The sequence below is a fragment of the Pseudomonas sp. NBRC 111140 genome (genome assembly GCF_001320885.1).
In the GTDB taxonomy this organism is placed as follows: domain Bacteria; phylum Pseudomonadota; class Gammaproteobacteria; order Pseudomonadales; family Pseudomonadaceae; genus Aquipseudomonas; species Aquipseudomonas putida_P.
On record NZ_BCBQ01000020.1, the window covers coordinates 1 to 57,671 of the forward strand.

At 60.4% G+C, this 57,671-nt stretch carries 53 protein-coding genes, 1 tRNA gene and 1 pseudogene (1 of these 55 running past the window's edge); 18 read left to right on the forward strand and 37 right to left on the reverse strand.

What is annotated here, in order from left to right:
* Positions 1–17 precede the first annotated feature (17 nt).
* From APH42_RS08910 to APH42_RS08935, 6 genes are all read right to left on the reverse strand, one after another.
* Positions 18–788 carry an IclR family transcriptional regulator C-terminal domain-containing protein gene (locus APH42_RS08910; RefSeq protein ID WP_196996667.1) on the reverse strand — a complete coding sequence of 257 codons (771 nt, stop codon included), beginning with the start codon at positions 786–788 and terminating at the stop codon, positions 18–20.
* Positions 789–895: 107 nt separating this feature from the next.
* Positions 896–2,476, reverse strand: coding sequence for an MFS transporter (locus tag APH42_RS08915; protein WP_046785912.1), 1,581 nt, complete (start codon positions 2,474–2,476; stop codon positions 896–898).
* A 33-nt stretch (positions 2,477–2,509) separates the two neighbouring features.
* Positions 2,510–3,394: a fumarylacetoacetate hydrolase family protein gene (locus tag APH42_RS08920; RefSeq protein WP_054573045.1), complete on the reverse strand. Its 885-nt coding sequence runs from the start codon at positions 3,392–3,394 to the stop codon at positions 2,510–2,512.
* Position 3,395: 1 nt separating this feature from the next.
* A complete protein-coding gene (locus tag APH42_RS08925) occupies positions 3,396–4,346 on the reverse strand; it encodes a VOC family protein (protein WP_046786388.1) in 951 nt (316 codons plus the stop codon).
* A 66-nt stretch (positions 4,347–4,412) separates the two neighbouring features.
* A complete protein-coding gene (locus tag APH42_RS08930; RefSeq protein ID WP_046785910.1) occupies positions 4,413–5,171 on the reverse strand; it encodes an SDR family NAD(P)-dependent oxidoreductase in 759 nt (252 codons plus the stop codon).
* Positions 5,172–5,222: 51 nt separating this feature from the next.
* Positions 5,223–5,459, reverse strand: coding sequence for a ferredoxin (locus APH42_RS08935; protein ID WP_046785909.1), 237 nt, complete (start codon positions 5,457–5,459; stop codon positions 5,223–5,225).
* Positions 5,460–5,766: 307 nt separating this feature from the next.
* Here APH42_RS08935 and APH42_RS08940 point away from each other — a divergent pair, with 307 nt between their 5' ends.
* From APH42_RS08940 to APH42_RS08955, 4 genes are all read left to right on the forward strand, one after another.
* The gene (locus APH42_RS08940) at positions 5,767–7,026 is read left to right on the forward strand and encodes an MFS transporter (protein ID WP_060493169.1); all 1,260 of its coding nucleotides are present in this window, start codon (positions 5,767–5,769) and stop codon (positions 7,024–7,026) included.
* Between the two features lie 23 nt (positions 7,027–7,049).
* Positions 7,050–7,370 (forward strand): 2Fe-2S iron-sulfur cluster-binding protein, encoded by a 321-nt coding sequence (locus APH42_RS08945; protein ID WP_046785907.1) that lies wholly within the window; start codon positions 7,050–7,052, stop codon positions 7,368–7,370.
* A 20-nt stretch (positions 7,371–7,390) separates the two neighbouring features.
* Positions 7,391–8,626 (forward strand): NAD(P)/FAD-dependent oxidoreductase, encoded by a 1,236-nt coding sequence (locus APH42_RS08950; RefSeq protein ID WP_060493170.1) that lies wholly within the window; start codon positions 7,391–7,393, stop codon positions 8,624–8,626.
* Positions 8,627–8,704: 78 nt separating this feature from the next.
* Positions 8,705–9,544: an oxidoreductase gene (locus APH42_RS08955; protein ID WP_060493171.1), complete on the forward strand. Its 840-nt coding sequence runs from the start codon at positions 8,705–8,707 to the stop codon at positions 9,542–9,544.
* Here the strand turns inward: APH42_RS08955 and APH42_RS08960 are convergent.
* The 5 genes from APH42_RS08960 to APH42_RS08980 all read right to left on the reverse strand — a co-directional run bounded on the left by APH42_RS08960 (position 9,534) and on the right by APH42_RS08980 (position 14,455).
* Complete coding sequence (locus APH42_RS08960) at positions 9,534–9,884, reverse strand: nuclear transport factor 2 family protein (protein WP_046785904.1); 351 nt, start codon at positions 9,882–9,884, stop codon at positions 9,534–9,536. The genes APH42_RS08955 and APH42_RS08960 overlap by 11 nt on opposite strands.
* 13 nt (positions 9,885–9,897) lie before the next feature.
* On the reverse strand, positions 9,898–11,187 hold the full coding sequence (locus APH42_RS08965) for an MFS transporter (RefSeq protein WP_046785903.1): 1,290 nt from the start codon (positions 11,185–11,187) through the stop codon (positions 9,898–9,900).
* 30 nt (positions 11,188–11,217) lie between these two features.
* Entirely contained in the window at positions 11,218–12,006 is a 789-nt protein-coding gene (locus tag APH42_RS08970) for an SDR family NAD(P)-dependent oxidoreductase (protein WP_054573042.1), read from the reverse strand.
* A gap of 82 nt (positions 12,007–12,088) precedes the next feature.
* A complete protein-coding gene (locus APH42_RS08975; RefSeq protein ID WP_041505808.1) occupies positions 12,089–13,120 on the reverse strand; it encodes a hypothetical protein in 1,032 nt (343 codons plus the stop codon).
* Between the two features lie 57 nt (positions 13,121–13,177).
* Entirely contained in the window at positions 13,178–14,455 is a 1,278-nt protein-coding gene (locus APH42_RS08980; protein ID WP_169774697.1) for a cytochrome P450, read from the reverse strand.
* Between the two features lie 204 nt (positions 14,456–14,659).
* On the opposite strand from APH42_RS08980, the gene APH42_RS08985 reads away from it, so the two are divergent.
* Positions 14,660–15,325, forward strand: coding sequence for a TetR/AcrR family transcriptional regulator (locus APH42_RS08985; protein ID WP_054573070.1), 666 nt, complete (start codon positions 14,660–14,662; stop codon positions 15,323–15,325).
* A 47-nt stretch (positions 15,326–15,372) separates the two neighbouring features.
* On the opposite strand, the gene APH42_RS08990 is transcribed toward APH42_RS08985, so the two are convergent.
* The 8 genes from APH42_RS08990 to APH42_RS09025 all read right to left on the reverse strand — a co-directional run bounded on the left by APH42_RS08990 (position 15,373) and on the right by APH42_RS09025 (position 26,582).
* Positions 15,373–16,977 carry an NAD(P)/FAD-dependent oxidoreductase gene (locus APH42_RS08990; RefSeq protein ID WP_060493172.1) on the reverse strand — a complete coding sequence of 535 codons (1,605 nt, stop codon included), beginning with the start codon at positions 16,975–16,977 and terminating at the stop codon, positions 15,373–15,375.
* A 58-nt stretch (positions 16,978–17,035) separates the two neighbouring features.
* A complete protein-coding gene (locus APH42_RS08995) occupies positions 17,036–17,857 on the reverse strand; it encodes an SDR family NAD(P)-dependent oxidoreductase (RefSeq protein WP_046785900.1) in 822 nt (273 codons plus the stop codon).
* A 28-nt stretch (positions 17,858–17,885) separates the two neighbouring features.
* The gene (locus APH42_RS09000) at positions 17,886–18,695 is read right to left on the reverse strand and encodes an enoyl-CoA hydratase/isomerase family protein (RefSeq protein WP_046785899.1); all 810 of its coding nucleotides are present in this window, start codon (positions 18,693–18,695) and stop codon (positions 17,886–17,888) included.
* The gene (locus tag APH42_RS09005; protein ID WP_060493173.1) at positions 18,692–19,663 is read right to left on the reverse strand and encodes a hypothetical protein; all 972 of its coding nucleotides are present in this window, start codon (positions 19,661–19,663) and stop codon (positions 18,692–18,694) included. The genes APH42_RS09000 and APH42_RS09005 overlap by 4 nt, the downstream gene beginning before the upstream one ends.
* Before the next feature lie 44 nt (positions 19,664–19,707).
* Entirely contained in the window at positions 19,708–22,242 is a 2,535-nt protein-coding gene (locus APH42_RS09010; protein ID WP_060493174.1) for an RND family transporter, read from the reverse strand.
* Positions 22,243–22,277: 35 nt separating this feature from the next.
* Positions 22,278–23,318, reverse strand: coding sequence for a YCF48-related protein (locus APH42_RS09015; protein WP_196996671.1), 1,041 nt, complete (start codon positions 23,316–23,318; stop codon positions 22,278–22,280).
* 213 nt (positions 23,319–23,531) lie between these two features.
* A complete protein-coding gene (locus APH42_RS09020; protein WP_046785895.1) occupies positions 23,532–24,896 on the reverse strand; it encodes a DUF1329 domain-containing protein in 1,365 nt (454 codons plus the stop codon).
* 30 nt (positions 24,897–24,926) lie between these two features.
* Positions 24,927–26,582, reverse strand: a complete 1,656-nt coding sequence (locus APH42_RS09025; protein ID WP_046785894.1) for a DUF1302 domain-containing protein — start codon at positions 26,580–26,582, stop codon at positions 24,927–24,929.
* Positions 26,583–26,988: 406 nt separating this feature from the next.
* Here APH42_RS09025 and APH42_RS09030 point away from each other — a divergent pair, with 406 nt between their 5' ends.
* Together APH42_RS09030 and APH42_RS09035 are read left to right on the forward strand one after the other, a co-directional pair.
* Positions 26,989–27,834: an SDR family oxidoreductase gene (locus APH42_RS09030; protein WP_046785893.1), complete on the forward strand. Its 846-nt coding sequence runs from the start codon at positions 26,989–26,991 to the stop codon at positions 27,832–27,834.
* A gap of 10 nt (positions 27,835–27,844) precedes the next feature.
* On the forward strand, positions 27,845–28,729 hold the full coding sequence (locus APH42_RS09035; RefSeq protein WP_060493175.1) for a DMT family transporter: 885 nt from the start codon (positions 27,845–27,847) through the stop codon (positions 28,727–28,729).
* A 128-nt stretch (positions 28,730–28,857) separates the two neighbouring features.
* On the opposite strand, the gene APH42_RS09040 is transcribed toward APH42_RS09035, so the two are convergent.
* From APH42_RS09040 to APH42_RS09055, 4 genes are all read right to left on the reverse strand, one after another.
* Complete coding sequence (locus APH42_RS09040) at positions 28,858–30,057, reverse strand: phosphotransferase (protein ID WP_060493176.1); 1,200 nt, start codon at positions 30,055–30,057, stop codon at positions 28,858–28,860.
* A complete protein-coding gene (locus APH42_RS09045; protein WP_046785891.1) occupies positions 30,054–31,091 on the reverse strand; it encodes an amidohydrolase family protein in 1,038 nt (345 codons plus the stop codon). Before APH42_RS09045 ends, APH42_RS09040 begins: the two co-directional genes overlap by 4 nt.
* A gap of 153 nt (positions 31,092–31,244) precedes the next feature.
* Positions 31,245–32,156, reverse strand: coding sequence for a LysR family transcriptional regulator (locus APH42_RS09050; protein ID WP_046785890.1), 912 nt, complete (start codon positions 32,154–32,156; stop codon positions 31,245–31,247).
* A 54-nt stretch (positions 32,157–32,210) separates the two neighbouring features.
* Positions 32,211–33,137, reverse strand: a complete 927-nt coding sequence (locus APH42_RS09055) for a zinc-binding dehydrogenase (RefSeq protein WP_054573037.1) — start codon at positions 33,135–33,137, stop codon at positions 32,211–32,213.
* A gap of 276 nt (positions 33,138–33,413) precedes the next feature.
* Between APH42_RS09055 and APH42_RS09060 the strand changes: the two genes are divergently transcribed.
* On the forward strand, positions 33,414–36,977 hold the full coding sequence (locus tag APH42_RS09060; protein WP_060493177.1) for an indolepyruvate ferredoxin oxidoreductase family protein: 3,564 nt from the start codon (positions 33,414–33,416) through the stop codon (positions 36,975–36,977).
* Positions 36,978–36,989: 12 nt separating this feature from the next.
* Complete coding sequence (folE, locus tag APH42_RS09065; protein WP_046785888.1) at positions 36,990–37,547, forward strand: GTP cyclohydrolase I FolE; 558 nt, start codon at positions 36,990–36,992, stop codon at positions 37,545–37,547.
* Between the two features lie 54 nt (positions 37,548–37,601).
* Here folE and APH42_RS30810 read toward each other — a convergent pair whose 3' ends face one another.
* The 5 genes and pseudogenes from APH42_RS30810 to APH42_RS09085 form a co-directional block, all read right to left on the reverse strand.
* The gene (locus APH42_RS30810) at positions 37,602–38,441 is read right to left on the reverse strand and encodes a methyl-accepting chemotaxis protein (protein ID WP_371919290.1); all 840 of its coding nucleotides are present in this window, start codon (positions 38,439–38,441) and stop codon (positions 37,602–37,604) included.
* An 18-nt stretch (positions 38,442–38,459) separates the two neighbouring features.
* Positions 38,460–39,248 (reverse strand): annotated as a pseudogene (locus tag APH42_RS30815) (HAMP domain-containing protein); the annotation flags it as partial.
* Between the two features lie 350 nt (positions 39,249–39,598).
* Complete coding sequence (locus APH42_RS09075; protein ID WP_060493178.1) at positions 39,599–40,309, reverse strand: inovirus Gp2 family protein; 711 nt, start codon at positions 40,307–40,309, stop codon at positions 39,599–39,601.
* A 544-nt stretch (positions 40,310–40,853) separates the two neighbouring features.
* Positions 40,854–41,084 (reverse strand): AlpA family transcriptional regulator, encoded by a 231-nt coding sequence (locus APH42_RS09080; RefSeq protein ID WP_060493179.1) that lies wholly within the window; start codon positions 41,082–41,084, stop codon positions 40,854–40,856.
* A gap of 53 nt (positions 41,085–41,137) precedes the next feature.
* A complete protein-coding gene (locus APH42_RS09085; RefSeq protein ID WP_060493180.1) occupies positions 41,138–42,514 on the reverse strand; it encodes a hypothetical protein in 1,377 nt (458 codons plus the stop codon).
* A 159-nt stretch (positions 42,515–42,673) separates the two neighbouring features.
* Between APH42_RS09085 and APH42_RS09090 the strand changes: the two genes are divergently transcribed.
* On the forward strand, positions 42,674–43,327 hold the full coding sequence (locus APH42_RS09090; protein WP_060493181.1) for a hypothetical protein: 654 nt from the start codon (positions 42,674–42,676) through the stop codon (positions 43,325–43,327).
* A gap of 98 nt (positions 43,328–43,425) precedes the next feature.
* On the opposite strand, the gene APH42_RS29105 is transcribed toward APH42_RS09090, so the two are convergent.
* The 3 genes from APH42_RS29105 to APH42_RS09095 all read right to left on the reverse strand — a co-directional run bounded on the left by APH42_RS29105 (position 43,426) and on the right by APH42_RS09095 (position 44,236).
* Complete coding sequence (locus tag APH42_RS29105) at positions 43,426–43,698, reverse strand: type II toxin-antitoxin system RelE/ParE family toxin (protein WP_082421385.1); 273 nt, start codon at positions 43,696–43,698, stop codon at positions 43,426–43,428.
* 54 nt (positions 43,699–43,752) lie between these two features.
* Positions 43,753–43,968, reverse strand: coding sequence for an addiction module antitoxin (locus APH42_RS30430; RefSeq protein ID WP_082421386.1), 216 nt, complete (start codon positions 43,966–43,968; stop codon positions 43,753–43,755).
* A gap of 180 nt (positions 43,969–44,148) precedes the next feature.
* Positions 44,149–44,236, reverse strand: a tRNA-Ser gene (locus APH42_RS09095).
* Between the two features lie 133 nt (positions 44,237–44,369).
* Here APH42_RS09095 and APH42_RS09100 point away from each other — a divergent pair.
* From APH42_RS09100 to APH42_RS09135, 8 genes are all read left to right on the forward strand, one after another.
* Positions 44,370–45,041, forward strand: coding sequence for a Bax inhibitor-1/YccA family protein (locus tag APH42_RS09100; RefSeq protein WP_003251184.1), 672 nt, complete (start codon positions 44,370–44,372; stop codon positions 45,039–45,041).
* A gap of 179 nt (positions 45,042–45,220) precedes the next feature.
* Positions 45,221–46,600 (forward strand): nucleobase:cation symporter-2 family protein, encoded by a 1,380-nt coding sequence (locus APH42_RS09105; protein WP_012273201.1) that lies wholly within the window; start codon positions 45,221–45,223, stop codon positions 46,598–46,600.
* Between the two features lie 176 nt (positions 46,601–46,776).
* A complete protein-coding gene (gene tusD, locus APH42_RS09110; protein WP_060493182.1) occupies positions 46,777–47,169 on the forward strand; it encodes a sulfurtransferase complex subunit TusD in 393 nt (130 codons plus the stop codon).
* Position 47,170: 1 nt separating this feature from the next.
* A complete protein-coding gene (tusC, locus tag APH42_RS09115) occupies positions 47,171–47,530 on the forward strand; it encodes a sulfurtransferase complex subunit TusC (RefSeq protein WP_060493183.1) in 360 nt (119 codons plus the stop codon).
* On the forward strand, positions 47,530–47,826 hold the full coding sequence (gene tusB / locus APH42_RS09120; RefSeq protein WP_012273204.1) for a sulfurtransferase complex subunit TusB: 297 nt from the start codon (positions 47,530–47,532) through the stop codon (positions 47,824–47,826). The genes tusC and tusB overlap by 1 nt, the downstream gene beginning before the upstream one ends.
* A complete protein-coding gene (locus APH42_RS09125) occupies positions 47,823–48,158 on the forward strand; it encodes a TusE/DsrC/DsvC family sulfur relay protein (protein WP_012273205.1) in 336 nt (111 codons plus the stop codon). Before tusB ends, APH42_RS09125 begins: the two co-directional genes overlap by 4 nt.
* On the forward strand, positions 48,155–49,156 hold the full coding sequence (locus APH42_RS09130; protein ID WP_060493184.1) for a glycosyl transferase family protein: 1,002 nt from the start codon (positions 48,155–48,157) through the stop codon (positions 49,154–49,156). The genes APH42_RS09125 and APH42_RS09130 overlap by 4 nt, the downstream gene beginning before the upstream one ends.
* Before the next feature lie 96 nt (positions 49,157–49,252).
* Positions 49,253–50,212, forward strand: a complete 960-nt coding sequence (locus APH42_RS09135; RefSeq protein WP_060493185.1) for a glutathione S-transferase family protein — start codon at positions 49,253–49,255, stop codon at positions 50,210–50,212.
* A gap of 33 nt (positions 50,213–50,245) precedes the next feature.
* Here the strand turns inward: APH42_RS09135 and cysG are convergent, their stop codons facing one another.
* From cysG to APH42_RS09165, 6 genes are all read right to left on the reverse strand, one after another.
* Positions 50,246–51,637 carry a siroheme synthase CysG gene (gene cysG / locus APH42_RS09140; protein WP_012273208.1) on the reverse strand — a complete coding sequence of 464 codons (1,392 nt, stop codon included), beginning with the start codon at positions 51,635–51,637 and terminating at the stop codon, positions 50,246–50,248.
* Positions 51,638–52,918, reverse strand: coding sequence for a serine--tRNA ligase (gene serS, locus APH42_RS09145; RefSeq protein ID WP_012273209.1), 1,281 nt, complete (start codon positions 52,916–52,918; stop codon positions 51,638–51,640).
* 30 nt (positions 52,919–52,948) lie between these two features.
* Positions 52,949–53,323 carry a fluoride efflux transporter CrcB gene (gene crcB / locus APH42_RS09150; RefSeq protein ID WP_012273210.1) on the reverse strand — a complete coding sequence of 125 codons (375 nt, stop codon included), beginning with the start codon at positions 53,321–53,323 and terminating at the stop codon, positions 52,949–52,951.
* Complete coding sequence (locus APH42_RS09155; protein ID WP_012273211.1) at positions 53,320–54,645, reverse strand: replication-associated recombination protein A; 1,326 nt, start codon at positions 54,643–54,645, stop codon at positions 53,320–53,322. Before APH42_RS09155 ends, crcB begins: the two co-directional genes overlap by 4 nt.
* A 12-nt stretch (positions 54,646–54,657) precedes the next feature.
* Positions 54,658–55,281, reverse strand: a complete 624-nt coding sequence (lolA, locus tag APH42_RS09160) for an outer membrane lipoprotein chaperone LolA (protein ID WP_012273212.1) — start codon at positions 55,279–55,281, stop codon at positions 54,658–54,660.
* Positions 55,282–55,343: 62 nt separating this feature from the next.
* Positions 55,344–57,671, reverse strand: the 3' portion of a protein-coding gene (locus APH42_RS09165) for a DNA translocase FtsK (protein WP_370739312.1). It continues 240 nt past the right edge of the window; only the last 2,328 of its 2,568 coding nucleotides appear in the window; its start codon lies beyond the right edge, outside the window — the gene reads right to left on this strand; it ends in the stop codon at positions 55,344–55,346.

Sequence of the window (57,671 nt, forward strand, 5' to 3'; positions counted from 1 at the left end):
GCGAATAGCGACGGGGTTCAGTAGAGTACGCAGGCCACTTCGTTGCAGAACTCGATCAGCGCCTTGCCCATCTCGGCAAGGCCCTCTTCGTCGCGCTGGCCGCGGAACATCACCGCCGAAACGGTGAACTCGATGCTGTTGGAAGGAGAATAGATCGGCGCTGCCACGGCCAGGATACCGCCGGAAAAATGCCCATCGTCCATCGCCCAGCCGCGCTCGGCAGCCACTTTGACGTCCTCGCGGTAATTTTCCAGAGACAACGGCCGGGCCCAGCGGATCTTCTCGAAATTACTTTCCACCAGCGGGTCGTGCATGTCGAGCTGAGTGGCGAACAGTCGCCCGCTTGCGCCCATCAGGATCGGCAGTCGTTGGCCTTCGGCCATGTCGATGCGCACATCGGTGGGGCTGGCCGCGGAGCTGACGATCACGATCCGGTCCGGACTCATCTTGCGCCACAGCGTGATGGTCACCCGCAGCCGCGACGCAAGGTTCTGTAACAACGGCTTGGCCATCTGCACGCGATGACCCTGGGTCACCAGTTGCTCCACCAGGCGCGCCAGGCCGGAGCCCACTGAGTAGCGTTTGGACAGCGGGCTGAAATCGACCACATCCTCCTGCACCAGGGTACGCAGGATGTTGAAGCAGGTACTGGGGTTGATGGAAAGCTGCCGGGCGATATCCAAGGAGCGTTCAGGTTTGCCGACCTGGCTCAGATGACGCAGGATGCGTATGGCGTTGGATACCGGCTTGACGAGGGTTGCATTGGCCGATTTGGCGGTGTCGCTCATGTCTGAAGTGTCCATACTGCGTCCGGTAACTAGTTGTTACCAACATTCTAGCCTGAGAATTACTCGCCCCGTAAAGTTTTACATGGGAATTTACCGCGATCCGGAGCCTATGGGTTCAGCGGCGGCTGGTAGATCAGCCGGCGGGTTTGCAGGTCTTCGCGGCGAAACTGCTGCAAAAGCCCTTCCAGAGCCAGGTCGGCCTGGGTCACCCGCACCTGCTGGCGCAAGTAGTCGAGCCAGGACTCGACGATGAACCGTTCGCTGTAGCGTTGCGTCTCGGCCATGTCGCGGTAGAGCCGCCAGTTCTGCGCGCCATTGCGCCGCCGCGCCTTGCCTACCGCATACACCGCCAACAGAAAATCATCTCGCTGCGGCGCAGGCACCTCGTATATCACCTCCACCGAAACCGGCCCGTCGGCGTGCGCCACTGGGGCCTGCAATTGAAGGTTGTCGGTCAGCGGCGCCTGTGCAAAGTCGGCTTCTTGGCCCAGTTCCACACGGCCGTTACGCGTCAGTAGCACCCCGGCGAACAGGCACAGCGTCGACACCAGCAGGCTTGCCTGCAGCCCCGCATACTCGGCCAGCGCCCCCCAGGCGGCGCCACCGAAGGCCATCGCGCCCATCAGGGTCAATACGTACATCGACGCTACGCGGGCGCGCACCCAGTTGGCGGCATAAGTCTGCACCACCGAAGAGAGCGTGGCGTTGACCGCCATCCAGCCGAACCCGGCACACAGCATCATGACGCACACTAGGTAGCGGTTGCTCGACAACGCAGCGGCCAGCGCGGCGGCGGCAAAGGCGGCGGTACCGCAGGCAATCAGTTGACGCAGGCCGAGCCTGCGATGCAGGCGAGGTGAGTTCAGTGCAGCCAGTACCGCCCCCGCCCCCAGGAATGCCATCAGCAGGCCGTAGCCACCGGCGCCCATGCCCAGTTGCTGGCGCGCAACCAGGGGCATCAGCGCCCACAGAGCACTGGCGCTGGCAGTGAACACCAGCACCTGCTGCATTGCGCTGGACAGTACCGCCGAATGGCGAATGTAGCGCAGCCCGCTGCGCATACCGCCTATCAGGGTTTCCGGCGGAAGCCCGTGGACAGGCGGTGCCGGCGCCAGGCGCAACAGAAAGAACATCACGGCGGCCATGCACAGCGCGATCAGCACGAACACAGACGTGTTGTTCCAGTAGGCAATCAACGCCCCGGCCAAGGCCGGCCCCAGGGCACGGGTGGCGTTGACCGCAATGCCATTCAGGGCGACCGCTGCCGGTACCTGATCACGCGACAGCACGCTGATCATGGTCACCATCCACGCCGCCATACCCAGCGCGCTGCCAGTGCCCAGCACGAAGGTGAAAGCCAGCAGCCCCCAGGCTTCGAGGCGCTCGAACCCGGCCAACAGGCTGAGCATGATGGCCGCGAACACCATCAGGCACTGGGTGACGATCAGCCAGCGACGTCGGTCGACCAGGTCGGCGAGCACCCCGCCCGGCAGTGCGAATAGAAAGACCGGCAGTGTCACCGCGCTTTGCACCAGCGACACCATGATTGGTGAGGCGGTGAGCGTGGTCATGATCCACGCTGCGCCGACCGTCTGCATCCAGATCGCCAGATTCACCACCGCACCGGCCAGCCACAAGCCCCGAAAGGCCCGGTTGCGAAATGGCGCCCACGCCGAACCCTCGCTCATCATTGCTCCTTAGAACGTCTAGCCCATCAGGGTTTAGTGATCCAGCGGCAGCCCCAGGCGCCCCACCGCGCGGGCCGGGCCGAGCGGGCACGGCGCAGCAATGGTATTGCGCAGCTGGCCGATGCCGGAGATTTGCGCCACCACCTGGTCACCCGGTTGCAGGAAGCGCCCGCTTTCCAGGCCCACCCCGTGCGTGGAGCCAGTGAACACCAGGTCGCCGGGGCGCAGCTTGATCCGTGCATCCAGGTAATTGAGCAGCTCGTCCAGGGGGAAGATCATGTGCTGGGTATTGTCGTGTTGGCGTACTTCGTCATTGACGCTCAGGCGCATCTCCAGCGCAGGCTGCTGCTCGCCGCCCAGCTCGTCAGCCGTCACGATCCACGGCCCTGCGGGCGTGGTGCAGTCCATGGCCTTCTGGGTCAGTAGGTCGAGCCGCCCGATCTGCTGGCCCGCATCGCGTGCACTGATGTCGTTACCCACAGTGAAACCCAGAAGGCAGGCGCTGGCGCGGGGTTCATCCTGCAGCGCTCGCCCCACTACCGCCACCAGCTCCACCTCGTAATCCAGTTGCCTGGTCAGCGGCGAATACCTGATCGGGTCATTGGCCCCGACCAAGGCCGACTCGGGCTTGAGGTAGGCCAGTGGGTGTGCCGGGGCCTGACTGCCCAGGCGTTCGAGGTGGCTCAGGTAGTTCAGGCCCACGCCGAACACGCGGCTGCCCGGTTCCAATGGCGGCAGCAAACGTGCCCGGGCCAACGGCAGGCGTTCGCCAGCCAGGTCCAGAGCGTCCAGGTGCAGCCCCGCGCCCAGCCGCGCCCAGCACGCGAACGGCGCCCGAACCCGCCTGCAGTGCTCGCTGCTGGCGTCTACCAATGCCCAGAACGCCTGCCCGCCCAGCTCGATCCGCGCCAGGCGCATGTCACTGCCGGGCCAGGTAGGTAGGCAGATACTCGGCGTCATGGACCTCTTCGGGAGTCTTGACACTCGGTCCCAGGATGGGCCCCACCATCTCGTGGCCCCACAGGCTCAGTTTTTCGGGGTTCAGCTCGTAGGGGTCGCCTTGCCACGGCTCGATTTCAGCAATGGTTTCGAAGGCAAAACCCGAGGGGTTGTAGTGATAGAAGGACAGGTGCGGGTCTTGCGCATGCTGGCCGAGCGTCATCATCATCGGCAGTTCGCGCTGGCGCACGATATCGTAGGTCTCGCCCACATCACGCACGTTGCGAACGAACAGCCCGACGTGCTGGACGCCCATTCGCCCGGGCCCATGGCCATAGGCGATGTCGTGGCTGGTGTGATGGTTGAGCCGGGAGCGGAAGAAGCCGGTACGCCCCTTGCCCGCTCCCGCGCCATACCAGCTGAAGCCCATGACATTGAGCAGGAAGTCTTCAAGTTCCGGGGTGTACTCCGGAGTGATCAGCACTACGTGCCCTGCACCGCGCTCGTCGGCCAGAAAGCCGCTGTGGGGGCGCCCTGGCTGAAATGAACGCGGCAGCCATTTCTGTCCGTAAAACAACTCATGTTGGTAGCCGACCGGGTCACGAAAACGCACCACCTCACGCACGCCGCGGGTCTCGCACAGCTGCGCGTCACCACGGGTGTAGGCCACGTTGGCGGCCTCGAGCTTCCTGATCCCATCCTCGAACGCCATGCGTCCGATGGCTTCCCAGCCGATATACGCGATGCGGTCCACCTTACCCGGATGGAATGCGAAGCGGTGACGGCGATCATCGATTCTGAAATACAGCGACGCCGGGTCGCCGGGCGGATTTTTGCCGATACCAAAGCCCATCACCTGCGGGCCATACTCGCGCCAGGCGTCAAGATCAGGGGTTTCGAAGCCCATATAACCGATACCAATGATGTCCAATTTGTTCACCTTGTTCTTGTTCGAGATGAAACGATGCCAACTATCGCTCGCGCTGTCGCAGCAGGGCTAGACCGCCAGCAGCCCGCCGTCTATGACAAAGTCCGAACCGGTAATGAAGGAGGCCTCTTCGGAAGCCACGAACACCGCCAGCGCCACCACCTCTTCAGGTTCGCCGGGGCGATCCATCAGCACACCGTCGAGCAGCATGGCGCGGGCCTTGGGGTTTTCCAGAAACGCTTGAGTGCCAGGCGTGGCGACGAAGCCAGGACTCAGGCTGATGGCACGAATACCGACGGCTGCTCCCTCCACGGCCAATTGCCGGGTAAACGACACTACCGCGCCTTTGGCTGCCGCGTGGGCACTGATACCGGCCACCTTCGAACCGCCCCACGCCGCAGTGGAAGAAACGTTGATAATCACTCCGCGCTGCTCGGCCAGGTATGCCCAGGCGTACTTGGTGGTATAGAACAGCAGGTCGATTTCATTACGCAGGGTGTACTGCCAGTCTTCGATCGACAGCTCACTCACCAGGCCGAAGCGCGCTGCTGAAGCGTTGTTGTAGAGAACATCAATGCGCCCGTGCTCGGCGACGGCCGCCTCGATCCACGCCCTGGCCTGCTCGTGATCGCCCAGGTCCACGGGGGCAGTGCCATACAAGGTAAACCCCTCGTCGCTCATCAGGGCACGGGTCTGTTCGTGGCCCTCGGCATTGAAGTCGCACCCGACCACGATCGCCCCTTCACGGGCAAAGCGCAGCGCTGCCGCACGGCCTTGGCCGCCTCCGGTGCCGGTAATCAGGGCCACCTTGTTGTGTAAACGTCCCATCAGCACCTCCTCAACTCGTTGGTAATGACACCCTCTCAAGTGAGTGTGTACTCAAGCGGGGCAGTCTTGGGCGTCGATGGGCTCCAGCCATACTGCTTCGGCCGGGCAAGCAGCAGCGCCCTCGCGGGCATCTTCTTCAAGTTCGGGGGGCACCCGAGCGTCATCGAAGTACACCAGGCCGTCGGCATCGAGCTTGTACACACTGGGGCAAATGGTGGCGCACAGGCCGTAACCACAGCAGCGGCTACGGTCGGCAACAGCTTTGAACTGCGCTTTTTCTGAACTCATTTTTTTCTCCTTATCAGGTTCAGTCTCAGCAAATTATGAACACTTATTTATTTTATGTGCAATTTATTTTTAGCGAGGATATGCTCGGCCTCAGTTGCAGCAGTGAACCACGGTTGCGCCCTGGCAAACGCTCTGCGGTCAGCGCGATGTTGAACATGGCGTGACCGAGGGTGATTCAACTGGGTGCGCAGCGCAGCACATTCGTTTGTCTGTGAGTCATACGGCTGTGCTGGACAAACCGGAAATCACGGTTTTCACACAAAAAATGCAGTGTTTGGCTCAACAAAACCTACAAGGAAGCCAACTCATGAACCCTTCGAAAAACCAGGCGGCCATCGACCTGCACGAGTTCCGGCACAGCTGGAGAATCCTGCTTCTGTCAGTTGCCGGCGTGGCCATCAGCATCAATGCCGCGCTTCTGTACGGTTTTGGCACGCTAGTGGTACCGCTGGGCGATGCCTTTGGCTGGGGCAAAAGCGAATTGCAGGCGTGCATCACCTTCCTGTTTGGCGGCGCGGTGGTGTCGCTGCAACTAGTGGGCTGGTTCAACCTGCGCTTTGGCATGAGGCGCGTCACCGTGGTGTCCCTGTTGCTGCTGTCGGTCGGCTACCTGGCCACCACCCAGGTCAGCTCTTCGATCTGGTCGATGTACCTGGCCTTTGCGCTGCTGCCGATCGTGGGCATGGGCGCACTGGCCGTGACCTGGACCCAACTGATCAGCCTTTGGTACGACCGAAATCGCGGCCTGGCGCTGGCCATTGGCCTGTCAGGTACCGGCGTCACCGCCGCCACCGTTCCCCGGCTGATGACGTGGGGCATAGAGCAGTGGGACTGGCGTGCGGCCTTCGTGATCCTTGCGCTGCTCAACCTGCTGGTGCTGCTGCCGCTGATCCTGCTGTGGTTCAAGCTGCCCAAGGCCGCCGATACCACCCGGCAGGACGCCCTGGAGCAATTGCCGGGCATGAGCTTTCGCGAAGGCATGGGCTCGCTGAAATTCTGGACCTGCAACCTGGCGCTGGGCCTGGTAATTTCGTCGATTGTCGGCATGGTCACCAGCACGGTGCCGATGCTCCAAGCCAAGGGGCTATCGGCGGCAGATGCGGCCACCATTTTCAGCGGCTTCGGTATTTCGCTGATCCTGGGGCGTATGGTCATCGGCTATCTGCTCGACCGCCTGTGGCCGCCGGTGGTCTCAGCGTGCAGCCTGCTGCTGCCCGCTGTCGGCTGCCTGGTATACCTGAGTGGCACCACCGAGTTCATGCCCCTGATGCTGGCAGCCGTGCTGGTCGGGTTCGGCGCCGGGGCAGAGTTTGATATCGCCGCGTTCCTGATTGCGCGCTACTTCGGCCTGCGTGAATACGGCCGGTTATTCGGTGTGCACCAGGGCCTCAATACCGTGGCATCGGCCTTGGCGCCGCTGCTGTTCGCCTTCCTACTCGCACGTACCGGCTCATACACCGCCATGCTGGTGTACAGCGCCGCATGTTGCGTGGTCGGCCCGCTGTTGCTACTGACCCTTGGACGAGTGACGCGCTTCGACGCGCGGCCCTTGCCCAGCCACTCCTGAGCCCACAAGAAACGGAGCAGAACATGCCCACACTGACCTTTATCGAACATAACGGCACCCACCATCAGGTCAACGGCGAAGTCGGCCAGTCGGTCATGCAGGCCGCCACGTTCGCTAGCGTGCCGGGCCTGCCCGCCGATTGCGGCGGCGCCTGCAGCTGCGCCACATGCCACACCTACGTAGACGAAGCGTGGCTGCACAAGGTGCAGGCACCGGAAAGCATGGAGAGTGACATGCTCGAGTACGCCTTCGAGCGTCGTGACAACAGCCGCCTGAGCTGCCAACTGATTATCAGTGAAGACATGGAAGGCATGGTACTGCACCTGCCCTCTTCGCAATTCTGAATGCGTTGCAAGGAGTACTCATGACCCTCGCCTCAGTCGTTATCGTCGGTGCCGGCCAAGCCGGATTCCAAGTGGCCGCATCGCTGCGCCAGGAAGGCTATGAAGGCCGTATCACCCTGATCGGCAATGAACCCGGCCTGCCCTACCAACGCCCACCACTGTCCAAGGCCTACCTGCTCGGCAAGATCCAGGAAAACAACCTGCTATTCCGCCCGGCCGAGTTCTACGCCACCCAGCGCATCGAGCTGCTGCACGACCCGGCCGCCGCCATCGACCGGCTCAACCGCCGCGTGGTGCTGGCTTCCGGCACCGCCCTGAGCTATGACCACCTGATACTGGCGACCGGCGCGCACAACCGCCCGCTGCCAGTGCCTGGCGCGGAGCTGCCTCAGGTGTTCGGCATCAAGACCAAGGCCGATGCCGACGCCCTGGCGCCGCTGGCCAGGCAGGCGCGAAACGTGGTGGTGGTCGGCGCAGGCTTTATCGGCCTCGAGTTTGCCGCGGTAGCCGCCGCCCAGGGTGCGCAGGTGCATGTGCTGGAGCTGGGCGAGCGCCCCATGGCGCGTGCGGTGTCGCGGGAAATGTCCGAGTTGTTTCGCCAGGCGCATGAGCAGTGGGGCGTGCACTTCGATTTCCGCCAAGGCCTTGCCCGCATTCTCGACGACAACGGCAAGGTGTGCGGCGTGCAAACCGCAGATGGCCGCACCCTGCCGGCTGACCTGGTGGTATTCGGCATCGGCGTTATCCCCAATACGCAACTGGCCACCGAGGCCGGCCTGGACATCGAGAACGGCATCAAGGTGGACGCCCACCTACTCACCTCTGACCCACAGATTTCCGCACTCGGTGATGTGGCCAGCTTTCCATGTGTACAGAACGAAGAGCAGCACACCCGACTCGAGTCGGTGCAGAACGCCATCGACCAGGCGCGTACCGTGGCCGCGCGCCTGATGGGTAAGCCCTCGCCCTATGCCGCCCTACCCTGGTTCTGGACCGATCAAGGCGACCTAAAGCTGCAGATCGCCGGGCTGTCCAGCGGCTACGACAGCACGGTTGTGCTCGGTTCTGCCCATGACCGGCAACTTTCGGTGCTGTGCTTTCGCAATGAGCGCTTGGTGGCTGTGGAGTCTTGCAACCGCCTGGGCGACCACATGGCCGCGCGCAAGATTCTCGCCCGCGCGCCCAGGCTGACGGCGGCTCAAGCAGCAGCCGAAGGTTTCGACCTCAAGACTTGGGAAGCGGCTAACCGCGACTGACAGCTCTCACCCACATCTCGCCGCACTGTACCCCCAAGGGCCCAGCGCGGCGTTTGCGCAACCTGATGGAGCGATGCAATGAACAAGGTCTGGTTTGTTACCGGTGCGGGCCGCGGGTTGGGCGCCGCCATTGCCAGGGCGGCATTGGCGGACGGTGACTGCGTGGTGGTCAGTGGCCGGCGCCTGGCGCACCTGCAAGGCATGTTTGCCGAGTACGGCGACCGGGTGCTGGCGGTGCCCCTCGAAGTCAGCAATCAAGCGCAGGCATTGGCCGCCGTGGAGCAGGCAGTGGCCCGCTTCGGTCGAATCGACGTGCTGGTCAACAACGCCGGGTATGGCCAACTGGCACCCTTCGAGGACAACCTGCCGAGCGATGCCGAAAAGCAGTTCGCCACCAATGTGTTCGGTGTGTTCAACGTGTGCCGCGCCGTGCTGCCGGTGATGCGCGCACAACGTAGCGGCCACCTGTTCAATGTGTCGTCCATGGCCGGCGTGTTAGGCATGGGAGGCGCCGCACTATACTGCGCCTCCAAATTCGCGGTGGAGGGGTTCTCCGAATCCCTGGCCCAGGAGGTAGCGCAGTTCGGCATCAAGGTCACGCTGGTGGAACCCGGGGTATTTCGCACCGACTTTCTCGATGCCAGCTCCGCAATGTTCGGTGAACGCGGGCTGCAGGACTACGCCGCGTTCACGGCCAAGGTCAAGGCTGCGTCGGCTGCCGGCAATCATCAACAGGGCGGCAACCCGGCGAAGCTGGGCGAAGCCCTGGTGCGCCTGGCCAACACCGACCAGCCACCATTGCGCTACCTGGCCGGTTCCGACGCCTACGGCCAGATCAGCGTCAAGCTCACCGGAATGCTCGCTCAGATAGACGCCTGGCGCGAGCTCTCCTGTTCTACCGATGGTTCTACTGGTTGATGAAGTAACGCACGGACAACCGCCCCCCTTCGAACCGGTACAGCTCGATCGTCTCTATGCCACCGTCCTGCTCGCGAAAAGCGTTCAAGTGGTGGCACGCCACTTCATTGCCATTGATGATGCACTGGCGTACCTCGACCCGAACTTTGGGTTGCTGTTGCGCCCACATGCCCTCCAGCACCTGCCAAGCGTCATGCTGCGGCTTGCCAACATACTCGATACTCAAGCCATTGGGTGACACGCTGCGGTAGTGGGCAAAAAAGCCTTCCTTGTCGCCGCGGTTCCAGCAGTCGACCTGGCCGTGCAGAAAGTCTTCGATCACGTGTTTGTCCATTGTCATGTAAGGGTCGTCCCTAGGCAGTTTGTTGTTTGAGCTGACGCTGCAGCGCTTGAAATGCCGGTTCCATTCTCAGCCACAGCAGAATGATCGGGCCGATGATGGCGCAGAAGAAGCAGCTCACCAGTACTGCCGAATAGCTGCCGTACACATCGAACAGGTGGCCGAAAAGCATCGGCACCAGGCCGGACACGATGGTGATCAGGCACAGGTGCAGGCCAAAGATGCGCGCGTAGTCCTTCAGGCCGAAGTAGCGCGCCATCAGAAACGCCGCCAGGTCAAACTCGGCGCCGGCACTGGCACCGATGCACAGGGTCGCCAGCATCAACAGCGGTACGTGCTGCGAGCCGCCAAAAAAGAAGATTGCGCACCCCAGTGCCGGTAACGCAAGGCTCACCGCCGCCACCAGCGACGGCGAGTAGCGGTCCAGCAGGTACCCCACCAGCAGGCGCCCGCCAATGATCGAAATGCCGAACGTACTGAAGATCTGGCTGGCCTGCTGCGCGCTCAGGCCCTTGCTTTGCAGCATCGGCACAATGTTGGTGACCATGCCCACTGTCAATGACACTGATAGGATCAACGCGATATTGAAACCCCAGTACTTGCCCGAGCGCAGCGCCTGTCTGAAGCTCATGCCCGACAACGACGGTTGCGGCTGCGCCGTCAAAGGGTCGGCCGCGGCGACCTCGACCGGCATGCGCAACCACATCAACGCCAGCGGCAGCGTGAACAGCAGCGGCATCGCCCCCAGGGCAATGAAACCGGCCTGCCAGCCATAGGCACCTATCAGCCGGGACAATAACGGAGGCAGGATCATCGCCATCAGACCGGTGCCGCACAGGATCACCGCCAGGGCCAGCCCCCGGTTACGCTCGAACCACAGGTTGACCAGCTGCGTCCAGGTGATGGCGATGGTACCGGCACAGACGATCGGCATGCTGAAGAACGCCAGGTACAACCAGGCGATTGCCCCCTGGATCTGGGTGATGGCGAAGTAGCCGACGATCTGCAGCATGATCGAGACGATGGCGACCCGACGCAGGCCGTAGCGCCGATACAGCCAACCGACCATCTGGGTGGAGATGGCCACCCCGGCGAACAGAAAGGAAATCGAGGCCTGCAAGTCGCCCCGGCTCCAGCCGAAGGCCTGTTCCAGCGGAATCACCAGGGTGCCGAACGCATACAGCAAGGCGGCGGTGATGCTGGTGCAGATGCCGAACAGCCCCAACAGCACCACGCGCCAGCCGCGCCTGAATTCGGAAAAATCGTTGCCAGCGCGTTGGCGCTCACGTGTGTCTGTAGTCATGCACTTTCACTCCCGTAGCAGCGCGGCGCGTTACTGGCCCTTGAGGATTTCTTCGACCTTGGGCAACGCCACCATGGTGGCGCCCCCGTCCACCAGCAACGAGGTGCCTGTGATATACGACGCCTCGTTGGAGGTCAGGAACAGCACCGCATTGGCAATGTCGGCAGACTCGCCCAGACGCCCGACCGGAAAATGCGCCGCCAGCTTGTGGGGCAGCTCCTCGCCCAGGGTTTCGAGCATGTGATCAGTGCCAATAAGGCCGGGCTCGACCACGTTAACCAGAATGTTCATGGCGCCGAATTCCACCGCCAGCCCACGGGCGAAGGCATTCATGAAAGCTTTGCTGGAACCATAGGCGATCAGCCGCGGGGTGTATTTGCGGTTGGCTTCACCGGAGGAGATAAAGATCAGCCGGCCCTTGTCGGGGGCCTTGGACAGGTACGGCGCGCTGTCCTTGGCCAGCCAGAACAGCGACTGGATATTGCTGCGCACGATGTGATCGAACGCGTCGTCCGGCATCTCGGCGATCAACCCGTGACGGGTGTCGGCGGCACAGTGCACCACGATATCCAGGCCGCCGAACTGCGCCACGCCGCCCTCGACCATCGACCTGATGGCATCGCGGTCGGCAATGTCGCCGCCCACCAGGCATGCCTGGGCGCCCAGTGCGCGGATCTGCTCGACGGTGTCTTCACCGTAGCGCGCAGTACGTGCCGAGACCACCACCCGCGCCCCTTCGCGCGCGTAGGCCAGTGCAATCGCCCGACCCATGCCACGACCCGCACCGGTTACCAGTACTACTTTGTCGCGAAACTTCATCGCGGTTCCCCGTTGTTGTTATTGGTTGAGGGTTTTGCTTTATGCATACGCCTGCCCACCGAGGCAGGCGCACAGTGCAGCGTTACAGATCCTTGCCAGGCACATTACGCGCCGAACCGTTGCGCCGGTCAGATTCACCCCAGCCCAGCCAGTGCGACGGCTCACGGGTATCGCCTACCCGACGCCAGCGCCCTTCCTGCTGGGCAGTGATCGGGAAGCCGCCGACAAAATCGATCATCTCGCCCCGCTCGTCCGGCAGGAACTCCCATTCTTCCTTGCCTTCCAGCACGATCCGCGCCGACTTCAGGAAGTAGCTACCGTCCTTGTGCTCGGTCTGGCCTTCGATGTCGGTGGTCACCCGCACTTCGCCTTTTTCATTGTTGAAGAAGGCATAGCCGAGATGGTCGTGGCCGACCATGAACGAGCCGGTATCCCAGGTGCCGTCCTTGTACACGGTGACGAACGACCACCAGATCACGTGCTTGTTGTTGTTCACCACCAGGTCTTTCTTGAAATGGATGGCGCCGCCTTCAGCCATGTAGAACTGGTCCAGCGCCAGCGCACCTTTGACCGGCCGACCCTCGCATACGCCCGCCACATCCCACAACTGCGAAACATAGAACGTACCCCACTCCACGCCCGGCAAGTACCATTGCAAACCCGGCCCGAGCAGGCGACCCTCGATAGCGAACAGGCCCTCCTCCTTCCAGGTCAGGCGTTCGCTGCTGGCAGTGATTTCCCAGGCATTGCCCGGTTCCCCCGGTTGGCTGGCCCAGCGCGCGGTATCACCGTCGAGGCTGTGCACGGGCATGGGCGTTAGCGCCTGTTTGGCCATCTTCTCGTGGTCCATGCGCAAGTTGACCTTGTCGACATGGTTGTTCAGGTAAAAGAACTTGGTCGGGTTCGGCGTGCCGTTGGGGGCCATCAGCGAGCGAACGAAGGAATAGATGTTGCCTTGCTCATCGCGCACCGATCCGAAGGGTGAGCTCTTGCTCAGGTGCAGGCCGAAAAAGCCGCGCTCGGCCGACATCGAGGCGCCGCTTACCTTGTGCGGGCCCACCAGTTGCTGGAAGCCGAAGTCGCCGCGCTCTGGAATGGTCTTGAACGTTCTCATAGTGCCCTCTGTTGTTTTTGTAAGGCCGTAAAGCTAAATGTGGTATCCGAGGTAGGCTCAGTCCCAGATCACTGGCAACCTGGATACGCCGCGCAGCTGCGCGCCGCTAATCATCGGCAGCGGTTGGCTGGGGTCCAGGCGCAGGTTGGGCAACAGGTCGAGGATGGCGTTGACCGCGCAACTGATCTCGACCTTGGCGACAAACTGGCCGATACACATGTGCGGACCGAAACCGAAGCCGAAGGAAGGCTTGGGCTTGCGGTCGATGTCGAACACGTCAGGGTTTTCGAAGGCGTCTTCGTCGCGGTTGGCCGATACCACCATGCACTGCACGAACGAACCCTTGGGGATTTTTACGCCATGGAATTCGACGTCCTTGGCCGTCTCGCGCACCTTGAAGGTGGCCACCGGCTCGAAGCGCGTGGTTTCGTCCATCAGCTTGGCAATCAGGCTGCGGTCGGCCTTGACCCGCTCCAGCAGGCCCGGCGTGGTCAGCAGCAGGGTCATGACCGAGCCGAACATGCGCGTGGTGGTTTCACCTGCCGCCGGCAGCAACGAGCGAGTAAAGGTGATGACCTCATGGTCGTTCAGCGTGCGCCCCTCGTATTCGGCGCGCAGTAGGCGGCCCACCACGTCGTCGCCCTGGCTGCCCGCCTGACGGCGTTGCACCACCACTTCGGCCAGCGCGTCGTATAGCCCTTTAACCGCGATCCCGGCCTGGCGGCGCGCCTCGACCATCTTGCTCGGGTCGATCTGGTTGCCCCCCACGATGGCCAGTGCCCAGGCCGCGTACTGCTTGTATTTGGACGGGTCGTCGGAGGGAAACCCCATCAGTGCGTACATGATGCGAATCGGCAGCTCCAGGCCGAACTTCATCAGGTCGGCCTTTTTCGCCGGCAGCATCGGATGGATATATTCCTCGCGGATCACCTGGTCGATCTGCGGACGCCACTTGTTGACCGTTTCGGGCATGAACGCCGGTTGCAACAAGGCGCGCACCTTGCGGTGCTCGTCACCGTCCATAGCCAGGATGATCAGTCCATCAAAAAACGCACCAAGGCCCTCAGCGATGAAACCGTTGGTGTAGGTGGCGCCGTCGCGCAGCACGCTCATCACGTCCTGGTACTTGAACAACGCGAAGGTCGGGCGCGTGCCCTGCTGAGTGCCCGCATTGGTCGGCACGCCGAACTGGGTGATGAAATCGCCTTCGTAGATGGGTGATTTCAATCGTTGCTCGCGGCACACCGCGTGAATGTCCAGATCGGTACCGCGGTACATTTCCGACACGGCGTTGTACGCCGTTGCCAGGTCCAGGGCTGCACTTTCGTTGCTCATCAGGATCTCCTGTGTTGTTTTTATTCTTGCCTGCGCACCGATATTTCTGCGCTTTACGTAGGATGTATCGCCTGCCAACCTATGGTATGCCCTTGTCTGTAAGGGGCGGCTCCGATTCGTTTGACTCGGGGTCAAACGAAGGCAGCCGGGTAAATGCTTCAAGGTGTGAACAACAAGGGCCAACACCGGCATGAGGAGTCCAGGGTGGTAGTCAAAGCAACAGACGGTGTCGAACAGGGCAAGCGCAGCACGATGAAACGGCTGCTCGCGGCTGCACGTGTCGAGTTCGCCAAGAAAGGCCTGGCTGGGGCACGGGTGGAAGAAATAGCTCGGGAGGCCGGCGTCACCAAACAGCTGGTCTACCACTACTACGGTTCCAAGGAAGGCCTGTTCGTAGCGGTACTGGACGAGTCGTCGAGCCACATCATGTCCGAGCTGGTGAACCTGGAGGTCGAGCAACTGCCACCGCCTGTGGCGCTGCGTGCCGTCCTCAATCACTTCTTCGACCAGTACCGGCTCGACCCCTTCCTCGGCAGCCTGGCGCTGGAGGGCATTCGCTATCACGACGCCCACGAAACACCTCGTAATCATTTCCAAGAAATGGCGCCGGCACTGATTGCCAAGCTCGACGCCATCCTACGCAGGGGCGCCGCCAGCGGGGATTTTCGCGCCGACATCAACCCACGCCTGCTACTGGCCTGTGCCTCGCTGGTGACCACGGGCTGGTTCACCAACCGCTATTCGATGTCGACCCTCGCTGGCCTGGATACCGACTCTGCCGAAGGCATGATTACCTGGCGCCAATACTCGGCCGACTTCGTCATTGCGAGCCTGTCTCTGAACGCAGAAAAGAAAAACGGCAGCCTCTGACGGCTGCCGGTTTCGTCTGTCTGCGGCCCCTGTAGACGGGGCGCTTTTCAGCGCCGCGACTTGCTCAGGTAGCGGCTGACCCGCCTGGCCGCCAGCCGGCCTGCCATGCCATTGACTCCACCCCCAGGATGGATGCCCGCACTGCCCAAGTACAACCCCGCCACCGGCAGCGTATCGCCACCCAGGCCGTGCGCCGGGCGCATGGTGCTGGAGCGCATCGAAGTGGTATCGATATGCACCACGCAACCATTCACGGTATTCAGGCGCGCGGTGAAGTCCGGGGCAGCCTCGATGCGTCGGCCGATGATTTGCCCCTCGATACCGTCGACATAGGCGTACAACTGCTCGATCACCTGATCAGCCACTCGCTCACGCAGGGCATCCCACCCTTCATTCGGGTTGACCGGCATCACCGGTGGGTAGATGTACAGCACATCCTGGCCCTCAGGCGCCTGTGACGGGTCGGCGGCGCTGGGTACGGCCATGGTGATGTAGGGCAAGGTCGGCACTTCGGCCCGCGCACAGGCGGCAAAGTTCTCCAGCACGGCCTCTTCGGTGCCGATCAGCAGACAGGTGTTGCGCAAGTCGACACCATCGCCGCGCACCGCCTCGAAGCGTGGCAGCGAAATCTGCCCGCGTAGGGCCACATCCACCTTCAACGGGCCCGAGCCCTTGGCGTTGGCCGGGGCCATGGCGATGCGGGTCAGCAGATGCTTGGGAAGCTGACCGGCAGTGACCATCTCCAGCGCCGGCCGGGGGTGGCAGCCGGCAATCACGGCGCGGGCAGAGAAGGTACGGCCATCGGCCAATTTCACGCCTTTGACCACGCCGTCACTGGCCACGATTTCACTGACGCTGGCCGACACCAGCACCTGGCCGCCCAACGCCTCCAGGCGGGCCCGCATGGCATTGCTCAACTGCTGCATGCCGCCCATCACCCGCCCCACACCGAAGCGGTGCAGGAACCCTAGCAGGGCGTAGTAGATGCCACCGCCGTCGGCTGTGATGTCGCCCGCAAGCCCGGTAAGCGCGCACATCGCCGAGCGGGTGATCGGATGCTCGAATCGTTCGCGCGCCGCCTGCAGAGCCGACCCAGTCATCAGCGCCATCAGTTCGGGCTTCAGGGCCCTATGCCTGATTGCTGCGGCGACCATCCGCAGCTTGACCCCCAGGTTGGCCTTGGCCGGATCGACCCGCATCATCGGCAGCGCGATCTCCAGGAACAGGTCGATGACCTTCATGAATTCAAGAAACGCGTCGGCGTCGCGGGTGCTGAAGCGGCGGATCTCGGCAGCGGTACGCTCGCGGTCACGCCAGAAGATCAGCGATTGGCCGTCCGGGTGCAGATACACATACCCCGGCGCCAGTTCCACCGATTTGAAGCCGTGTTGCTCCAGGCCAAGCTCCGCCGGCACGTGGGCGTGCACGCGCATCGACATCATGTCCAGCGCGCAGGGGTGAACCAAGTGCTGCGGCGCCTCAGGTATCAGGTAGCCCGAGGAGGCCATGCCACCCACCTTGTCCAGGGCTTCGAGCACCAGCACTTTCTTGCCCTCCATGCCCAGGTAGCAGCCAGCAGATAGGCCATTGGTGCCCCCGCCGACCACGATCACATCAAAATCAGGGTTTACTGCGGATTGCGTCTGGTTCATCACATGCTTCCAAGTCGAAGGTCAGCTGCGGCGACGCAGGTACGCGTCGCCGCGGGGGTCACATGCCAGTTCTGCCCATCTGCGCGAATAGCGAGCGCATGGCCACCAATGAAGGGGTGTGGGTACTGAACCCGCCATCGGCCACCAGTGTGCTGCCGGTAACGAAGGACGACTCGTCGCTCGCCAGGAACGCCACGACATCGGCGATCTGGCGCGGGGTGCCTAGTTCGGCGGTACAGTGGTTGTCGCGCAGGATGTCTAGCAACGCCGGCGGCATGGCGTGCTCGGAGGGCGCCAAACCGATCTGTACGGCATTGCCGCGAATGCCCTGCTTGCCGTACTGCGAGGCCACCATGCGCGGTAACATCATCAGGCCGGCCTTGGAGGTAGCGTATCCGGTCAGGGACATGTCACCCTGCATACCGAGCCCCGAGGTGGCGAAAATGATCGAGCCCTTGCCCAGTTCCAGCATGGCCGGTATCACGTGCTTGGTGCACAACACCGCGCCGCGCAGGTTAACGGCGATGGCGCGGTCCCAGGCCGCCATGTCGAGATTGACGAAATCGCGGTCTGCCTGGCGCTGCTCAGCATTGAGGATTGCCGCATTGTTGTGCAGTACGTCGATACGACCAAACCGCTGCCTGACCTGGGCAACCATCGCCTGGACGTCGGCCTCCGACGACACGTCGGTGCGAATCGCCAACGCCTGGTGCCCTTCGTCGAGCAACGATTGGGCAACCGTCGTGGCCCCGTCCAGGTTGATGTCGACCACGGCGATGCTCGCACCATGGGAGGCGAGCACGCGGGCGCATTCTGCCCCCAACCCGCCACCGGCGCCCGTGATGATGGCCACCCGTCCTGCCAGCTTGCCTGTACTCATGTGGATTTCCTTGTTGTAAGTGAGCCCGTCACTCGCCGGTGAAACGCGGCTCACGCCGTTCGCTAAAGGCCTGGGCAGCCTCGCGCGCGTCGTGGGTAGGTGCCAGCAGCGCGAACAAGTCGAGCTCCAGGTTCAGTCCGCTCTTGAGGTCCAACTCCAGCGCGGCACGGGCCGCCTGCTTGACGAAGGCCGATGCGGTGGGCGGCTTGGCGGCGATACGCCGGGCAAAGGTCGTGACCTCCTCCAGCAGGCCGTGGTTGTCGCTGGCCACCCGACTTACCAGCCCGATGCGCTGCGCTTGTGCTGCATTCATGCGATCACCAGAAAGCAGCATGTCCAGTGCCTGGCCCGGTGCGACCACACGCGACAGACGTTGCGTGCCGCCGCCACCGGGGATCAGCCCCAGGCCGGTTTCCGGCAGCGCAAACACCGCATTGGGCGCCGCGAAGCGAATGTCGCAGGCCAACGCCAGCTCCAGCCCGCCGCCCATGCAGTAGCCGTGGATGGCCGCGATCACCGGCTTGGCGATACCGTCCAGAGCTTCGATCCAGCGCACCTTTTCCATGCGCTGGCGAACCTGAAGGCTGGATTCAGGGCCACGGCGTTCCTTGATGTCGGCGCCGGCGCAGAAGCCGCGCTCGCCTTCACCACGAATCACGATCACGCGAATCTCGGGATCTTGCTGCAGCAGGGTCAGCGCCTGCGGTACCCCCTGACGAATCGCGTCATTGATGGCGTTGATCTGGTTGGGGCGAGTCAGTACCACCCAGCCGACCCGTGCGTCACACTCCACGCGCACCGCCTCGTTGATCACCTGCTCGCTCAGCGCTGTGCTCATGCAGGGCACTCCTCAAACTCGAACACCTGACCATTGAGCTCTTGCGGGTCGACCTTGATCAGCGCCCGGCCGTCCACCGCCTGCGATGACTCAACCCACTCAAAACGGGTGCCGCGGGCGCGCAGGTCCTCGGCCTTGGCGGCCAAGTCGTTGACGCCGATGCGGATGTAGTAAGGGCCCGGCCCCCAGTTGTTGAGGTAATGGCCGGCATCAGTGTTCCAATAAGTGGCCTCCAGTACATCGAGGGTGGCGCTGTTGGGCACGCTGAACCCCATGCGTGCACGGCGATATCCTTCACCGCCGATATGCTCTACCGGCCCGCTCGGTTCCCAGTCCAGGTTGGTGGAAATCTTGCGCAGAGTTTCATCCAGGTCTCGCACCAGGAACCCACGGGCGGTCACGCGCACCATGTCGCCGGGCTTGAGATCTCGCGGCTTGACCGGCGGCAGTTGGTAGGTTTCGGCCGGCATCTGCAATGGCTCGGTCGGCATGATCTCGATGCACAGGCCCCCATCCACGGACGGCTGGTAACAGGGCTTCTCGGGGGTCGCACCGAGCCATAGACGATCGAATGGCATTTCCGGGGTACGCTGCGCCATGCGAAAAGGCAGGCGACGGCGCATCAGCTTGTCCACCAGCGCATCGAACTTGTCACCATGCAGCGCCAGCACGATGGAGTGGGTCAGCATGGGCCGATGGCGGCCCTGGTAGTCCTTTAGACTCTCCAGGAACTCATGGAACAGCGGGTCGCCCGGATTGGGGCGATCCAGGTGCCACTGCGGCTCAATGCGCGTGGGAGACACTGCCAGAGACTTGTGCACCCGCAGAAAGTGCGCAATGTACGGGTGATTGTCGAACGCCTGGCGCCAGCGTTCATGCTTGTAGATACCGAGCTTGTCGACCAGTATTTCCGTCATGGCGTCCGGGTCCGGCACCATCATGTCGGCACTCATCAGTAATTCGAACATTTCTCTCTCCTCAAAGGGGTTGGCAAGGCCTATACCCGGCCTTTTCAGTCAGCGGGCACGCCGCGTACGGTGGGCGCGGGCAATGCATGGCGTTTGGCCACGCTTGCAGGCTTGTCGGGGCGCTGCTGCACGCGGGCCTCGTCAAGATCCAGGGTGGTCCCGGCCTTGGCGTTGCGTCTGGGGTTGAGCAGGTAATGTGACAGTGCCGGGATCAGGACCAGCGCCCCGAGCATGTTCCACAGGAACATGAAGGTCAGCAGGATGCCCATGTCGGCTTGGAACTTGATGGGTGACCAGGCCCAGGTAATCACCCCGGCCGCCATGGTCAGGCCGACCAGCGCGACCACGCGGCCGGTGAAGTCCAGCGAACGACGGTAGGCGACTGCCAGGCTGGCGCCGCGCTCTTGCACCGCCAGCTGTACGCTGAGTAGGTACAGCGCATAGTCCACGCCGACACCGACGCCCACCGCAATGACCGGCAACGTCGCGACCTTCAGGCCGATGCCCAACCACACCATCAGCGCCTTGCAGATGATCGTGGTCATCAGCAGAGGGATCAGCGCAACCACCGTCGCGCGCCAGCTGCGGAACGTCAGCAGGCACAGCAGCGCCGTTGCGCCGTACACCGCCAGGTACATGGTGATGATGCCCTTCTCGACCTCGATGTTGGTTGCGGCCTCGATGCCGGCATTGCCCGCTGCCAGCAGGAACTCCACTGGGTTATCGGCGTCCGCACTGGTGTTGTTTTCCTTGGCGAACGCTTCCGATACTTTCAGAACCCGGCTCAAGGTGTCTGCCTTGTGATCGGCCAGGTAGGCGATCATTGGGGTAACCGAACACTGCTGATTGGTGATTCCAGGGGCGGAAATCATTGCCGCATCCACCGCCGCGTTGGTAATGGCCTGGTCGCGACTGATACTGAGCCATTTCGGGCTGCCCTCGGCCATGCCCGAACTGATCATGCGCACGGTTTCGGCCAGAGACTGGGTGGTCTGCACCCCCGGAGTCCGGTTAAGCTGCCAGGCCAACTTGTCCATGCGTTGCAAAGCCTGGTAAAGCCTGCAACTGTCTTCGTCGGTTTTCATGATGACCACGAACTGGTCACTGGAGAGCCCGTAATTCTGGGTAATGAAGGCATTGTCGCGGTTGTAGCGCGAGTCCGGGCGCAGCTCGGGAGCCCCTGGATCCAGGTCGCCCACCTTCAGGTGCATCATCACCATGCTGCCCAGCAGTGTCACCACCAGCGACAAAGCAATGATCGCGGTGGCCATCGGGCGCTCCGTAAAACGGTCCAGGCCACGCCAAACACGCCCCAAAATACCTTGTCCGGCCTCCCCCGCCTGGTCCTTGGCGATTGCGATGCGCGCGGCTTTGGCACTCACGCCCAGGTACGACAACGCCACCGGAATCAACAGCAACTTGGTGAAGATGAGTACCGCCACACCGATGCTCGTGGTCAGGGCCAGATCGCGGATCACTGGGATGTCGATGATGACCAGCACTGCAAAACCGACGATATTGGTCAACAGTGCGGTGAGCCCGGTCAGGAACAGGCGACGGAACGTGTAACGCGCCGCCACGTACTTGTGTGTACCGCGGCCGATGTCCTGGAGAATGCCGTTCATTTTCTGGGTGCCATGGGAGATGCCAATGGCGAAGATCAGGAACGGCACCAGAATCGAGTAAGGGTCCAGATCGTAACCCAGCAGTTGCATCAGCCCCAGCAGCCAGACCACGCCAGCCACCGCTACGCCTACCAGCAGCAGCGTACTGCGCAGGCAACGGGTGTAGAAGTACACGAACACCCCTGCAATCACTACCGAGGCACCAAAGAACAGCATGACCGAATACAGACCATCGATCAGGTCGCCCACCAGCTTGCTGAAGCCAACGATGTGGATGCCGATCTTGTCGCTCTCTAACGCGCGAATCTTCTCTTCGAGCTGTTTGGAGAACACGCCGTAGTCCAGCGGCTCGCCGGTTTGCGGGTTGGTATCGAGCAGCGGTGCCACTAGCATGCTCGACTTGCTGTCGTTGGCCACCAGATTGCCGATGATGCCGGCGCGTGTGATGTTACGAAGCAAGGCCTGGATGGATTGTTCGCTGCCGTCGTAGTCCGATGGCATCACCGCCCCGCCATCGATGCCCTCCTCCGTGACCTCCTTCCAGCGTACGATGGGCATCCACAACGACTTCATCCATGAGCGGTCTACGCCAGGAATCAGGTACAACATGTCGTTGACCTTCTGCAGGGCCAGCAGATAGTCGGCGTCGTAGATATCGCCCGTCTTGTTCTCGACCACCACACGAACGCTGTTCCCCAGGCCCGGCAACTGGTTCTTGTAAGCCAGGTAGTTCTTGATGTACGGGCTGGAGCTTGGAATCATCTTTTCAAAGCTGGCGTTCACCTGCAGCTGTGCAGCGAAGAAGCCCAGCACCACGGTGGCGAGCAGGCAGGCAACGATGACCAACATGCGGTTACGGAAGATCACCCGCTCAAACCAGCCGCCGGAGCTTTTATCGAAGTCCTCCAGGTGGGTGATCACTGGCATCCCGCTGTTGAATTTTTGCTCGACCATGTTTTCTTTCTCGTTAGGGAATCGTGCCGACGGCGTCAGTTAGCCCGGGCGATATCGATGACCTTGGCACCGGCAAAGCGTGCCACCACTAGCCGCCCGGCCTGCTTCGTGTCGCTTGCTGCATACACCTCGCCCACGCGCGTTTGTACCAGCGGAGTGACCTTGAGACTGTGGAGATCCAGACTGACCAGTTGCCCGCCCTGGCTCACCATCACTAGCGCCGGTCCTTGCTCCACAATGCTGACCAGGCTGGTGTCGATCCCGGTTTCTATCTGCTGCCACTGCTGGCCATCATCAACACTTGCGAACAAATTGCCGCGCAGCCCGTAGGCCAGCAGCAGGTTTTCAAAGGCGGCGATGCCAAAATAGGTGCCGGTGTAGGGCGTCTCGATTTTTTCAAAGCGCTGTTGGCCAGGCTCAAGGCGCAGCAATACACCCTGTTCTCCGCTGATGTAGAACGTGCCATTGCGCTCCGCCAGTCCATACAAATGCATTCTGCGTGGGTTGTCTGCGCGCTCGAGCCAGGGTTGCCAGGTGCTGCCGGCATCCTCACTTCGAAGGATCATGCCAAAGGCACCTACGACGAAGCCGCGACCGCTGGCGTCGAATAACACGTCCAGCAAGGGCGCCGGTATCACAGCGGGTGTCGCGGACGTAGCCACCGCGCGGTTTACCTCCTGGACCAGATCGCCGGCTTCCTGGTCGCCCTGTTCGGCCCGCCGGCCATAGACACTGCCAAGCAGGCTGAACAACTTGCGCCCATCCATCTGCACGACCCATGTGGCGCCGCCGTCACTGCTGTGCAACACCACTGAGTCGTGGCCGACAATCCAGCCGTTTCGCGCATCGCTGAAGCGCACTTGAACGAAGTCACTGGACACCGGACTGGGGACTTGCTCCCAGCTGGTGCCATTGTCGTGGGAGCGTTGAATCAGGCCGTGCAGGCCGACACCGACCAGCACGTCGCCGGCGCGGGCCACGCTGATCAACGGTGCGGCCAGCGGCTGTGCGAGTGTCGGCGCCTGCATTTCAAGCGGATCAATGGTGGGCGTGCCAGCCTGGGTTGTCCCCATCATGGCCAGCCACAAAGGAATCAGAGCCGCACTCAACAAGTGCACACTCAAAGAATTAGGTCTTGCTAGGCCTTGGCTAATCATTGTTTTTATCCTCACCATGCCAGAGTCGCCCTGCTACCCGACAACAAGCGCCACTCATTGCCGGGCTCAGGAACAACGTTTTCAACTGCGAACCACTTTGCACGCGCGCAGCTCACAACCAGCCCGGAGGGCTTAGCGCTGGGTCTCCCGAGCGACAATTGCCTCGGGGTTCATGTCCCGTTCGGTTCGTGGTGTATCGACGAACTTGTAGCCGCCCTTCAACCCGTCGTTGAGCAGCGCCCACATGCCTTTGTTGAAGTCATACACGACGTTTTTCACGTTGTACGGCAAGTTTTTGTCGTACAACTGCACACCACTGAGGAAGATCGCGCGATACAAGGCACCGCTTTGGTCCCAGGCGTCGTACAGCCCAATCCCAAAGGTGTCCTCGTCTAGGTAATAAGTTCGCTTGCTGTAGACGTGTCGCTTGCCCGGCTTGAGCGTGGCCTCGACAACCCATACACGGTGCAACTCCCAACGCTCGCACGCCGGATTGGCATGGTGCTTAAGGAATTGCTCGTCCTGGTTGCACTCGAAGTAGAACTTGTAGGCGTTGTAAGGAATGAACATCTCCTTTCGGCCCACCAGCTTGTAATCGAAACGGTCCTGACTGCCCGAGAACATTTGCAGCTCATCGAACAGCGTAACCCCGCCTTGGCTAGCGACTGGCGTATCGAAAGCAAACTCCGGCGCCAGCTTCACCCGCCGCTGGCCAGGCGAATAACTGAAGGCTCGACGCGCTTTGGCCGCAGGGTCCAGATAATCGTTGAGTACGGTGACTTCACCCGAACGGCGTGCCGGATAGTTGTTCAGTGAATACACACGGGCATACATCATTGGATCGCGGTCGGCCTGCGTAGGCTGATAGTAGGGCTGCTCTTCGAACGTGGCTTGCTCGGCAGCCTTGGTCCGCTGACCATTCGCATCCATCACCCAGCTATTAGAGGAGCTGGTGGTGGAGTACCCGGGGCCGATCTTGTATCGCAGTTGCTGGTTCCAGATAACCTCGTTGCCAGTCTTCGGAATCGGGAATGGCAACCCTCCACGGCAGGCCGGGTCGACTGCCAGCCCGTCTCTCTGTGTGTTACAAGTGGTGGCGTTGCGTACCGTGGCATCCAACACCTCCTTTGGATATGCCGTGGTGCGGTGGCTCGGATAGATATCGAAGTAGTACTCCGGGTATTTCTTGAGGATTTCCTTTTGTCCTTCACTGAGCTTGTCAGCGTATTGGGCCATATTCTGCGAAGTGATGCGGAACAAGGGTTTCTCATTGCGGAATGGATCGGCCCAGAACCCGCTGTCTGGTTTGAAATCTGGCGGTGCAGTACGCAACCCGCCATCGTAGGCAGGGATCGTGCCCTCTGCATTTCCCTCTTTGATCGCACCGAAAAGGGTCAGGGTTTTACCTAGCTGCGCCGCTTCCTCCGGGCTGACCGCGGCCACGCTGCAGGTAGCGATGCCGAACAGCGCCAGGGACAAGGCCAATTGTCTTTTCATTCGGGCAGTCTCCGTTTTTATTGGATTTGTTCAGAAGGAGGTTTTGAATGTGAATGCCAACCAGCCCCGGTCTGTGTTACCAACGCCGCCATTGCCGCCGACGGTGCCATTTGCCAGGTTCTTGGGTTGGGCGCGGGTATCGGCGTAACGTAGGCCGAATTCATACTGTTGCTGATAGGTGAACTTCACACCAGCCGACCAGGACATCGCACCTTCACTGCCGCCACCAGCCGAGGCAGCGTTACCATGAATGCCATAGTTGATGGTCAGAGGTACGTCCATGTCCCAAGATGGGAAGATGCTCAGGTATTGCGGCGTGTAGTTGACTGCCACCGCGTAGTAGTCGCGCGTCGAGCAACCATCGGACGCGTCGCCGGAGCCGGCGACACCGGGTGTACGGGCGTCCGTACAGGCGGCATTGCCCTTGTACTTGAACAACTCGTCATGCTCGGTCACCTTGACCAGGTGACTGTAGGCAAACTCGCCAACCAAGGTCGCGTTATTGGCAATGAAGTTGCGTGGCATGCCATACACGGCGTTAGCGATAAAGTGGATGGTGTCACCACGCGGCCCCTCGTCATCCAGCGTGCTGACTCCAGTGGCGTTCAATGCGCCGTTCTTGCGGTATGACAGCTCCGTGCCCACGGCCACCGAATCGAACACACGAGCAAAACTGATACCGGCAAGCTTGACCCCGCGGGGGTACACGACGCGGTACTCACCCAGGTTCGCCTTGACCTGCGGTGCGAGCCAAGGCTGATAGTCGTCGAACTGGCGGTAGTAGAAGCCGAAGGTCGATTCGATCGCCTCAACGTTGTATTTGGCCATCACGCCCCAGTTGGCATTACTGTCGCGACCATACTTGGAGGAGGCGCGCTTGAGTGCCCCAGCACCGGCTGGCATCTGATCCGGACCTTCGAACAGGAAGTCTGCACCGCCGAAGTAGGTCCCGCCGTAGGGAATACGGGTGTAGTCCCACTCATAGAAGTACTGGCCGGCGATGGAAAGATGATCAGTGACCTGGGCCTTGGCAGATATCTGGCCGATGGGCAGAAATACTTCTTTTGTCTCGATACCCGGGCTGGTAGCGGCTTTTACACCGTCGCTCGGGGCCTGAGAGTAGGAAACTGAGTGTGCACCGAACAGCAGGCCCTCGCCCCAGTAGTTGGTATGGCGACCGATCTTGACGTTAAGCGGTGTATCGCCTACCTGAAAGTTTTTCCACACGAACGCATCGAGGATTTCACCAGAAGGTCCTCTGACATAGCGCTTGACCTCATCGCTGTAGTGACCATTTTCGTAGCTGGTCTGGCCACCCACCTGGCTGTGGACCTTGGTGTCACGGTAGGCATTGTCGTACCAGCCAGCAGCACTCAGGCGTGCCCCCCATTCGTTCAGGTAGGAGAAATCCACTTCGCTCAACACATCGAGTCGATTTGTAACGATATCGCCTTTGTCGAATTTGCTGTCGGACTCGTCGTAGGTCGGGGTCCGCATGATGCGGTGGTCTTGGTCTTCCATGCGCACGCCCAAGTTGTAGCGGACGGTATTGTCCCAACGCAGGCGGTAGTCAGGGTTGCTCAGGTCAAACGAAACAGCGTGCGCTCCACTCATCCCGCCGAGCACTGCCAGCGCTATCGCGCTGCGGCTAAACACATGCCTTCCCTGCTTGGTCATGTCTTTCATACGGCACCTTTTATTTTTATTTTCAGTCGTTTGTATAAGGCCAAGTACTGGCTACAGCCGTGCTGACGTACTGCTACCTCACCTGCCTAAGCAGCTCGGGTGAGCTTGTCGGCAGGTTTCACCGGTGAAGCGCGCCCATGGCTTGATTTCAAATTAACCGAGAAAAACAAATAATTCCATATAAAGATTTCAATTCTGTATTTAGAATCTCAGTCGATTTTTTCGTTGCCACTGATCGCCCCCGGTGTCAGAGGCATGGAGAAAAGCATGGTCAATACTGCACACAAAAATGCTAACTGTTCAATTATGTTTTGCTCAACCGGCTTTTTTCCGGTAAACAAGCCACTGAAGACACCCGCAACGTGCCTGCGTCAATCCAACAAGAATCACAAGGAGCTTGCCCCGCATGAACATCGATCTGAGCGGAAAACGCGTGATTGTCACTGGTGCTTCACGCGGTATAGGCCTTGCGATAGCCCGTGCCTTCGCACTGGAAGGTGCCCGTGTGGCCATCTGCGCACGTAGCTTGGCGGCCGTCCGCGAAGCGGAAGCACAACTGCAGGAACATGCGCAGGCGGTACTGGCCCGAGCCGTGGATGTCACGGACACTCAGGGTGTTCAACATTTCGTCGGTGAGGTGGTGCAGACCTGGGGAGGCGTGGACATTTTGGTAAATAACGCGGGCCAGGGGCGTGGGGGCAACCTAGAGACCCTCACGCCGGAAGCCATCCTTGAACACGCCAATGTGTTGCAGATGGGGCATTTTCGCTTCGTCCAGGCTGTGGTGCCGTTCATGCGGCAACAGCGCTGGGGGCGGATCATCGAGATCAATGCCCTGGCCGGCACCGTGCCGACCCCCGACGGGATCCCTTCGGTGATCAACCGTGCATCATGTGTAGCGCTTTCGCGCTCGCTGGGCATGTCGCTGGCCAAGGACAATATTCTCGTCAATAGCCTGAACATGGGCTGGATCGACACTGGCCAGTGGGACCGCCACTACAAGGAGATGGGCCCCGGGGTCAGCCGTGAGGAGTTCGATGCGATGGTTATGAAGGTGGTGCCGATCGGCCGTTATGGCAAACCGGAAGATGTTGCAGGCATGGTGTTGTTCCTTTCCAGCGAATACGCCAGTTTCATCAGCGCGGCTTCGATAGACATTGCCGGGGGCATGGGTGGCCAGATTGCCTACTTCCCGACACTCAAGCGTGATTTTGCCGCGGCACTGGCCGCTCGAAACACCGACAGCCACTAGAGCGCCCGTAATGAAGCTGCTGTTTCCAGTGCTTGCCACACTGATCTGGGCTGCCAGTACCGTGGTCAATCGCCTGTCGGTGGGGGTGATAGATCCCGCGGCCATTTCGTTCTATCGCTGGTTGACCGCATTGCTGGTGTTGTCACCAGTCATGCTGCCCAGGGTCTGGAGAATGCGCCAGAGGATACGGCCATACCTGCCCAAACTATGGCTACTGGGATTGCTCGGCATGTCGCTGTATCAGTCTCTGGCCTACTTTGCTGCACATACGGTCAGTGCCACCTCAATGGGATTGATCCTGGCGACCATGCCCTTGCTGACGGTACTGGTAGCCTTCCCGCTGCTGAACACACGCCCCCCCCTGCCGTTACTGACAGGCACGGCAGTTTCATTCGCAGGGTTGGCATGGTTGCTGACCGCGGGCCACCTGCCATCGCTCTGGCAGCGCGGGGTGGGTCTGGGTGAATGGCTGATGCTGCTGGCGTCACTGTCCTACGCCCTGTATTGCGTGCTGGTGAAGCGCTGGCAAATCCCCCTGCCCACCTGGGAAAGCCTTTATGTACAGATACTCTGCGGCACGTTAATGCTGGTACCGCCATTTTTGCTTACATCATCGATGGCCCTGAGCGCTCAGAGCCTGCCGCTGGTTCTGTTTGCTGGTCTATTCGCTTCGGCGTTGGCACCGGGCCTGTGGATGCAAGGCCTGCAACGCCTGGGCCCGGAAAAAACCGCGGCACTGATGAATCTGGTCCCTCTCTTCACCGCAGCCTTGGCGATTGGGCTGCTCGGTGAGCCATTGCACCTGTATCACGCGGTAGGCGGCGGACTGATTCTGCTGGGAATTGCATTGGCCCAATGGCAACCCGTACGGGTCACCGCAAGTACCCTGTCCTAAGCCACTAGGAGTCGATTACGGAGCGCGTCCAAGCCGTAACGATCTATACCGCTCAAGCGCGCCAGGTAGTACTCCAGTCCGCCATACTCAGCCTCGCTTACCTCCATGCACGTGCGTTTTGACCATGTTCAATCCTTCAAGAGGTGTGCATAGGCTGGCGTCAGCGGACGAGCGCCCTCGCCCAGCACCGGAGTACGCCGTGGCTTGCGTCCTCGTGTCAGCAGGCGAAGCGTGTCGAAGTCTTCGGCGGCGGTAAAAAATCGCTCCACCATCGGCAATCCTGACTGCCCCCAGTCATCCATGTTCGACATCCATGTCTGCATGCCCCACACCGGCCAACGCCGCAGTTGCTCCCAGGCGGCGTGCTGGTCGAGTACACCAGCCGCTCCCAGACTGATCAACTTTTCGCGGTACACCTGCAGAAGCCGTTGCCCCTCGGCGCGGCGTTCTTCTATCGTCAACGCGCCGAGCATGAAGTACGCCACATCGCGCCATGGCCGCCCGCGTCTTGCCAACTGCCAGTCGAGCCAGATGCGTTCTCCATTGTCACGCTGAAAACTGTTCCCTTGGTGCGAATCGCCATGGATCAAGCAAGAGGGCGAAACCTGTGCCCGTTCGAAGGCAGCCAACTCATCGAAAGCATGGCTGAAGAGCTCTGGCGTCTCATAGATCCAACGAGGTAGACGCTGCCGGTAGTCATCCTTGCCCAGGTTGACCTTGATGTAGTTGTACATACGCAGCAGGCCGTCGTTGTCTACCGGGTTGGCCATCGACACCGGAAGCCAGACCTGACGGTGCAGCCGTGGGTGGGCCCAGGTCACGGCATGCAACGCGGCTAAAGACTCCAGCCCCTGCGCGACTCCATCCACGCCCAGGTGATCAGTGCTGTGGCCGAACTTCCCGGCTGCCAGCCCAAGATCCTCCATTACCACTACGCCGCGCCCACCACCATCGGCGTCCCAATCAGTGAAATACGTGGCAGGCAATGGCGCGCCGGACCACGCGCGGGTCAGATGATAGAAACGCGACTCCAATTCGCAGATATCGCCGCTCTCGAAGCCTTCTGACCAGTTCGATTTCAGGCAGACATGGGACGGTATCCCTGCGCGCTGACCGACCTCGTTCAGCTCGAGCCTGGCGCGCAGCTTGGTAGTGTGCCCATTGCGGACCTCCACCACCGCCAACGCCTGCACTTCGATGCCGGGGTAACGCGGCTGCAGCAGCTCCGTCAGCCAAGCGGCGCTGAGGTCGCCGAGTTGTCGCGGCAGCCGCCCGACACGTTGAGGATACGGCCGCCCAGCACTCATCGCCAGCAAACTGCCCGTCACGGCGTCACAGCACGCGCAGCGTGAGCTGGCACTTTCAGTTTGAGCAGTTCAATTGCGTTACCACTGCGGATCCGCTCACGATCCGCAACCGATAGTCCTAGCCCGGCCGTCAGGTCACCGTGGTCATAGGCACCACCGAAGTTTGTACCGTACAGCAAGCGTTCAGAACCCACCACTTCAGCGACACCACGACGCAAACCAGGTGCGTGTACGTCAAGATCGAAGTAGAAGTTCTGCAGATAGTCCAGCAGCGGCCGCTGGTTGCGCGTATCGGGCGCCATAGCTTGGTTGAGTTCGCTGAGTCGGCCCAGTTGGAAGATCGCCATGCCCCCCGCATGGGTGATGTAGGTTTTCAGGGTTGGAAAGACATCCAGGGCACCTCCACAGATTAGGTACCAGAAAAACAGGGTCTCATCGACGCAATCGCCCACAATGGACGTGGTTTCGAACTTGTCGTCGGTATGTTTTTCGCCCCAGTAGATCGACTGATTGAAGCCATGCACCATGATTGGTACATCCAGCTGTGTGAGCTTCTCCCACACTGGGAACAACTGCTCGTCATGAGCTTGCAATCCGTTGAAGTTGGCACCGCCTACGCATACACCCTTGGCCCCCAATTGGGTTACCGCTCGCTCGATTTCCTTGGCTGCGTTGCGCGGATCGGCCAGATTGGCATGGCACCAGAAGTCGAAATGGTCCGGGTCGGCGCGACAGAACTCTGACATCTCGTCGTTGCAAATACGCGCGTATTCGTTGGCAAAATCACCAGCCCAATACATGAAGCAATGCGAAGGCGTGGAGACCACCAGCTTGTCGACACCCCGCTCGGCCATCAACTTGCGACGACTGGCGTGGGTCATGCGTGCCAATAGGTTGACTTGCGCCTCAGCGTCGCTAGTGGCTTTGGCCGGCTGCTTGGTGCCTAGGGAAAAATGGCCGACAGTCAACCCCTGCACCTTCATGAACGGGCCCCAAAATTCGTGGCGGTTCAGCATACCCTCTGTCAGCAGGTGGGCGTGTACATCGATCAGCATGGCGTTCTCCTTGTTGTAATCGGCCAGCAGGCCGAACGGTCACCGTTCGGCAATTTCGGAACCAATTAAAATATAGACATTTATTTTATTTTTGTTCATTTTTATCTGTGTTGCGCATAGCACCCTGAGGAACAACGCAAGGCCAGCAAGGTTTCACGACGTACACGCCATGATCAGGAACTGTCGAAACGCTTGGGCCGATATCGATAACTGCTTGTCGGGTCGCCAAATCAGTCCCAATTCCATGGGCGGAATGACATCCGTCAATGGCCGAGCCTCGATCCTCTTACCCTCCAGGGACCAAGGTCGGTAAAGCATGTCGGAAAGAATGGCGACGCCAAAGCCATGGCCGACCATGCCGCGCAGCGCCTCCATGGAAGAAGTACGAAAAGCCACGTTGGGAGCCAACCCACGAGACGCCCAGTAGCGAAACGTCGAGCTGTCACCTTCATCCACGGTGGCAAGGATGTAGGCGTGCTGCGCCACGTCTTCGAGGTTGATTGAGGAGGCAGTCATTAAGGGGTGCTGGATGGCCAACCAGAGTTGCCGGCGGGACCGAATCAACACCTGATGGGAGAACACATTCAGGCTGGGGGTGTTGGACACTATCACCAAGCCTAGGTCGAGATCGCCATTGTTAACGGCCTGCTCGATGCTGTGGCGATCTATGTCGACGAGTTCGATCTCCACCTGCGGATAGTTGCGCTTGAATCGTGCAAGCAGCGCTGGCAGGAAGTAGCCCAGCAGCGTGTAGGAAGCCCCCACACGCACGCTTCCCCGTGTCGAGTGGCTGAGGAACAGCGGCTCGCTCAGGGCGTCCTGCAACGTTTCGAGGATATGCCGCGCATGCTGGGCAAACTTATTGCCTTCGGCTGTCAGTGTCACGCCATAGGGCAAACGGTCGAAAAGGCTAACACCCATAGTCTCTTCCAGGTGCTGCACCGCGGCGGTGATGGCCGACTGCGACACGTGCACCTTCAGAGCCGCCTGGGAGAACTGACCCGCATCAGCCGCCGCCACGAAGTACCGAAGCTGGCGCATGGAAACGTCTTTGCCCTTGATCATCTGCTATGCCGAGCCCGCCGCCAGAACCAATGAAACCGCTTGCCGCTGCGGCCTTCAGCGGCGGATCGTGGCCGTGATCTTGGCGTGCGGTCCATCTATCTGAGCAGCCCAAGCCTCTGCGGCCTGGTCAAGGGTGAAATCCAAGTAGTCCACGTGTATCTGCTGTTCCCTGGCGATCTTCAACAGTCGCAGCCAGATCTGTTCACGGTCCGCAGGGGGACGCTGGCCGGTCCCGATGCACGACAAGCTGCGAAACAGCAGGTCGGCGATATCCAGGTTGAGCTGGCGGCCAGCACCAGTGCCAATGGTCATAATGCGTGCCCCCCAATTGGTGGCCTTCAGAGACGTCAGCAAGGGTTGTCCGCACACCAGGTCGAGTACCACATCGAAGCCACCGGCCGCTGCCTCCTTAAGTGCGTCAACATCATCGCTGCCACCCAGGGTAACGACCTCGTCGGCGATTCCGCGCGACTTCAGACGGCCAAGCGCTTCCTGTGAACGCGCAGCACCAACGACCTTGCCAGCACCCATGCCACGCGCAAGCTGCAAGGCAATCTGTCCCAGGGTGCCGGTGGCGCCGAGGACCAAGACCTTTTCGCCCTTCTGAATCTCAGCCTTTTCCAGCGGCACGATGGCCCCGGTAGCGGCAATACCCATGCTGATCGCGGTTTTGTCGTCCACATCATCCGGCACATTCCACACTTCGGCTTGCGGCACCAAAGTGCGCTCGGCCCAGGCACCGTAGGGCAGCACCGAACGCTCACCGAAATATACCCGCCGCCCATCCGGCGCTCGTCCCACGCCCTCACCACGGATGACGCAAGGGTATTCGACACCCAGACGGTAGGCCCCGAGCACATCCCACCCCCCAAGGCCGGCCGTGTCCACGTCGATCAGCACCGCACCGTCTTGCGCTTGCGGCTCATTGAACTCACGTACCTGTGGCAACGCATTGCGTTCGGAAATGATGGCTGCACGCATGGCTTTCTCCCTTGTCTGTTTTGTTCTCAAGCGTCTTCAAGACCAATAATTGAACATTTTTTGATTATTTGTCCATATTTAATTAGCATCTAGGCCCGACAGTCCCGGTTTGAGCTGCAACACCGCCAATGCCGACGCATGCAGGTATTTGAAACACCAATACCTCACGGCTGTTTTTGTGATTTTACGATCGCGCCCCTGCTTTCTAGAGTCGGCCTCTACAAGGCATCGCCCTTACCGGTGCAGCCATACAAGAACAACGCCTGGAGGATGAACATGAGTACCCCGGTTTCCCTGGAAGATAAGTACGTACAACACAGTGGACATGTACTGCTCACGGGGATTCAGGCGCTAGTGCGCCTGCCCCTGATGCAACGGCTACGCGATCAGGCCAACGGTCTGAATACCGCCGGGTTCATTTCCGGATATCGCGGCTCGCCGCTAGGGGGACTCGATCAGGCCCTGTGGAAAGCACGTGACTACCTCAAAGCACACCACACAGTGTTCCACCCTGGTATGAACGAAGACCTTGCCGCAACCTCGATCTGGGGTACGCAGCAGGTCAATTTGTTCGAAGGTGCCATGTATGATGGCGTATTCGGCATGTGGTACGGCAAGGGCCCCGGCGTAGACCGTTGCGGTGATGTTTTCCGCCACGCGAACGCAGCTGGCACATCAAAATTTGGGGGTGTATTGGCCATTGCAGGCGATGACCATGGCGCCCGCTCCTCTTCCCTTCCCCACCAGACCGAGCACATTTTCAAGGCAGTGATGATGCCGGTGTTGGCGCCCTCCGGCGTACAGGAGTACCTCGACTATGGCATGCATGGTTGGGCCATGTCGCGCTACTCAGGCTGCTGGGTCGCCCTCAAGGCTGTGGCGGACACTGTTGAAAGCGCGGCCGTCGTCGATATCGACATTCATCGCGTACAGCCTGTAATCCCGACCATTGCGTTGCCTGAAGGGGGTCTGAACATCCGCTGGCCCGACCCACCACTGGCCCAGGAACAGCGCCTGCTGGAGCATAAGCTGTATGCCGCCCTGGCGTATGCCCGAGCCAACCGCCTCGATCGCATTGTCATGGATTCGCCGAATGCACGAATTGGCATTGTCACTTCGGGAAAGTCCTATCTCGACGTATGCCAGGCCCTGCGTATCCTTGGGATCGACGAAACACAAGCGCAAAAAATCGGTCTGCGCCTTTACAAGGTCGGCATGGTCTGGCCGCTGGAAGCTGAAGGTGTGCGACAGTTCGCCGAAGGTCTGGAAGAGATTGTGGTGGTGGAAGAAAAGCGCCACATGATCGAGTACCAACTCAAGGAAGAGCTCTACAACTGGCGTGAGGACGTACGTCCGCGTATCGTTGGCAAGTTCGACGACAAGGGTGAATGGAGCCTGCCGCACACCGATTGGCTGCTGCCGGCTATAAATGACCTGACGCCGGCGATGATCGCACGAGCCCTGGCCAAGCGAATCCTGCGCCTGCACCCAGGCGGTTCGCTTCAAATGCGCCTAGCCCTTTTGGAAGCGCAGCTGGCGTGCAAAGGCCAGTTCAGCAACCTGATGGAACGCGTGCCGCACTACTGCTCTGGCTGTCCGCACAACACCTCGACCAAGGTGCCGCAAGGTAGCCGCGCGCTGGCCGGTATCGGCTGCCATTACATGGCCGCCTGGATCTACCCGCAAACCCAAACTTTCAGCCAAATGGGTGGCGAAGGTGTGGCCTGGATCGGCCAAGCGCCGTTTACCACCACCCAACACGTCTTCGCCAACTTGGGTGACGGTACTTACTTCCACTCCGGTATTCTCGCTATTCGTGCCGCCATCGCGGCAAAGGCGCAAATTACCTACAAGATTCTCTACAACGATGCCGTTGCCATGACAGGCGGGCAGCCAGTGGACGGCAGCCTCAGCGTGGCACAAATCAGCCGCCAACTGGCTGCAGAGGGCGTTCAGCGCTTAGTGGTGGTCAGTGACGATGTTGAGAAGTACAAGGGCACTGATGATCTGGCCCAAAGTGTCCCGGTAGTACGCCGCGACAAGATGGACGAGGTCCAGGAGCAATTGCGCCAGTTCCAGGGAGTGTCGGCAATCATCTATGACCAGACCTGCGCAGCGGAGAAGCGCAGGCGTCGAAAGCGCGGCAAGTTCCCCGACCCGGCACGTCGAGTGGTGATCAACGAAGCGGTATGTGAAGGCTGTGGCGACTGCAGCAGCAAGTCCAACTGCATGTCGGTGGTGGCGGTGGACACAGAGTACGGCCGCAAGCGCGAGATCGACCAATCTTCGTGCAACAAGGACTTCACTTGCCTGAACGGCTTTTGCCCAAGCTTTGTCACCGTCGAAGGCGGAACGCTGCGCAAGCCACAGGCCCTGGCAGCCAAGGCCGACGATGACTGGGACTTGCCCGCTCCGTCGGTCGTCGCCCTCGAAGAGCCATACAGCATTCTGGTGACCGGTGTGGGCGGCACTGGTGTAGTAACCATAGGTGCCTTACTGGGCATGGCGGCATTTATCGAAGGTAAGGGAACGCTTAACCTCGACATGGCTGGCATGGCACAAAAAGGCGGCGCCGTCTGGTCCCACATTCGCATCGCTGCCCGCCAGGATCAGTTGTTCGCCCCGCGGATCGCCGAAGGTGAAGCAGCCTTGTTGTTGGGTTGCGATCTGGTTGTCAGTGCCAACACCGAAACGTTATCCAAGTTGCGCCAAGGTGTGACGCACGCTCTGGTCAACAGCGAGCAAAGCATTACCAGTGCGTTCGTGCGTACCTTTGCTCTGCAGGCGCAAAGCGGTGATCTGGCCAGCCACCCTGACCCGCAATTCCATACGCAAGGCATGTCAGCGCAAATAGCCGAAACCGTTGGCGCAGCGCGGGCGGACTTTGTCGACGCAAGCAAAATTGCCACGACTCTGATGGGCGATTCAATCGCTACAAATACCTTCATGCTGGGCTATGCCTATCAGAAAGGCTGGTTGCCGGTCGGCGAAGAGGCGCTGGAACAGGCCATCGAGTTGAATGGCACCGCGGTAGCCTTCAACCTGGCAGCCTTCGCCTGGGGCCGACGCAGTGCCCACGATTTGCCACGGGTACTTAGCATTGTGGAAGCCGGCAAAAAGCAAAGCGCCGACCGCATACTTTCGCAAAACCTGGAAGAAATGGTTAAGCGGCGTATGAGCGTCCTGACGCAATATCAGAATAAAGCCTATGCCCAGCGTTACCGGCAACGCGTAGAGCAGTTTATGGAGGCCGAAACTCGGCTGCTGGGCCAGCCGGACGAGCTGTCCAAAAGCGTTGCCCGCCACTACTTCAAGGTCCTGGCAATCAAAGATGAATACGAAGTAGCCCGACTGTTCAGCAACGGCGACTTTCTGACAAAGATCCAGTCAACGTTCGAAGGCAACTACCGCCTGCGTTTCCACCTGGCACCGCCGCTGCTCAACGATAACAGCATTAGCAAAGAACCCAAAAAACGCTGCTACGGGCCTTGGATGCTGCAAGGCTTCAAGCTGCTGGCCAAACTCAAGATACTGCGCAACAGCTGGCTCGATCCGTTCGGCCATACCCATGAGCGCAGGGTCGAGCGTAACTGGTTGCGTAACTATGAAAGCATTCTGGATGAAGTGTTCGCAGGCCTGCGCAGCGACAACCTGCAACTAGCCCGCGAGCTGCTGGAGCTGCCAAACAGCGTGCGCGGTTACGGGCCAGTGAAAGAGCGCTTTCTACATCATGCCCACCAGCGTCAAGCGCTGTTACTGGAGCAATGGCGTAATGGCTCGACTGCACAGTTTCACGACGCCAGCCAAGCCACCGACAAAATTTCTATAATTCAACTCTAAACAGGGACAACAATGAACGAGGAACTGACCCGAAACTATCGCGAAATTCTGCAGGGCATTGGCGAAAACCCGCAGCGCGAGGGCTTGTTGGACACTCCAAGACGCGCCGCTAAAGCCATGCAGTACCTGTGCCATGGCTATCAGCAAAGCCTTGAGCAGATCGTCAACGGCGCACTGTTCGACTCGGACAACGACGAGATGGTCATCGTCCGTGATATCGAATTGTATTCGCTGTGCGAGCACCACCTGTTGCCGTTCATTGGCAAGGCGCACGTTGCCTATATCCCCACAGGCAAAGTGCTGGGGCTGTCGAAAGTGGCGCGTATAGTCGATATGTTTGCTCGCAGACTGCAGATTCAGGAAAACCTGACCCGCCAGGTTGCCGAAGCGATTGCCCAAGTTACCCATGCCGCCGGTGTGGCGGTAGTGATCGAGGCGAAACATATGTGCATGATGATGCGCGGTGTGGAAAAGCAAAACTCGGTAATGAGCACCTCGGTCATGCTCGGATGCATGCGCGACTCGTATAACACTCGCCAAGAGTTCCTACAACTGATTCGTAACCGTTAGCTCTCACTGATTTTGTGGGGAGCGGCGCATGCGCCGCTCCCCACAAAAACAGATTTAGAAGCGGAAGCGACTCACCGCCAGGCTCAGTTCCTCCGAAAACTCACGCAGTGATACCACCGCTCCAGAAACTTGACGTGTAATCGCATCTCCTTCCCCAGCCATACGGGCAATGTGCTCGATGTGCTCCGCGATCCCTCGCCCGCCCTCGCTTTGCACACTCACCGCATCAGCGATCTGGTCTACACCTTTAGTCGAGTTCCCAACTAGGTCCGCAGCTTGCTGCAAAGTGCTCTCCAGTTCGCTCAATAGCCTGCCACTGTCATCCAGTGCCACAGTGCCTGCATGCAGAGCGTCGCCAACCGCCTCGGACTGGCCTTCAAGGTTAACTGTCAAATCATTGATTGAATTGGCCGCTTGAGCCGAGCGTTGCGCTAACTGACGCACTTCATCTGCTACCACACTGAAGCCGCGCCCACTTTCACCTGCCCGCGCCGCCTCGATCGCCGCATTGAGCGCCAGCAAGTTGGTTTGTGCAGAGAGATCCTTGACCTGGGTGATACTGGCGGTAATCGCCGAGGTGCTTTCGACAAAAGCACCTACCGAGCCGCGAATCGCTAAGAATGCCAGCCGTACGCTGTCGATGTTTTCGAGTAGACGCGACAGCGCCAAGTGTCCGTCCTGCGTGCCTCGCAAGCTAGCCTCGGCCGAACCTCGCAGGCTCTGGGCATGGTTGGAGATGGCGGCAATACTGGCGCTCATCTGCTCGATGGTCATCGATACTACCCCAACCGCACCGGTCTGTGCTGAGGAGCTCTCGGCCACCTGCGCCGAGGCGCCTACCAGCGTCTCAGCCGATGCACTGACCGAGGCGGCTACCACGGCAACCTGACGCATCGCCTGCTGGAAACTGTCAATTAGTTCATTGAACGCCTGCGCAGTGTGAGCGATCTCGTCGCCACCGATCAAGCGCACTCGGTACGTCAGATCACCGTCTCGCAACCTGATCGATGCCTGCTCGATTTCCCGGATGGGGCGCAAGATCTGCCCTCGTAACAAAAGACTGACCAGCAATGCCAGAACACTGGCGGCCAGTGACACCACTATTAGCATCTTTGACACCTGACGCTGCGAAGCATCGGCCGCGGCAAACGCATTAGAAGTCAGTTGCGCTTGCATCGCTAATAGGCGGTTGAACTTCGCTTGCAAGCCGTCGCTGTCGGCGCGTATCCGTCCTAACAACGAAGTAGCCTGAGTCTGATCTTTTAAGGCTGTACGCTGAAATTCATCCAGACCCTGGGTAACAACAGCAGCCTGTTCCTGCACCGCTTGATAGAGTGCTTTTTCGTCGTCACCCAAGCGTGTCTCACGAGCCCCATTGGCAAGGCCGGCACGCATATCGTCGACACTAGATCGTATGTCCTCGAAGTAGGACTCCAGTTCCTCCTGTGCCGTACTCCCACCTGATTCAAGTATGCGTGAGCCCGTGGCATAGGCACCTACAATCGCCGCCTGCAAGGCAGTCGTAGTGTCCAAAACCTGTCGATATTGCTGAAAGCGCAACTGTTGAATTTCTTTGATCACTGCCTGCTGCCTAGCCAGCCCGTAATAGGCCATAGTGGAGACAAACAGTAAGCCAAGCACGAACAAGATGGGCAACACTAGAAGCTTAGCGCCTATGGAGCATTTCTGTGCAAAGAGCATGAGCAATGACCGTTCTTCTTGTAATGATGAGGCCTATAGCTTGGCAATTTATAGGAAAAAATTCTATATCGAATACCAGATTCTCCATTTAGAATTACAATGACCATCGTCTCTGTACAGGTGGTTGCCTGGCTCTTCACCAGCTCAGCAGCATCCATATAGACTCCACTAGCCTCGGACCAAAGGTACAGGCTGTGATCCGACTTTTCTTGCAAGACTGAACTGAACCGGTTTCTTTAGACATTCGCCAAGTTCAATCATCACTTGCTGAATTGGCTTGCGGTCCCATTCGACCAGTGGCGTGTTTAACATCTGTGCTTTGAGGTTTCGCGATCGACATAACCTTAGTCCTACCTCCTGCTGGCGCCAAACCCTCGCTGACGCCCTCCGTAGGACTTCGTAGCCATCTTGCACAGGTAGCTAGCTCTATAGAACAGCCCTGGCAATTCATCGACCTTGCCACGACGGATTTCTCGGTCGACTCGATATTCAGCATTCTCGGGGATGTGCACCCGCCCTCTCACCTGCTCGATCGATACCCCCAAAGCACCAGCCCAAGACTCTTCCATACGGCTGATCATGTTCACCCTCTCGGAACCCAGACGCCCTACCGTGTAATAAGCATCACGGTTCAACAAAATCAGCACGTGGTAATGGGGCCTACCGCGTTGTGGAACCTCTCTACACCAGACGTATCGCACTTTGCAGTCGCGAACGTAGCCACGCTCACCCACCTTCCTCTGGTGATAGTGGATCTTCTTCGTGAAGGACTCGAAAAACCGACTGATCACCTGATTCGTATAGGCGTAGTCAGGTAGATCAATGCCCTGAGGTAACCGGAGATCCACTCTGAATGCCAACAGCCTCGGATATTCAGCCAAGGCTAGCTCGATGGTGCGTTTGAGGTCCGACAGATATTCCCGGATGAAAGGCCCCTTGTCGACCATCAGGGGTAGGCCTTCGAAGGTCTCGTCGTAATGCAGACGGAGGTTGGAATTGTCGGGATGGCGGAGTGGGTAACGCTGGGCGGTATGGTTATAGGTGCGGTTATCATCGAACATGGTTATGAGCTCTCAGGATTGGAGTGTCATAACCACTGCCTAGTGTGTGATTTTTTAACCGTTATATCGCCTGGCCTGGACACTCTCAACTGGACGCTCGGTCACGTAGCGTATCCGTGATGGTAGGAACCTGGCCTGTCGTGGCGAACTGATTTAGTTGAACGGCTGGTTGAGGAGCCGTCACAGATAATCGCTCCCCATCCGTATGCTGGGTCTCAGTGATGCCCATCCACTAAGGGGTTAGGCGAAAGCCTTCGGGTAGTGATAGCTAGTAAAAGCATACTACCCGCACCGCAGCTGAAAGCTCCGACTGGCTCGGGAAAATCCAACCAGCTCTCCAAGCCACAGCGACGTTTTCTCCAAAAATGTATTCCGGACAAAAACCAGAGCCAGTGCCATGGTGGCCAGTGCCTAACCAGCGCCTGCCGGAACGATGGGAGCAACATCGCTCCGGCTTTCTGAAGATCGTCGACCCGCCCAGAATCAGACTGCTGGCATAAGCGCCATGACCAGCCGTAGCCAGTCATGGCGCAGATGATCATTTCTAGCTAGCCACACTCAGATGGCCGGTGGCACGCAATCGTGCTCCCTCAGCCAGGTCACGATCCTCGATCCGTGCCAAGATCCAGTCGTGCACCTCGCTTTCGACCCAGCCAACACAGCGGTCGCCCAGCGAGACCGGCTTCGGGAAGGTGCCTTCCGAAATGTACTTGTAGATGGTCGACCGGGCCAGGCCAGTCGAGTCGATTACTTCTTTCAGGCGGATGATCCTCATGAACGGGCTCCTCGTATTCGTTCAGAGGATTGGCGGGGGTAGTAAAATTTGAACTACTTCATCAGCAACCGCTTGGCCGGGTAAGATGCAAGCCCGTAGTGAATCCGCGTAACCAAGTCCATATCAGCCTCTCCACTGTACGACTCGGGGTTAACGACACCGGGCCTTTCCTCCAGCAACACCGTGCACTCGGATAGCCACTCCGGAGGTGGCCGCAATAGCACCGTAATGATCGAATATCCTGTGCCGTGTAAAACCGGCAGTATGCTCAAGCCTCCCGAATCGAACTCAATCCAATCTGCCTGCCCGAATCTTGACCTGTAATCCCGAGCAATCTTGAGCACTTCGCCGTGAAAATAGCTGATGACAGCTTTCCACTCCTTGTCGACATCGTCCTGGCCACCTTCGGGCATGGATGACTTTCGCAAGGCTCCCTCGATCCTTTCTCGAACCCAGCCACCGTCGACAAAACCTGTAGCTCCGAGCTCACGCCAGTGACGAGCAAGCAATTCGGATGCATATTGCAGGAGCATGAATTGAAGAAGCCTGAACACCACTCCCCTCTGTCCAACAAGAAAGCGGATCACAGCCGAGGGTGTTTCAGTTCGAACTTCGCTGCCATGTTTGCTTACGCGAAGAACATCTCTCCATAGGCTTTCCTCATGTGAGACACGCCTCTCATCTTCCCAGCCCAGTCGGTGCACCACGACCGCACAGTTTCGCTTCAATCCAAAAGCTGGATGGTTCAGGTTGAGAAAATAGGAACTCGAGATCTTCCCAGCCCTGAAAACCGAGCTTGATGCTCCCGGCACGTAGGTACGAATCAGCCCCACTGCCAGCAACCGCTTGAGCCGATGTTTCAAACTCTCGGCATCGAGCCCCGTGAGTCGGATTAACTCCAGATTGCTTACCCCGGTCACCTGCCCGAAGCTATCAGCACGCACCAATAACGTTCCCAGCAGCAATCGGTTGGATGCACTCAAGCGACCGCGGGCGCCTGGGGGCGCCGGCCTTCCAACCTTGCTCAGCGCTGCACTATTCGATTCAGTCTTGGACACTGCCCCCAGCATCTCTACTGTCAGATCGTCTCCAGAGAACAGTCGCTCAAGGAGTTTGGCGTGTGCCCCATATGAGCTTTTCTTTTCCGCCAGCAGCGCAACCTCTGCGGCAGCGATCCGGTAAGTGACTGCTGGTCGCCCCCGGCCCACCCCTCTCGACAGTCGGCATATCGCACCGCAAGAAACGAGCTCGACGAGGGCGCCGCTCACCATCCGCTCCGAGACATGGAGCCATTTGGCCATTGCCTTAGCATTGCCGGGAATCGTGTCAGCACCATCGCGCAAAGCACGGCAAGCCATTGCTTCCAGCAGAAACCTTGCCTCTACCCCACAACCCGTCAGACTCACGCTCATGCAGTCGATAATCAGCAAAGCTTAAATCCTTCGACAAATAAAGAACAGTTTATACACCCTGTAAAAAATTACATAAATAAATATACGACAAACGCATAACGTTACCGTAACGCGACAAAAACCATTGCAGGATGCCCATGACAGGATTACAAAGAAGACATCCAGACAGAGGGTGGAATGGTGACTGAGGACAACACGAATTGGCTGCGCCAAAACGAGTGGGAGTGGGCGGAAGCCTATTTGCGCAAGCGCGCCCCCAGAGACATCTTCCTGGGTCGATTCGACAACCCGGGCTACGCCAGGACGACACAGATCATCAAGGATATCGAACAGACCACGGAAGGAATAAAACTGATCGAGCGCTTGAAGAACGCTCTACGACAGCGTAGATACCGCTCGCCGATCAACGGCAGGAAGGCATGCACCTTCTCCCTCCCGACCAAGACCGTGACGAGGCTCCGCCACCTGGCCAACAAGCACGATCAACCGGAAACCTCGATAGTCGCTGCCCTCATCGATGGCCTGTACGCCATGACCAAGACGCAGCAGGCGCGGGAAGAGCAGTTGAAGAAAACTGCCCAAATCGAGCGACAAATAGCCAACCAAGCGAAGTCCCTCCTCAAGGCCCAGCTGGAAGAGGCTATGAAGCACCTGGAACGCCAAGTCGAGCTTGTCGTCATGTGGGAACTGTCTTTGGAGGCAGCTCAACCTCCTTTCGAAGGTGATGAAACGCAAGCGCGACTCGAGGTAGAGAAAAGGATGAAGGGCGTTCAAAGAGAACTTCGCATCATTGCAACCAAGCACGCGCTTACTAGTGAAAGGCTGATCTGACCTTTTGCACCGCCCACCCGATCACAAATGGGTAGATATAGCCTATTAAGCTGTGCTGAACCCAGCGATGGCTTTTATAGATGACCGCCTGCTTGCAGCTAATGAGAGAGGCTTTCAACCAACCATCCAGGAATGTCCCTCACCCCATGTAAAACACGCCATTCATCGACATGGTCGACGCGCTCAACGTAGAACATCAGATAGGGATAGCGCCTCCGCGGCCAGTAGAGCAACCTTGATAAATTCAGCTCATTAACGTACAGAGGCATGCCCGAGGCCGGGTGGCGGCTGATGTGGATATAGGCATTTTCCAGGGCATCGATAAAACCGAGTGCAACCTGCTCCGCCTGCTCACCAAGGTAATAGCTGATAACGTCTTCTACGTCTTGGTTGGCAAGAGCCCAAAGAAATGACGGGCTTGGCCCTCACCCTTGAGTCTTAACAACCTTGGCGCGTAGAGATTCGAAATAGTCACCATCCGCAGGAGCAATTGGGCCTGATTCAGCGCCAGCCAGTAGCAAGCCTCGCAGATGCTGCCGATCCTGGTCCTTGCGAATCAGCTCTCGCAAATATTCACTACCGGTGCTGTAGCCTCGCTGACTGATCTGATCATCGAAAAAGGGCTTGAGAGCATCTGGCAGAGTCCGTGCTTGACAAAATTTGCCAAATCATAACCCTCCAGCCGTGCCTCGCCAGGCACTCGACTCGATAAATTATACAAAACCGCCATCACAGGCATTTTCTTCAAGTGGGTACAAACATGGGTAGAAAAATCATCACACACAAAAAAGCCCCGTTTTCAGGGGCTTTAATGAGAAATTTGGCGGAAGCGTAGAGATTCGAACTCTAGGATAGTTGCCCATCGACGGTTTTCAAGACCGTTGCCTTAAACCACTCGGCCACGCTTCCAGCTCGTTTTGCGGCCGCCATCATACCGTAATGAAACACGCTGTCAAACTCTCTGTGTCGCGGGTTGCAGGAGCTCTGATAGACTCCTAGCATCTGAACGTTCGAAACCACAGGTTTACCAAGGAGTGTCGCCATGCGCGAACAGGATTACGCCGTACACCACGGCCAGCAGGTCGAGCAGCAGGAGATCAGCAAGGTCCTGCGCAACACGTACAGCCTGCTGGCGCTTACCCTCGCCTTCAGCGGTGTCATGGCTTTCGTTGCCCAGCAGATGCGTGTCGGCTACCCGAACGTGTTCGTGGTGCTGATCGGCTTCTACGGGCTGTTCTTCCTTACCAATAAACTGCGTGATTCCGCCTGGGGCCTGGTGTCCACCTTCGCCCTCACCGGCTTCATGGGCTTCATTCTCGGCCCAATCCTCAACCGTTACCTGGGCATGGCCGGTGGCGCTGAAGTGGTCAGCTCGGCATTCGCCATGACTGCGCTGGTATTTGGTGGTCTGTCGGCCTATGTGCTGATTACCCGCAAGGACATGAGCTTCCTCAGCGGCTTCATCACTGCTGGCTTCTTTGTTCTGCTGGGCGCTGTCGTGGCCAGCTTCTTCTTCCAGATCAGCGGCCTGCAGCTGGCGATCAGCGCTGGTTTCGTGCTGTTCTCGTCGGTGTGCATCCTGTTCCAGACCAGCGCGATCATTCATGGTGGCGAGCGCAACTACATCATGGCGACCATCAGCTTGTATGTTTCGATCTACAACCTGTTCGTCAGCCTGCTGCAGCTGTTTGGCATCATGGGTCGTGATGACTGATTGACTGGTGTAAGAGAAAGCCCGCCTCGGCGGGCTTTTTTGCACCCAGTGAATTGACTTAAAAGTCAGCTTATTGGATGCATACCCGCCGATCATGCCGCTATCGTGCTTTTCTCTACCGTAATCTTCCGTCACCCCGTAGAATGCGCTCCTTTTTTCTTCCGGGGCAGCTTTCAGCAATGAGCTCACACGAACACAGCCCAGGCGCAGCGGCGCCTGCCAATGAACTGGTGCTTGGCCTTGAGGACAAGCCACGGCTGTTGATCGGCCTGCTGGCAGCCCTGCAGCACCTGCTGGCGATCATTGTGCCGATCGTTACCCCTGGCCTGCTGATCTGCCAGGCGCTGGGCGTTTCGGCACGTGATACCAACCTGATCGTTTCCATGTCGCTGGTGATCTCCGGTATTGCCACCTTCGTCCAGTGCAAACGCTTCGGCCCATTTGGCGCCGGGCTGCTGATCGTTCAGGGCACCAGCTTCAATTTCGTAGGCCCGCTGATTGCCGGCGGCGCGCTGATGGTCAAGCAAGGCACGCCCGTTGAAGGGGTGATGGCGGCCATTTTTGGTGTGGTGATTGCGGGCTCGTTCGTCGAGATGGGGGTGTCGCGCATTCTGCCCTTCGTCAAACGCCTGATCACCCCGCTGGTGACGGGCATCGTCGTGCTGATGATCGGCCTGACCTTGATCAAGGTAGGCCTGATAAGCATGGGTGGCGGCTTTGGTGCCATGGCCAACGGCACCTTCGCCAATGGCGAAAACCTGCTGCTGTCGGGCGTGGTGCTGGCGATTATCGTGATCCTTAACCGCATTCCCGTGGTGTGGATGCGCAGTTGTGCCATCGTCATCGCCCTGGCGGTCGGCTACGCGCTGGCCGGCTACATGGGCCGCCTGGACTTCACCGGCATGCACGAGGCCGCGCTGTTCCAGGTGCCGACGCCGCTGCACTTCGGCCTGAGCTTTTCCTGGGCGCTGTTCATTCCGATGCTGGTGATTTACCTGGTCACTTCGCTGGAAGCCATTGGTGACGTGACCGCCACCAGCAAGGTGTCGCGCCAGCCGGTCGAAGGGCCGGTATGGATGCAGCGGATCAAGGGCGGTGTACTGGTCAACGGCGCCAACTCGCTGCTGGCCGGCTTGTTCAACACCTTCCCTAGTTCGATCTTTGCCCAGAACAACGGGGTAATTCAGCTGACCGGGATTGCCAGCCGCCATATCGGTATGTGGATTGCCGTGATGCTGGTGCTGCTGGGGCTGTTCCCCAGCGTTGCCGGGGTGATCCAGGCGGTGCCAGAGCCGGTGCTGGGTGGCGCGGCCATGGTGATGTTCGGGGCGGTTGCGGCTTCGGGCATCAACATTCTGGCCAGCACCCGGCTGGATCGTCGCGCGCTGCTGATCATTGCCGTGTCGTTGGCACTGGGCCTGGGTGTGGCGCAGGTGCCGGAGTTCCTGGCGCACATGCCGGCGGCGATTCGCAATGTGCTGGAGTCGGGTGTGGCCACCGGGGGGATCTGTGCCCTGGTGCTGAACTGGTTCTTGCCGGAAAGCAAGGAACAGGCGTAAGTCTGGTGTCTACCTGTTAGGGCCATGGGGGCTGCCATGCAGCCCATTGCGACACAAGGCCGCTCCTGCAAGGGATCGCACAGGCCTGGGGAATCAATAGAAGCCCGCGCCGCTTGCACAAGCGGGCGCGGGCTTTTTTGCTTTATCATGGCAGCATTCCTTTGCATGAGTTATCCATGAAATTCGCTATCGCGGTGTTCTCCCCGGCCCATGCGCCCTCCTCGCGGCGTGCCTTGCGCTATGCCGAGGCAGTGCTGGCCGGCGGGCATGAGATTGCCCGGCTGTTCTTCTATCAGGACGGGGTGCACAGTGCCTCGGCCAACGTGGTCACCCCCCAGGACGAACTGGACGTGGCTGGCCAGTGGCGTACCTTTATCGAGACCCACCAGTTGGACGCCGTGGTGTGCATCGCCGCTGCCCTGCGCCGTGGCGTGCTCGATGAAGCCGAAGCCAACCGTTACCAGCGCCCGGCCGTGAACCTGCCCAAACCTTGGGAACTGTCGGGGCTTGGTCAACTGCATGAAGCGGCGCAGGTTGCTGACCGCCTTGTCTGCTTCGGAGGCGATTGAAATGGCTAAATCCATGTTGATCATCAGCCGCCAGGCCCCGTGGAACGGCCCATCGGCCCGTGAGGCACTGGACATCGCCCTGGCCGGCGGGGCATTCGACCTGCCGCTGGGCATGCTGTTTCTGGACGACGGCGTGTTCCAGCTCGCTCCCGGCCAGCAACCCACCGAGGTGCAACAGAAGAACCTGGCCGCTAACCTGCAAGCGCTGCCGATGTTCGGTGTAGAGGAACTGTTCGCTTGCAACCACAGCCTCACCCGCCGCGGCCTGGCAGCCGATACCCTGGCACTGCCGGTGCAAGTGCTCGATGACGCGGCCTTGTCCGCGCTGATCGCCCGTTTCGACCAGGTGATAACACTTTGATGACGACCCTGCATGTAATTGCCCACTCCCCGTTTGGCGACGAGCGCCTGGCCAGCTGCCTGCGCCTGCTCGGAGCCGACGACGCGCTGCTACTGTGCGGCGATGCGGTGTATGCCCTGCGCTGCGGCAGCGAGCCGCACCGCCAGCTGCAAGGTGCCGGCCTAGCCACACGCCTGTTCGCCCTGAACGAAGACCTGCAAGCCCGCGCCATCGACAACGAACTGGCCAAAGCCGTGGACTACGCCGGGTTCGTCGAACTGTCGCTTCACTACGACAAGGTCAATAGCTGGCTATGAGTACCCTCACCGTTGGCGATCAAGCGATCGCCCTGGACAAGGACGGCTTCCTGGTCGACCTGCAAGACTGGTCCCACGCTGCTGCCGAGGCCTTGGCCGAACGCGAAGGCATCCTGCTGACGGCGGACCACTGGGAGATCCTCGAACTGTTGCGCCAGTTCTACCAGGAATTCCAGCTGTCCCCGGCCACGCGCCCGCTGATCAAGTACACGGCGCTGAAACTGGGCCCGGACAAGGGCAACAGCCCGCACCTGAACCGCCTGTTCAACGGCACCCCCGCCAAACTCGCCGCCAAGCTGGCGGGCCTGCCCAAGCCGACCAACTGCATATGACCGACCCTCGTCCGCTCACCCTGGAAACTCCCGCCGAACACCCGTTCGCCGAATTCGTGCGCATTCTCGGCAAAGGCAAGCGCGGTGCGCGCGGCCTGACCCGCGAAGAAGCCCGTGCTGCCATGACCCTGCTGCTGGAAGGCAAGGTCGAAGACACTCAGCTGGGCGCCTTCCTCATGCTGCTGCGGCACAAGGAAGAAAGCGCCGAAGAACTGGCCGGCTTCACCGAGGCCCTGCGCACCCACCTGCAGGCGCCGCGCATCGCCGTGGACCTGGACTGGCCCACTTACGCCGGCAAGAAGCGCCACCTGCCCTGGTACCTGTTGGCTGCCAAGTGCCTGGCCAACAATGGCGTGCGCATCCTGATGCACGGCGGTGGCGCGCACACCGCCGGGCGCATGTACAGCGAACAGTTGCTCGAACGGTTGCAGATCCCGCTGTGCCGCGATTGGGATGCAGTCGACAACGCACTGGACCAGCACCAGTTGGCGTTCTTCCCGCTGCACGATTGGGCGCCGCAATTGCAGCGCATGATCGACCTGCGCAACACCTTGGGCCTGCGCTCACCGATCCACTCGCTGGCCCGAGTGCTCAACCCGCTGGGTGCGCGCTGTGGCCTGCAAAGCATCTTCCATCCCGGCTATCAGGCCGTGCACCGCGAGGCTAGCCGGCTGCTGGGCGATCATGCCGTGGTGATCAAGGGCGACGGTGGCGAGATCGAGGTCAACCCTGATGTCATCAGCCACCTCTACGGCACCACGGCGGGCGAAGCGTGGGACGAAGAGTGGCCAGCGCTGAGCGAGCGCCGACATGTCAAACCGCCCAGCCTGCAGGCCGAACAGTTGCTGGCGTTCTGGCGTGGCGAGATTGAAGACAGCTATGGCGAGAAGGCCGTCATCGCCACCATGGCCCTGGCATTGCGGGGCTTAGGGCGGGACCGCGAACAAGCGTTTGCGACAGCTCAAGGCTATTGGAACACGCGAAACCGATCGATTTAACCGATCGTATCACCCCGATCTTTGCGCTATTTGTTCGAACGATTTGGCCTAGACTGGGCTCCAACGACAAATCACTTTGTACCGAGGAGCTCACTCATGGGCCTTTTGATCGACGGCCGCTGGCATGACCAGTGGTATGAAAACGGCAAGGACGGTACGTTCAAACGCGAAAACGCCCAACGCCGCAATCAACTCCCCGCCCCCGAAGCCGGCCGTTACCACCTGTACGTCTCGCTGGCCTGCCCATGGGCTCATCGCACCCTGATCTTGCGCGCCCTCAAAGGCCTTGAGCCATTGATCGATGTGTCGGTGGTCAGTTGGCTGATGCAAGACCATGGCTGGACCTTCGACCAGCAGCAAGGCTCCAGCGGCGACCACCTTGGCGCCCTGCAGTATCTGCACCAGCGCTATACCCAGGATGACCCGCATTACACCGGCCGGGTGACCGTGCCTGTCCTGTGGGACAAGAAAGAGCAGCGCATCGTCAACAACGAATCGTCGGAGATCATCCGTATCTTCAACAGCGCGTTCAACGAGCTGACTGGCAACACCCTGGATTTGTACCCCGAACCACTGCGACCGGTCATCGAGGCGCTGAACGAGCGCATTTATCCGGCGGTGAACAACGGCGTTTACCGGGCAGGCTTTGCCACCACGCAAGACGCCTACGAAGCGGCGTTTGATGATGTGTTCAACGAACTGGATTACCTGGAAGACTTGCTAAGCCGCAATCGCTACCTGGCGGGCGAGTACCTGACTGAGGCCGATGTACGCCTGTTCACCACGCTTGTGCGCTTCGATGCGGTGTACCACGGGCACTTCAAGTGCAACCTGCGGCGCCTGAGCGACTACCACAACCTGTCGAACTGGCTGCGCGAGCTGTACCAGTGGCCAGGGGTAGCGGCCACTGTGGATATGGAGCATATACAGAAGCACTACTACATGAGCCACAAGACCATCAACCCGAACGGGATAGTGCCTAAAGGGCCTTTGCAGGACTTTGGCGCGCCGCATGATCGGGAGCGGTTGGCGGGCAAGGGGATTTGGCAGGTTTGAGAAAGCCGGGGCTGCTTTGCAGCCCCAGCATTGTCAGCTGTTCTGCGAACCTTCGAACCAGGCCAGCTTTTCACGCAACTGCACCACTTCCCCGACAATCACCAGGGTTGGCGCATGCACTTCATGCTGGGCCACCAGGCCCGGCAGGTCTGCCAGGGTACCGGTGAACACCCGCTGGTTTCGCGTCGTCCCCTGCTGAACCAAAGCAGCCGGTGTGCTGGCCGCTCGCCCATGGCGAATCAACTCGGCGCAAATGGTCGGCAAACCCACCAACCCCATGTAGAACACCAAGGTCTGCGCTGGCGCCACCAGGTCATTCCATGGCAAGTTGCTGGTGCCATCCTTCAGGTGCCCGGTGACGAAACGCACCGACTGGGCATAGTCGCGGTGAGTCAGCGGAATGCCGCCATATGCGGAACAGCCACTGGCCGCCGTGATGCCCGGCACCACCTGGAACGGGATACCATGCTCGGCCAGCTCCTCGATCTCTTCGCCACCCCGGCCGAAGATGAACGGGTCGCCACCCTTCAGGCGCAGCACCCGCTTGCCCTGCTGGGCCAGATCGACCAGCAGGCGGTTGATCTGATCCTGCGGCACGGCATGCTCAGCGCGGCGCTTGCCCACGTAGATGCGCTCGGCATCCCGCCGGCACATCTCGATAATAGCTGGCGCCACCAGACGGTCGTACAGCACCACATCGGCCTGCTGCATCAGGCGCAAGGCTCGGAAGGTCAGCAAGTCCGGATCGCCCGGGCCAGCACCTACCAAGTACACCTCACCGCCCTGCTGCACCGGCGCGCCTTCTACCATCGCCTGCAACAGGCGCTCGGCTTCAGCGCCCTGCCCGGCCAGCTGGCGCTCGGCGATCGGCCCCTGGAACACGGTTTCCCAGAAGCCGCGGCGCTGGTTGACGTCTGGGTACAAGGATTTGACCTTGTGCCGGAAACGCGCCGCCAGCCCGGCCAGCTCGCCGTAGGCCGAAGGGATCCACGCCTCCAGCTTGGCGCGAATCAAGCGCGCCAGCACTGGGGCATCACCACCGCTGGAAACCGCAATCACCAGCGGCGAGCGGTCGACGATCGCCGGGAAGATCACCGTGCACAGGGCCGGCGCATCCACCACGTTGACCGGCAGGCTGAGGGCCTGCGCATCGGCCGACACCTGGGCATTGAGCCCAGGGTCGTCGGTAGCCGCGATCACCAGCCGGCAACCGACAAGGTCGGCTGCCTGATAGCCACGCACCAGCACCTCACCGCCACCTTCCCGGGCCAACGCGGCCAACTGGCCGTCGACGTCCGGCGCCACCACGCGCAGCACACCGCCGGCATCGGCCAGCAGGCGCGCCTTGCGCAAGGCGATCTCACCGCCGCCGACGACCAGCACGCGGCCGCCCTGCAGCTTGTGGAACAGCGGCAGGTAATTCATTTAGCGGATGACCTCGACGCCGCCCATGTACGGCTTCAGCACTTCCGGCACCAGGATCGAGCCGTCGGCCTGCTGGTAGTTTTCCAATACGGCAACCAAAGTACGGCCTACGGCCAGGCCAGAGCCGTTGAGGGTGTGCACCAGTTCTGGCTTGCCGGTTTCCGGGTTACGCCAGCGGGCCTGCATGCGGCGCGCCTGGAAGTCGCCGCAGTTGGAGCACGAGCTGATTTCGCGGTACTTGTCCTGGCTCGGCACCCACACTTCCAGGTCGTAGGTTTTCACTGCACCAAAGCCCATGTCGCCGGTGCACAGGGCCAGCACGCGGTACGGCAGCTCCAGCAACTGCAGCACGCGCTCAGCGTTGGCAGTCAGGCCTTCCAAGGCTTCCATCGATTTGGCCGGCTCTACCACCTGGACCATCTCGACCTTGTCGAACTGGTGCTGGCGGATCATGCCGCGGGTGTCGCGGCCGGAAGCACCGGCTTCGCTGCGGAAGCATGGGGTGTGGGCAACCAGTTTCAGCGGCAGTTGCTTGGCGTCGAGGATTTCACCCGCTACCAGGTTGGTCAGCGACACTTCGGCGGTCGGGATCAGGTAGAAGTCAGCCTCGCCTTCGCGGGTGATCTTGAACAGGTCTTCCTCGAACTTGGGCAGCTGGCCGGTGCCCTGTAGGGCCGGAGCCTGCACCAGGTAAGGGGTGTAGTGTTCCTCGTAGCCGTGCTCGCCGGTGTGCAGGTTGATCATGAATTGCGCCAGGGCGCGGTGCAGGCGGGCGATCGGGCCACGCAGCACAGCGAAACGGGCGCCGGACAGCTTGGCAGCCGCTTCGAAGTCCAGGCCACCGCTGACTTCACCAAGGGCGACGTGGTCCTTGATTTCGAAGTCGAACGCCTTCGGCGTGCCCCAACGGCGCACTTCGACGTTGTCGTCTTCGCTGGCACCGACCGGTACGCTGGCGTCCGGCAGGTTGGGGATGGTCAGCAGAATGCCGTCCAGCTCGGCCTGGATGCCGTCCAGCTCAAGCTTGCCGGCGGCCAGTTCATTGGCCATGCGCTCGACGTCGGCCATCAGCGGCGCGATGTCTTCGCCCTTGGCCTTGGCCTGACCGATGGACTTGGAGCGGGCGTTACGCTCGGCCTGCAGTTGCTCGGTGCGGGTCTGCACCGCCTTACGGCGTTCTTCCAGTGATTCGATGCGCGCGACATCCAGGCTGAAGCCACGGGAGGCCAGGCGATCCGCCACTTCCTGAAGTTGGCCGCGTAACAGTTTGGAATCGAGCATATCGTTCTCTCGTTATATGTAAGTGTTGGTTCAGAATCGGGTCAGGGACAGGCCAGCCCAGGTTGCAAGCAGCCCACCCACCACGCTGATACTGGTATAGCCCAAGGCAAGGGGCACTTGCCCGCTTTCCATCAGGCGCACGGTATCGAGCGAGAAGGAGGAAAAGGTTGTCAGGCCACCGAGGAAGCCGACAATCAAGCCAGCGCGCAATTCGATCGGCGCCAGCGGCTTGTGCAAGAACAAGCCATAGAGCAGGCCGATCAGCAGGCAGCCAACCAGGTTGACCGCCAGCGTACCGGCATAGAAGTGCCGTGGCCAGTGGGCCGCGACCCAATTGGCGGTAGCGAAGCGCAACAAAGTGCCAGCAACACCGCCCGCGCTGACCGCGGCAATGAGTGCGATCATGGTTTTCTCCGCTGACGGGGGCTGTTTCGGTCTAGGTCGGCCAAGTGGCGCAGTTTCTCGCCAATTTTCAGTTCCAGGCCACGGGGCACTGGCTGGTAGTACTGGCGTGGCTCCAGCTCATCGGGGAAGTAATCCTCACCGGCGGCGTAGGCGTCGGGTTCATCGTGGGCGTAGCGGTACTCGTCACCATAGCCCAGTTGCTTCATCAGCTTGGTCGGGGCATTGCGCAGGTGCAGCGGCACTTCCAGCGACCCATGTTCGGCGGCTTCTCGCAGCGCCGTCTTGAAGCCCATGTACACCGCGTTGCTCTTGGGCGCACAGGCCAGGTAGGTGATGGCCTGGGCCACCGCCAGCTCACCCTCGGGGCTGCCAAGGCGCTCCTGCACGTCCCAGGCTGCCAGGCACAGGCTGAGCGCGCGCGGGTCGGCATTACCGATGTCCTCGCTGGCCATACGCACCACGCGGCGGGCGATGTACAGCGGGTCGCAGCCGCCGTCGAGCATGCGGGCGAACCAATACAAAGCGCCATCAGGGTTGGAGCCGCGCACCGACTTGTGCAACGCGGAAATCTGGTCGTAGAACGCCTCGCCGCCCTTGTCGAAACGGCGACGGCTGTCACCCAGCAGGCTCTGCAGCATCTCGACGTCGATCTCGCTGCCATCTTCGGCCAGGTCCGAAGCGTTCTCGAGGAAATTGAGCATGCGCCGGCCATCACCGTCGGCGGCGGCCATCAGCATCTTGAAAGCTTCGTCACCCACCCGCAGGTTGCGCTTGCCCAGGCCACGCTCTTCGGTCAGCGCACGGTTGACCAGCTTGCGCAGGGCCGCCTCGTCCAGGCTCTTGAGCACGTAGACCCGCGCCCGCGACAACAACGCGTTGTTCAGCTCGAACGACGGGTTTTCGGTGGTGGCGCCGATGAACAGCAGTGTGCCGTCTTCCACATAGGGTAGAAAGGCGTCCTGCTGCGACTTGTTGAAACGGTGCACTTCGTCAACGAACAAGATGGTGCGGCGGCCATATTGACCAGCCTGCTGCTTGGCCACCTCCACCGCCTGGCGAATCTCTTTCACCCCAGCCAGCACCGCCGACACCGTTTCGAAGTGCGCATCGCAGAACTGCGCGAGCAGCCGCGCCAGGGTGGTTTTGCCCACCCCAGGCGGCCCCCAGAAAATCATCGAGTGCAGCGCACCCTGCTCCAGCGCCTCGCGCAGCGGTTTACCGCGCGCCAGCAGGTGCTCCTGGCCAACGTATTCATCCAGGTTGGACGGGCGCAGGCGGGCGGCCAGGGGCTGAGCGACGGGTTCGCTTCGAAACAGGTCCATGACGGGCTCTGGTTACTCCTTGATCACGTCGGCGCCTTTGGGGATGTCGAACGTGAACTTGCTGTCCGGCACCGCCTGGTTGGCCTTGACGCCATTGAACAGGATGTTGGTGCGCTGACCAACACTGTCGATCAATTGCATGTCATTGATCAGGCCCTTGCGGAACGAGACGCGCAGCGAATCGAACAGCGTGTCCTTGGTCTTGGGCTTGAGGGTGAAGTCCATTACTTCGCCCTGCTCCTTCGAGGCGATATCGAAACTCTGGCTGATCTTCGACACGTCACCGGACAGCAGCAGAGCCGGGGTCTGGTTCAGACGCACGTCGAGCTTCTTGATGGTGGCCTGCTCCAGGTCCGGGTCCCACAGGGTGACGTTCTTGCCATCCGACACCACCACCTGCTCCTGCGGCGCATCGGTGTGCCAGTAGAACAGGCCTGGGCGCTTGACCGTCATCTTGCCCGAGGTTTCCTGCAAGCTGGTGCCATCGGCGCCCAGGGTCAGCTGGGAAAAGTTGGCCTCGATGGTCTGCGACTTCTCCAGCAGCTGGGTCAAGCGTTGTACATCTTGCTCACCGGCATAAGCCGTAACAGTGCCCAGAGCCAGGGCAGAAACCAACAGCATGCGAATCGCGCGCATGGGAATCCTCATTGAGCGTTGAAAAGGCCGGGCACCACCGTTGGCGCCCGACAGGGTGTTCATCAGTCGCGCGGGCCACCTGGGGCAATCACTTCCCGCGAGCCGTTACTGTTCATCGGGGTGACGACGCCAGCCATCTCCATCGACTCGATCATGCGCGCAGCACGGTTGTAGCCGATCTTCAACTTGCGTTGCACTGCAGAAATGGAAGCACGACGGCTCTCAAGCACGAATTGCACCGCTTCATCATACAGTGCATCGGTTTCGGCATCGTCACCATCGCCACCACCGCCGCCGCCATCGAAGCCGCTGCCGGCCTCTTCGACGCCGTTGAGGATGTCGTCGTTGTAGTCCGGGGCGCCGCGCAGCTTCCACGCTTCGACCGTGCGGTGCACTTCGTCGTCGGAAACGAACGCACCGTGCACGCGGATTGGCAGGCTGGTGCCCGGCGGCATGTACAGCATGTCGCCGTGGCCCAGCAACTGCTCGGCGCCGCCTTGGTCGATGATGGTGCGCGAGTCGATCTTGCTCGACACCTGGAACGCCATACGGGTCGGGATGTTGGCCTTGATCAGGCCGGTGATCACGTCCACCGACGGGCGCTGCGTGGCGAGGATCAGGTGGATACCGGCTGCCCGCGCCTTCTGCGCGATACGGGCAATCAGCTCTTCGACCTTCTTGCCGACGATCATCATCATGTCGGCGAACTCGTCCACCACCACCACGATGGTCGGCAGGGTTTTCAGTGTAGGCGGCTCGTCGTCCATGCTCTCGCGGCGATACAACGGATCATGGATGACTTCACCGGCTTCCTGGGCGTCCTTGATCTTGCGGTTGAAGCCGGCCAGGTTACGCACGCCCATGGCCGCCATCAGCTTGTAGCGCCGTTCCATCTCGGCCACGCTCCAGCGCAAGGCGTTGGCGGCGTCCTTCATATCGGTGACCACCGGGCACAGAAGGTGCGGGATGCCTTCGTAGATGGACAGTTCGAGCATTTTCGGGTCGATCATGATCAGCCGCGCGTCTTCCGGGCTGGATTTGAACAGGATCGACAGAATCATCGCGTTGACACCCACCGACTTACCAGAACCCGTAGTACCGGCCACCAGCAGGTGCGGCATCTTCGCCAGGTCGGTGATCACCGGCTTGCCGCCGATGTCGTGGCCCAAGGCCAGGGTGACCGGCGATTTCTGCTCGTCGAACTGCGGCGTGGCCAGCACTTCGGAGAAGCGCACCATCTGGCGGTTTTCGTTGGGGATCTCGATACCGACGGTGGTCTTGCCAGGGATGACCTCGACCACCCGCACGCTGGTCACGGCCAGCGAACGCGCCAGGTCCTTGGCCAGGTTGGCGATGCGGCTGACCTTCACACCGGCAGCCGGTTGGATTTCGTAGCGGGTAATCACCGGGCCCGGGTGGATCGAGTCCACCGCCACTTCCACACCGAATTCCTTGAGCTTGATTTCCAGCAGCTGACCGACACCGGCCAGAGACTCCGGCGAGTACTCGATCTTCTTCTGCTCCGCCGGGTCGAGAATGGAAATCGACGGCAAGGTGCCTTCCACGGCGCTGTCGACGAACAGCGGCGCCTGCTTCTCCTTCATCACCCGCTTGCTCGGCTCCGGCGCCTTGTCGGCTGCCGGTGGCACGATCATCGGGGTTGCAGGCTGCGCACGTGGCACCACCGCGTCACGCGGCACGACCGGCTCACGGGCGAGGGTTGGCTCGCGCGGCGGGGCGGCAGGCTCGCGGCCGAGGGTTGGCTCACGGGGTTCAACCACCGGGGCGGGCGACGCTTCACGCTTGAAGATACGTTCACGCAGCGCCGGTTTGGCCGGTTCCCGCTTCTCGGTGGCCATGGGTGCAGCCCTGACCACTGGCTCATCCTCGCGCAGCTGTGCCTCGAGGCGCTTGCGCTCGTTGCGCGCTTCCCACCAGCGATTGGCCGCCCCTTGCACCAGTTCGAACAGGTCGAGGGTGATCTTGCCGGTCAGGTCCATCACCTTGAACCACGACAGATCGGTGAACACGGTCAGGCCGAACAGGAACAGGGCAATGAACATCAGCGTGCTGCCCTGCACGTTCAGCAGGTTGCGCGCCAGGTCGCCGAGGCTTTCGCCCAGTGCACCACCGGCGGAGAACGGCAAGCTCGCCGGCGGGTGGAAGTGGATATGCGCCAGCGCCGCCCCCGACAGCACCAGGAACACCAGGCCGATCAGCCGCCAGGAGAACAACCAGCCGCTCCAATCCCACGGCTGGTGGCGCTCACGGAATATCTGCCAGGTCTTGACCGCCAGCAGCAGCGGGAAGATATAGGCGAAGTAGCCCAGCACCATGAACAGGATGTCGGCGAAGTAGGCACCGGCACGCCCGGCAGCATTCTGCACCTG

Bases quoted from the DNA above. Each gene is read 5' to 3' on its own strand.
- APH42_RS08980 (WP_169774697.1), bottom strand. From the start codon at position 14,455: ATGAGCAACGAAAGTGCAGCCCTGGACCTGGCAACGGCGTACAACGCC.
- APH42_RS09075 (WP_060493178.1), bottom strand. From the start codon at position 40,309: ATGTTCGATGATAACCGCACCTATAACCATACCGCCCAGCGTTACCCA.
- tusB (WP_012273204.1), top strand. From the start codon at position 47,530: ATGACGACCCTGCATGTAATTGCCCACTCCCCGTTTGGCGACGAGCGC.
- APH42_RS09100 (WP_003251184.1), top strand. From the start codon at position 44,370: ATGCGCGAACAGGATTACGCCGTACACCACGGCCAGCAGGTCGAGCAG.
- APH42_RS09050 (WP_046785890.1), bottom strand. From the start codon at position 32,156: ATGATCAAGGGCAAAGACGTTTCCATGCGCCAGCTTCGGTACTTCGTG.
- APH42_RS09045 (WP_046785891.1), bottom strand. From the start codon at position 31,091: ATGCTGATCGATGTACACGCCCACCTGCTGACAGAGGGTATGCTGAAC.
- APH42_RS08975 (WP_041505808.1), bottom strand. From the start codon at position 13,120: ATGAGAACGTTCAAGACCATTCCAGAGCGCGGCGACTTCGGCTTCCAG.
- folE (WP_046785888.1), top strand. From the start codon at position 36,990: ATGAACGAGGAACTGACCCGAAACTATCGCGAAATTCTGCAGGGCATT.
- APH42_RS08920 (WP_054573045.1), bottom strand. From the start codon at position 3,394: ATGCGCCTGGCGCGGATCGAGCTGGGCGGGCAGGCGTTCTGGGCATTG.
- APH42_RS09135 (WP_060493185.1), top strand. From the start codon at position 49,253: ATGGGCCTTTTGATCGACGGCCGCTGGCATGACCAGTGGTATGAAAAC.
- APH42_RS08990 (WP_060493172.1), bottom strand. From the start codon at position 16,977: ATGAACCAGACGCAATCCGCAGTAAACCCTGATTTTGATGTGATCGTG.
- crcB (WP_012273210.1), bottom strand. From the start codon at position 53,323: ATGATCGCACTCATTGCCGCGGTCAGCGCGGGCGGTGTTGCTGGCACT.
- APH42_RS08935 (WP_046785909.1), bottom strand. From the start codon at position 5,459: ATGAGTTCAGAAAAAGCGCAGTTCAAAGCTGTTGCCGACCGTAGCCGC.
- APH42_RS09010 (WP_060493174.1), bottom strand. From the start codon at position 22,242: ATGGTCGAGCAAAAATTCAACAGCGGGATGCCAGTGATCACCCACCTG.
- APH42_RS09090 (WP_060493181.1), top strand. From the start codon at position 42,674: ATGGTGACTGAGGACAACACGAATTGGCTGCGCCAAAACGAGTGGGAG.
- APH42_RS09155 (WP_012273211.1), bottom strand. From the start codon at position 54,645: ATGGACCTGTTTCGAAGCGAACCCGTCGCTCAGCCCCTGGCCGCCCGC.
- APH42_RS09105 (WP_012273201.1), top strand. From the start codon at position 45,221: ATGAGCTCACACGAACACAGCCCAGGCGCAGCGGCGCCTGCCAATGAA.
- APH42_RS09025 (WP_046785894.1), bottom strand. From the start codon at position 26,582: ATGAAAGACATGACCAAGCAGGGAAGGCATGTGTTTAGCCGCAGCGCG.
- serS (WP_012273209.1), bottom strand. From the start codon at position 52,918: ATGCTCGATTCCAAACTGTTACGCGGCCAACTTCAGGAAGTGGCGGAT.
- APH42_RS08955 (WP_060493171.1), top strand. From the start codon at position 8,705: ATGAACAAGGTCTGGTTTGTTACCGGTGCGGGCCGCGGGTTGGGCGCC.
- APH42_RS09080 (WP_060493179.1), bottom strand. From the start codon at position 41,084: ATGAGGATCATCCGCCTGAAAGAAGTAATCGACTCGACTGGCCTGGCC.
- APH42_RS08930 (WP_046785910.1), bottom strand. From the start codon at position 5,171: ATGGGACGTTTACACAACAAGGTGGCCCTGATTACCGGCACCGGAGGC.
- APH42_RS09055 (WP_054573037.1), bottom strand. From the start codon at position 33,137: ATGCGTGCAGCCATCATTTCCGAACGCAATGCGTTGCCACAGGTACGT.
- APH42_RS09015 (WP_196996671.1), bottom strand. From the start codon at position 23,318: ATGATGGGGACAACCCAGGCTGGCACGCCCACCATTGATCCGCTTGAA.
- APH42_RS30810 (WP_371919290.1), bottom strand. From the start codon at position 38,441: ATGCGTCAGGTTGCCGTGGTAGCCGCCTCGGTCAGTGCATCGGCTGAG.
- APH42_RS09035 (WP_060493175.1), top strand. From the start codon at position 27,845: ATGAAGCTGCTGTTTCCAGTGCTTGCCACACTGATCTGGGCTGCCAGT.
- APH42_RS09060 (WP_060493177.1), top strand. From the start codon at position 33,414: ATGAGTACCCCGGTTTCCCTGGAAGATAAGTACGTACAACACAGTGGA.
- APH42_RS08960 (WP_046785904.1), bottom strand. From the start codon at position 9,884: ATGACAATGGACAAACACGTGATCGAAGACTTTCTGCACGGCCAGGTC.
- APH42_RS08970 (WP_054573042.1), bottom strand. From the start codon at position 12,006: ATGAAGTTTCGCGACAAAGTAGTACTGGTAACCGGTGCGGGTCGTGGC.
- cysG (WP_012273208.1), bottom strand. From the start codon at position 51,637: ATGAATTACCTGCCGCTGTTCCACAAGCTGCAGGGCGGCCGCGTGCTG.
- APH42_RS09000 (WP_046785899.1), bottom strand. From the start codon at position 18,695: ATGAGCACAGCGCTGAGCGAGCAGGTGATCAACGAGGCGGTGCGCGTG.
- APH42_RS08910 (WP_196996667.1), bottom strand. From the start codon at position 788: ATGAGCGACACCGCCAAATCGGCCAATGCAACCCTCGTCAAGCCGGTA.
- lolA (WP_012273212.1), bottom strand. From the start codon at position 55,281: ATGCGCGCGATTCGCATGCTGTTGGTTTCTGCCCTGGCTCTGGGCACT.
- APH42_RS09130 (WP_060493184.1), top strand. From the start codon at position 48,155: ATGACCGACCCTCGTCCGCTCACCCTGGAAACTCCCGCCGAACACCCG.
- APH42_RS08950 (WP_060493170.1), top strand. From the start codon at position 7,391: ATGACCCTCGCCTCAGTCGTTATCGTCGGTGCCGGCCAAGCCGGATTC.
- APH42_RS08945 (WP_046785907.1), top strand. From the start codon at position 7,050: ATGCCCACACTGACCTTTATCGAACATAACGGCACCCACCATCAGGTC.
- APH42_RS08995 (WP_046785900.1), bottom strand. From the start codon at position 17,857: ATGAGTACAGGCAAGCTGGCAGGACGGGTGGCCATCATCACGGGCGCC.
- tusD (WP_060493182.1), top strand. From the start codon at position 46,777: ATGAAATTCGCTATCGCGGTGTTCTCCCCGGCCCATGCGCCCTCCTCG.
- APH42_RS09125 (WP_012273205.1), top strand. From the start codon at position 47,823: ATGAGTACCCTCACCGTTGGCGATCAAGCGATCGCCCTGGACAAGGAC.
- APH42_RS08915 (WP_046785912.1), bottom strand. From the start codon at position 2,476: ATGAGCGAGGGTTCGGCGTGGGCGCCATTTCGCAACCGGGCCTTTCGG.
- APH42_RS08965 (WP_046785903.1), bottom strand. From the start codon at position 11,187: ATGACTACAGACACACGTGAGCGCCAACGCGCTGGCAACGATTTTTCC.
- APH42_RS09030 (WP_046785893.1), top strand. From the start codon at position 26,989: ATGAACATCGATCTGAGCGGAAAACGCGTGATTGTCACTGGTGCTTCA.
- APH42_RS09005 (WP_060493173.1), bottom strand. From the start codon at position 19,663: ATGTTCGAATTACTGATGAGTGCCGACATGATGGTGCCGGACCCGGAC.
- tusC (WP_060493183.1), top strand. From the start codon at position 47,171: ATGGCTAAATCCATGTTGATCATCAGCCGCCAGGCCCCGTGGAACGGC.
- APH42_RS09020 (WP_046785895.1), bottom strand. From the start codon at position 24,896: ATGAAAAGACAATTGGCCTTGTCCCTGGCGCTGTTCGGCATCGCTACC.
- APH42_RS08940 (WP_060493169.1), top strand. From the start codon at position 5,767: ATGAACCCTTCGAAAAACCAGGCGGCCATCGACCTGCACGAGTTCCGG.